Origin of the sequence: Roseicella aerolata (assembly GCF_020523605.1) — a bacterium.
Taxonomy (GTDB): Bacteria; Pseudomonadota; Alphaproteobacteria; order Acetobacterales; family Acetobacteraceae; genus Paracraurococcus; species Paracraurococcus aerolatus.
Window position 1 is genome coordinate 1 of the sequence record NZ_JAJAQI010000038.1, and the last position, 54,984, is coordinate 54,984.

Genomic DNA, 54,984 nt, shown 5'->3' on the forward strand with positions numbered 1-54,984 from the left:
CGGTGGGGCGTGCCGATGGAGGGCTACTACCTCAACCTCTTCGGCACCTGGCTCCTCGGCATGGTGCTCGGCAGCCCGCTCTGGTGGGCCACCTTCTTCGTCTGGCACCTGCCGATGGTGGCGCTGACGAACCGCAACCCGCACTTCTTCCACGAGCTGCGCATGTGGTACGTCACGCGCGGCCAGACGATCGGCGGCGTGCTGCGTGCCCTGCCGGACCGCGCGCCGCGGCGCGCGAAGGACCTGGTGTCCGGTGTCTAGCCGCTTCGCGCCCCGTGCGCCGACGCTCGGCGAGCACGTCCCGATCGAGGGCCACCTCACCGACCGCGTGCTGCGGCTCTCCGACGACGGCGCCTACGCCATGCTCGCGCTCGATGGCCTGTCGGCCGAGACGGCGAGCGACGCCGACCTGCTCGAGCGGGTGGAGCGCCTCAACGGCACCCTGCTCAACGTGCCCGCCGGCGACCGGCTCGTGGTCTCGGTCTACCTCTGCCGCAGCCTCGCCGATCCCGACACCGTCCCGGAGCCCGACCCGCGGCTCACCCCCTTCGCGCGGGCCTTCGCCGCCGGCTACCGCGAACGCCTGCTGGACGGCCTCCTCTACGAGAACCGGCTCTTCCTCGGGCTCCACCTGCGGCCCGCCGCCGGCGCCGGAGCGGAGTGGTGGGCGCGGCGCAGGGCACGGAAGCGCGGCGCGGACGCCGCCGGCGAGCGGGCGATCGACCGCGCCCGCCACCTTGAGCGGGTCTGCGACTGGCTCCTCTCGGAACTGGCCGACTACGGCCCCCGGCCGCTCGGCCTGGCGGAGCGGGGCCGGCAGGTCTTCAGCGAGATCGGGGAGGCCCTCGCCTTCGCGGCGACCGGCGTCTGGCGCCCCGTCCCGCTCACCACGGGCCGGCTCGCCGAGGCAATGTTCGCCGAGGAGGTGGCGTTCCACTACGAGACGGTGGAACTGCGCGGCCCCGGCTACACCCAGTTCGCCGCTATCCTCACCTTCAAGGGCTACCCCTCGCTCACCTTCCCCGGGATGCTCGGTGAGGTCGAGCGGGCCCCGTTCCGCTGCACCCTCCTCCACCACTTCGAGCCGCTGACCCGCTCGGGCGGGATCGGCCTGCTCACCCGCCAGCAGAACAAGATGGTCTGGGCCGGCGACAAGGCGCGCAGCCAGATCGCCGAGCTCGACGAGGCCGCGGACCGCGTCGCCTCCGGGCGGATGGCCATGGGGGCGCACAGCGTCTCGCTCGCCGTCTTCTCGGACCGCGCCGGCGGCGCGCTGCCGTGGTACCGGCGCTTCGCGGCGGCGCTGCGGGGCGCCGGCCTCGGCTCCGTCGCCGCGGCTCGGGTCGAGGCGGCGCTGGACGACGCGACCGGCGGGCCAGGCCGGAACCCGCTCGACGACGTGGTGAACGCGGCCTGGAAGACGCTCGCCAACTGCGGGGCGGCGGTCGCGCGCGAGAACAAGGCGCTGATGGCGGCTTGGCTGTCGCAGCTCGCGGGCAACCACCGCCTGCGCGCCCGGCCCGGGGCGCTGTCCACCCGCAACCTCGCCGCCATGGCGCCGCTGCACGGGCCGGCGCGCGGCGTGCCGCGCTCGCGCTGGGGCGCGCCGATCCTCACCCTTCGCACCACGGCCGGCACGGCCTACCCCTTCCACTGGCACGACGGGGAGGGCGACGACGCCGTCGGCAACACCCTCATCACCGGGGAGACCGGCTCTGGCAAGACGACGCTCGTCGGCGCGCTCATCGCCTGCACGGCGGGGCGGGCGGACGTCGTCGGGCTCGACCACAAGCAGGGTTGGCGGGTGCTGTTCGGGCACCTCGGCGCGCCCTACGCGGTGATGGGCGGCGGCAACCCGATGTTCGCGCCGCTCAAGGGGCTGGAGCCGACCCCGGCGAACCTCGACTTCCTCCTCGACCTCCTGCGCGGCTGCATCCTCCAGGGCGGCTGGCGCGACCTGACGCCGGAGGAGGAGCGGCTGCTGGCGCTCGGCATCCGCACCGTCATGGAGAACCCGCCCGAGCACCGGCGGCTCGCGGAGGTGGCGGCCTTCCTCGCCCCCGACGTGGACGTGGACGGCGCCGGGGCGCGCCTCCTGAAGTGGTGCTGGGGCGGCGAGCTCGGCTGGGTGCTGGACGCGCCGCGCGACGCGCTCGACCTCTCGGGTGGCACGGTCGGCCTCGACGCCACCGACGTCCTGAAGAACGGCCGCGCGGCGGCGCCCACCCTGCTCTACCTCTTCCACCGCATCGGCCTGCACCTCGACGGCCGCCGGCGCCTGCTGCTGCCCGTGGACGAGGGCTGGCGGGTGCTGGAGGACCCGGCCTTCTACCGGCCGATCGCGGCGCAGCTGCGCACCATCCGCTCGAAGAACGGCGTCGTCGTGTTCATCACGCAGTCGCCCTCGGACGCGGCGAACAGCGCGATCGCCGCCGAGCTGCTGGAGCAGTGCCCGAACCAGATCCACCTGCCGAACCCGCGCGCCTCGGAGGAGGACTACGTCGGCCGGCTGAAGCGCACGCCGGGTGAGTTCGCCGCGCTGCGGGCGCTCGGGAAGGGCTCCGGCCAGTTCCTCGTGTGCAAGGGGCGCGAGAGCCTCGTCGCGGAGCTGCGCCTGCGCGGCCTGCCGCAGCTCGCCGCGCTCTCGGCCGGCGAGGCCGCGCTTCGCGCCTACGAGGCGCTCCCCGAGGAGGTGCGGGCCGACCCGCGCCGGCTCGAGCACGAGTTCCGGCGGCGCCGTGCCGCCACGGAGGAGGAGGTCCCCGCATGACGCGCGTCCCCACCAGGGCGGCCGTGGCCGCCGCGCTCGCTGTCCTCTCCGCCGCGGCAGCCCCGCCGGCCCGCGCGCAGTGGACCGTCGTCTGCCCGACCTGCCGGCAGGAGCTGACCGACAATCTCGCCTGGGCGCAGCAGGCGGCCGACATGGTCCGCCAGCTTCAGCAGATGAAGCAGCAGTACGACCAGCTCGTGATGACCTACCAGGCCATCACGCGGGTCACAGACCTCGGCAGCGCCGTCTCGGCGCTGAACATGCTCGGCATCCGCAACCCGCTGCCGATCAACCCCTACGCCGCGCAGAGCCTGATGAACGGCACGGGCGGCGCGGGCGGCATGCTGAACTCGCTGTCTGGCCTCTACACGGGCACGCTGAACGGCAACACCGTCTACGCGCCGCGCGACGACACCTGGACCACGCGCCAGATCGCCGCCAACGGCGGCGGCTTGGCCGGCGCGCAGGCGCTCGCCCTCCAGCTCTACCAGTCGGCGGCGGAGCGCGTCGCCGGCCTCGCGGAGTTGCAAGGCCGCATCGACGGCGCGCCGGACCCGTCGGAGCGCGAGGCGCTGATCGCCCGGCTCGGCGTCGAGCAGGCCTACATCCAGAACCAGCAGGTCCAGGCGCAGAACATCCAGACCTACCTCATCGCGCAGACGCAGGTGCGCGAGCAGCAGCGCGAGGAGCGCCTCCAGCAGAGCATCGACGAGATCCTCGAGGAGGCGCGCGGCCGGGGGTGGTGGCGATGATCCGGCGCGGGTGCTTCGTGCCGCGGTGCCAGGCACCGCGGCTGCTCGACCCTGACCTGCTCGGGGGGCTGGGGCTGCTGCTGTGGACGCTCGCCTTCCTGGCGCTGAGCTCGGCGCTCGGGGTGGCGCAGCCGCTGCCGCCGCAGGAGCGGCGGACGGTCTCCTGGTACGTCGCCAACCCCTGGGCGCTGGAGGCCGTCACGCGTGCCTGCCGGGACGATCCAGGCCGGCTGCGCGGCACCCCGGACTGCGTGAACGCCGACCAGGCCCGGATCGTCGTCGCCGAGCGCGAGGCGCGGGCCCGCGCCGGGATGCGGCCCGAGGCGCCTGCGGCCACGCCCGACGCGGAGCGGACGCGCCGAGCGGAGGCCGAGGCCCGCCGCAACCAGGGCGACCTCACCTCGCCGACGAGCCCGCGCTACTGGGCTACCCGGCCGGTCGAGCGGGCGCGCCAGCTCAGCTACTGCGGCCGCATGACGGCCGAGCAGCAGGCCCGCTTCTACTGCGACGCCGCGCGCGCCGCCGAGGCCGAGGCGCGGAGGCCGCGCTCGTGAACGGCTGGGACATCTTCACCCGCCTCTACGACCTGGTGGCGATCCCGCTGCTCACGGGCGTGGACGCGATGATCGCGGCCATGACGGGCTGGGTCGCGGGCTGGCTGAAGGTGGCCCTCGTCGTCTACGTGACCGGTCGCCTGATGTGGCAGGCGCTCGTGCAGAACGGCGAGCCGCTGAGCGAGGTGGAGCGGCTGATCGTGATGGGGGCCGCCGCGGTGGCGCTCGTGACGACGGTCGGCGGCTACGGCCCCTGGGCGCGGGACGTGCTGCTCAACGGCCTCGGGCCGGAGGTCGGCCGCGCGCTCGCCGGAGCGCTAGGAGAGCGCCCCGTCACTGGCGGGTTGTTCGACGAGATCTGGGGCAAGGCCTGGGTCTCGGGCCTCGCCATCTACCGCAGCCTGCCGTGGTCCATCGCCGGCCTCGGGCTCTGCATCATCGTCGTGTTCTACTGGATCATCGCGGTCTTCGCGATCGCGATCGCCTTCCTCGTCTGGATGAAAGCCTTCATCATCCTCGCGCTGCTCGTCGGCGTCGGGCCGATTTTCGCGGGGCTCTGGGTTTTCCCGCTGTTCCGCCACATGGCCATCGGCTGGCTCAACACCGTCTTCGCCAACATCGTGCTGCAGATCCTCTCCACGGCCCTGCTGGCGCTGCTGCTGAGCGCAGAGACGCAGCTCCTCTCGCAGGTCGCCACCCTCGCCGCGGCGGGCGGCATGGCGAACGAGATCCGCGGCGTGCAGATGCTCCTTGCCGGCATGGTGCTCTTCGTCGCCTGCGGCTGGATCACCTACCAGCTCCCGGGCATCGCCTCCGCCATCACCGGCGGCTTCGCCGGCTACGCCCTGCCCTACGTGCGCTCCCGCGGGCGCGACGCTTCGGGCGGGGGCGGGGGCGGCACGCCGCCGCAGGTCGAGCAGCAGCAGAAGCCGGCGGTCGCGCCCGCGACGGCCCCGGCGCCGATCCCGCTCGCCCTCCCCCGTCCCCCTGTCGGCCCGGCCGGGCCGTCGATGTCCAACCGATAGGAGCCCCGCCGCCGTGCCGCGCCGCATACCCCTCCTCTTGGTCGCCCTCGTCGCGCTCGGCACCGTCGCGGCCTGCTCCGACGGCCAGCGGCGCCTAGCCGAGCCCTCCGGCCCGGTCTTCCGGCTGAACCCGGACCGCTGGCCGGACACGGTTGCGTCCGCGGGGAGGGCAGCCCCGCGATGAGCGCACCGCTCCGCCTCAAGCCCGGCGTGTGGCCCGCCGAGCCGCTGAGCCCCGAGGCCGCGCAGCAGTTCCTCGCCGACGCCGCGGCGCGTGCCGACGAGGTGCGGCGCACCGGCCTCGCCTTCCGCCGCGCCGGCTGGATCGCTGGCGCCTTCGGCGCGCTGCTCGGCCTCGCCGGGGTCGGCGTGGCCGCGACCGTGGTCCTGCGCGCCGAGCCGGCGCGGCTCGACTTCGCCCTCCTCGACCGCGAGACCGGCGAGGTGAGCCCGACGCTCGCGGCCCGCGACGCGCCGCGCGCCTTCACCGACCACACCGCGCGGCAGTACCTCCGGCGCTTCGTCGAGGCCTGCGACGGCTACGCGCCGACGCCGAACCCGACGACGCTCCAGCGCGACCTGCACCGCTGCGCGATCCTGCTGACCGAGCCGATGCAGGAGCGCTTCCGCGCGAGCGTGGCGCGTTCCAACCCGGAGAGCCCGCTCGCCACGCTCGGCCGCAGCGGCGTCCGCACGACGGAGGGCTTCCGCTACTTCAAGTACCCCTCCGAGGGCCGTACCCAGACCTGGCGCGTGCAGTACACCCGCGTCGAGACGCGCGTCGGCGCCGGCGGCCCGGGCGTGACGACGCGCACGCCGATGACGGCAATGGTGAACTTCCAGTGGCGCCCCGAGCTGCCGCAGCTCGCCGAGGACCGCGACTGGAACACGGCCGGGATGCAGGTCGTGACCTACAGCATCGAGCCGGACACCGGGCGATGAGGCGGCGCGCTCCCCTCGCCGCGGCGGCGACGCTGGCCGCCGCCCTCGCCCTCCCCTGCCCCGCCGCAGCGCTCGACGAGCCCCGGCCCGTGGACCCGGCCGAGCCGCACATGCGGACGCTGCCCTACAACCCGGCCGGGCGGACCCTCCTCGTCGGCACCGTCGGCCGCGCCACGGTGATCACCTTCGGCCCCGACGAGCAGGTGAAGCGGGTCGTGCTCGGGGTCGAGAACTTCTGGGAGCCGCCGAACGCCCAGGCGCTCGCGCAGTCGCCGCTGAACAACGTCCTGCCGCTCTGGGCCGTGGCGCCTGGGCGGACGACGCTGCAGGTCGTCACCGCCCGGCACGGCGCGCCGGACCGCGTCTACCAGTTCGCCGCCGAAGTCCGGCCGCTGCCGCGCACCTGCGGCCCCGACGGCCGGGCCGAGTGCCCCGACGACCCGGCGGCCACCTACGGCCTCGCCTTCACCTACCCCGCGGACGAGCGGGCGCGGCGCGAGGCGGAGGCGGCCGAGGCCCGCCGCCAGGCGGCGGAGCGGGCGACCGCCTCCCGCGCCCGTCGGGAGGCGGAGGTCGCGCGCGACCGCCTGGCCGTGGACTTCGCCTGCCGCAACTGGACCTTCGAGGGCCGCGGCTCGGCCGACCTGGTGCCGGACGAGACCTGCGACGACGGGCAGCGCACCGCCTTCCGCTACCTCGGCAACCGCCAGGTGCCGAGCGTCTTCGCGGTGGACGCCTCCGGTGCCGAGCAATCCGTCCAGGCGTTCGCCCGCCCCGCCAACGAGCCGGGACTGCGGGGGATCTGGTGGATCGTCCCGGGCGTCCACCGCGAGCTCCGCTTGCGGCTGCCCGGCGGCGCGGTGCTGGCGGTCTACAACCGCGCCTACGACCCGGTCGGCCGCAACCCGGGGACCGGCACGATGCACCCCGACGTGGTGCGCGAGCTGGCGGGGCAGGCGCGCCGATGACCGAGGACCGCGGCGCCCCCGACACCACCGGCCGGCGGCTGCTCACCCAGAAGCAGACCTACGCGGTGTCGATCCTCGGGGCCGGCGCGCTCATCGCCTTCGTCTTCTGGCGCCACCCGGGGAACGAGCCGCCGGAGCCGCCCCAGCCGGCGGGCGGGATCGGCCGGCGCGTCACCTTCGACGCCCCCCAGCCGCCACCGGCGACGCCGCCGGCCGAGCCGGTCGCCTTTGCGCTCCCTCCCCCGCCCCCGCCGCCCCAGTTGGCGGCGGCGCCGGCGCAGGCGCAGGCGGCGACCGGGCCCCGGGCGCCGCGCATGATGTCCTACGCCGTCACGCCCCCTCCCCGGTCCGACGACCGATCCGGCGCCGAGGGCGGCGGCCCCCGGCCGGCGGCGGGCGGCACGGATGCGGATCCGGCACGGCGCGGGACGTCCGTGGCCTTCCGCGGCACGGCGATCGCGGGCGCCCGTGCGGGTGCGCCGCTCGACACCACGCTCGTGCTCATGCCCGGCGTCTACCGCTGCACGCTGGACACCGCGGTCAGCAGCGAGCGGCCGGGGCCGTTCTTCTGCCACGTCACGCAGGACTGGCTCTCGCCGGCGGGCGTGCGGCTGATGGAGGCCGGCACCCGCATCCAGGGCAGCTACGAGAGCCACGTCGCCGTCGGCCAGAGCCGGATCCTCTCCCTCGCCGCGACGGGCTGGACGCCGCAAGGTGTGCCCGTGCCCCTCGGCGCGCCCGTCGGCGACGCGCTCGGCCGCGTCGGCATGGACGGCGCCGTGGACCGCCACTTCTGGGAGCGCTTCGGCGGCGCCGTCTTCCTCATGCTCTCCGGCAGCGCCATCAGCGCGGCGCAGGGCGCGGTGCAGGCCGCGCTCGCGCGCGGCGACAACAACACCTACCTCAACCTCCAGACCGGGGGCGTGCAGGGCGCCGTCGCCTCGGTGCTGCGCGACAGCATCAACATCCCGAACACGGTCACGAAGAACCAGGGGGAGGAGATCGCGATCCTCCTCACGCAGCCCGTCGACTTCTCCGACGCCTACCGGTTGAGGCTCCGCTGATGCTGGCCGGCGAGGCGACGCTGCTGCGGCTGCTGGAGCCCTTCGCGGCGGCGCTGGCGCGGCCCGGCACGCGGGAGATCGTGGTGAACCGCCCCGGCCGCTTCGGAGTGGAGGGCGAGGACGGCTGGACCTGGCACGACGCGCCGGAACTGACCTTCGCGCGGCTCGATGCGATCCTCACCCTCGCCGCCTCGCGCACCTCGAAGCGCGTCGGCCCCGATCGCCCCTCGGCCTCCTCCGTCCTGCCCGGCGGGGAGCGCATCATGGGCGCGCGGCCGCCGGCCGCGCCACCGGGCACGATCACGCTGGCCATCCGGCGCCGGGCGAAGGACTTCACGCCGACCCTCGAGTGGCTGGAAGAGCGCGGCTACTTCGCCGCCGTGCCCGGCCGCGGCGCGGCCTGGTGGCGGGCGGCGGTCGAGGCGGGGCGGACGATCCTCGTCGCCGGCGCCATCGGCAGTTCCAAGACCACCTTCGCCGAGGCCCTCATCCGCGCCGTGCCCGCCGACCGGCGCCTCGTGACGATCGAGGACACGCCGGAGTGGATGGACCTGCCGCACGAGAACTGGTCGCCGCTGTACTTCGACGGCGAGCGGCGCACCGCCACCGACTGCCTCCAGGACGCGATGCGGCTGCGGCCGGACTGGCTGCCCTTCCAGGAGCTGCGCGGCGGCGAGGCCTGGGCCTTCCTGCGCGCCCGCGTCGTCGGGCACCCCTCGGTCACCACGATCCACGGCGCCGACCCCGAGGCCGCGATCGAGGCGGCGGCGCTGATGGTGCGCCAGAGCCCGGAAGGCCGCGCGCTGGAGGCGGCGACGGTGCACGGCCTGCTGCGCCAGCACGTGGACCTCGTCGCGCACTGCGCGCGCGATCCGTACCGCCTGACGGCGGTGATGGAGGTGCGGCCGTGACGCGGCGGGGGGCGCTGCTGGCCGGTGTCCTCGGCGCGGCGGCGCTCGCCGCGGTGCCGGTCGCCTCGGCCACCTACCTCTCGATCACCGGCCTCGGCGCGCATCCCTACTTCGCCGCCGCGGGCCTCTGGACGAAGGCGACCGCCTGGACGCTCTACGCGCCGCAGGCGGGGGCGAACTGGTGGGCGGCTGTCACGGTTGGCCTGTCGGGCTTCCTCGGCCTCGCGCCGCTGCTGCTGGCGGGGACCGCTGCCGTCGCGGTGCGGCGCCGCGGCGGGCGGCCCCTGCACGGCGAATCCCACTTCGCCACCCGGAGCGAGGCGGAGGGGAGCGGCATCGTCTTCGCCTCGCGGCCGGTCCCCGACGGCATCATCCTCGGCAAGTGGGGCCGGGGGCCCTTCGCGCGCTACGCCTGCCTACCCGGGCAGCAGCACGTCGCGGTCTACGCCCCGACCGAGGAGGGCAAGGGCGTCTCCTTCGTCGTGCCGAACGCGATGAACTGGGGCGGCGCGCTCGTCGCCTTCTCGGTGAAGCGCGACCTGGTGCGGTGGACAGCCGCCGAGCGGGCGCGGAAGGGCGACGCGGTGTTCGTGCTCGACTTCGGCGACCCGGAGGGTCGCACGCACCGCTGGAACCCCCTCGGCCTGGTGCGCCGGGGCACGCCGGACGCCACCGACGACCTCCAGAAGGCGATGTTCGCCCTCGTGCCGGAGACGCGCGCCAACAATCCTTATTGGGACAACGCCGGCCGCCGCGTCGCCACCGCCCTCGCCGTGATCCAGTCCGAGACGCCCGGCGCGCCGCTGACGGTCGCCGCAGTGGCCGGCCTCGCCCGCCGTGGGGATTGCGTGACCCACCTCCGTACCCTGGTGGCGGATGCCAGAAGGGAGGGGCGCCCCTACCCGCGCGCCGCCGTCGAGACGGCGCTCGGCTGGGCCGACGGCCTCGAGAAGGGCAGCGAGGAGGCGCGCGGCGTGCGCCAGACGATCCTGACCGCCCTCTCGCTCTGGGAGGTGCCGCGCATCGCCGCCGCCACGGCGGCGAGCGACTTCGACGTGCGGGAGCTGCGGTCGCGCCGGATGTCGGTCTATCTCTGCGCCCAGCCCTCCGACCTGCGCCGCATGCGGCCGATCTACGCAATCTTCTTCCAGCAGCTGATCGACGCCATGGCGCGCGAGGAGTTCGGGGAGAAGCGGGAGCACCGGCACCGCGTCCTCGCCCTGCTCGACGAGTTCTGGGCGCTCGGCGAGCACCGGGTGCTGGCCGACGCCACAGCCTTCATCCGCTCCTCGGGCCTGCGGATGGCGATCGTCGTGCAGTCGAAGGACCAGACCCGGCTCGCCTTCGGCGAGGACGGTTCGCGCAACATCTACGCCAACATGGGCGCCGAGGTCGCGCTCGGCGGCCTCGACCAGCGCCAAGCGGAGGAGGTGAGCCAGCGCGGCGGCAGCGACACGGTCGTGGAGACGACGCAGAGCCGGCCGCGCTTCTTCGGCTGGCTCAGCCCGTCGCGCCAGAGCGAGAGCGAGACGGTGAGGCGGCGCGCGCTGATGCTGGCGCAGGAGGTGCAACGCTTGCCGGCGGACAAGCTGCTCGTGCTGCGCCGCCGGCTCGCGCTGCTCATGCTCGACCGCCTCGTCTGGTACCGGGACCCGTGGTTCCGGAAGCTGGCCGCCGAGCCCCCGGCCGTCCCGACGCTCGCCGTGCGGGTGGAGCGCGACGCGGCGCTGCCGGGAGAGGCCGGCCCGGCGGCCGTTCCCGCGGCCACCGGCGGCTCAGCGGTGCAGTGACATGGAAGGGCCCTCGCGTCCCCGCTCGGCCACCGGCCCGCGCAGGCGCGCCAGCCGCTCCCGCACCGCCCCCGCCAGCTCGGCGCCGAGGCGCGAGAGCCGATCGGCGAGCGCCCCGCGGGCGCGCACCGCCTCGGCGAGGCGCGCGACGACCGGGGCAGCCGCTAGGCGCTCGCGGCTATCTGCTAGCCGCCTCTCCAGAACGGTCGGAGCGAGGCCCCTCTCCTCCCGCCTTTCCGCCGGCCGCACCCCGTGGCGGAGCGCCCGCGTGGCCCCGCGCCGGACCTCGCCGGCCCGGGCGAGGAACTCCAGCGCGCCCTCCTGCCGCGGCTGCCGCCCGAGGTTGCGCGCAGCGTTCGCCCAGGCGTCCGTCTCCGTCACGGGCCGGACGTCGTTCAGCGGCCGGCGCCGCACCACCTCGGCGTGCTCTGCGCCAGCCGAGATCAGCAGCCAGGAGACCCGGCGGTGCCGCGTGCCCGAGGCATAGGCCGCGAAGCCCGTCACCGCCTTCGTTCCGGCCGGCAGGGCGTGCACGTGCTCGGTCGCCGTGGATCCCTGCGCGGTGTGGGTGGTCATGACCTCGCCGTAGGCCAGTCGCACCCGGCCCGTGGTGCGGTCGGCGAGGGTGGACCAGGCCACCCGTCCCTCCCGGCCCGAGGCGTTGCGCACGCGCATGCCCTTCGCGTCGGCCGAGAGCACGGTGAGCACCGAGCCGTTGCGCCCGATGCTGCCACCCTCTCCCTCCGCGCGCGTGCTGGCGAAGAGACGCACCCGGTCGCCGGGCGCGAGCGCCATCTCGTAGGCGTTCCCGTCGCGGTCGGCCGCGCGCACCCGGACCTGATCCTCCCCGACCTGCCCCAGCCCCCGCCGCACCTCCCGGATGGCGACGCCCAGCCGGTGCGCGTCCATGTTGGTCGGCGCGGAGACGGTGAGGGTGTAGGACGGGTCGCCGGCGTTCGCCCGCAGCCGCTCGCCGACGAGGGCCGCGACGCGCTCCACCGCCTCGCGGGTGCCGCCGGGCACCAGCTCGGCGGTGCCGTCCTCGCGCTTCATGGCGAGGGCCTCGGCCGCGCGGCCCTCGCGCCAGTGGCCGGCGATCTCGCGCTCCCGCTCCGCCCGCTGGCGGACCGTGGTGAGGATCTCCGGCACCTGGTCCGAGCCGAGCGCGCGGCGGACGAGGTCCACGATCGGCCCCGCCTCGATCGCCTGGCACTGCCGGTCGTCGCCGAGCATGGCGAGGCGAAAGCTGCGGGCCTCCTGGAGGCGCAGCAGCTCGAGGCCCTGCCGGGTGCCGAGCAGGCCGAGCTCGTCCACCACCACGACGGAGCGTCGGTCGAGTACGAAGGCGCCCGCCTTCGCGCCCTCCAGGAAGACGCTGAGCGCGCGAACGTTCTCCTTGGCGATCCCGGCGTCGGCCAGGTCGTCGGCCTGCCGCCAGGCGAGCGCCACGCCGTGCACCGCCCTCCCCTGCCCCGTCCAGGCCGCCACGAGGGGCTGGAGCAGCGTGGTCTTGCCGCTGCCGGCGGCACCCACCACGACGCCGAGCCGGCCGCCCTCGCCGAGGCGGTGCATGGCGCGCCGCTGCGCCTCGCCGTGCTCGCCCTCGAAGGCGAGGCCGATGCGCCCGGCCGCGGCGGCGATCTCGCCAGCCCGGAGCGCGCCCGTGCGGTCCGCGGCGGCGGCGCGGGCCAGCCGCATGAACTCCGCCTCGTCGGCGGCGTGCAGCGCCGTGGTGATGCCGACCTCGCCCCGCTCCCCGGCCCGGCCCCAGACGAGCGCCGTCGCCTCGCCGTACTGGCGCACGCCCTCGCTCCGGAAGAGCGCGGTCACACGTCCGACGTCGGCCGTCTCCTCGATGCCGGCGGCGATGAGGCCGCGCAGCGCGGCGGTCCGCGCGTCGGCGCCGCTCACCACCGCGCGGCGGTCCAGCTCCTTCTCCAGCCAGGGCAGCGCCGCCTCGTAGGCCCGGGCGATCCGCTCCTCCCGCGTCGGCCCTGGCCCGGCCCGCCGCGGCCCCTCGATGCCCTCGTACCGCCAGCCGAGCTCGCGCGCCTGGCGGCGCCAGTCGGCGAAGTCGGCCACGTCGTCCTTCCGGAGCTTCTCCCGTGCCTCCGCGTCGATCCCGGCCGGCGTGCCCTGCACGCCGGCCTTCAGCAGGCCGGAGCGGCGCTCGGGCGGCAAGGCGTCCCAGTCGAGGCCGAGCGTCCGGGCGTAGGCCCGCGCCGCCTCCTCGCCGCCGAGGGTGCGCTTCGAGAAGTGGTCCCGCACGTGGTCCGGGATCGCGGCGAGCCGGGCCATGCCGGTGCGGTCGTCGAGCACCACCTCCGCGCCGAGCCGGCGGAGGTTCGCGGCGAGGTGCGCCTGGTAGAGCGCGCCGGCCTCCTTGATCAGCCCGTCGAGCCGGTCGAGGTCGAGCGAGCCGACCCGGCCGTTTTCGCAGAACACCGCGTTCGGCACGGTGAAGTGGGTGTGCAGGTCCGGGTCGCCGGGGACCTGCACGGAGACGCTCTCGGTGACGGTCCGCCCGTCCTCCTGGCGCGCGGTCCAGAGGGTGGGGCGGGAGGTGTAGTGGTCGAAGGCGATCCAGGCGACGTGGCCAGGGTCGGCGCCGTCGCGCCCGCCGTCGCCCTTCCGGGCCTGCCCGATGCGGCCCTCGATGGCGGCCATCGCCTCGGCCGCGGCGTCGCGGTGCGCGGCGTAGATCGAGGCCTGCTCGGCCGGCCGGGCGAAGGCCCAGGCCACCGAGACGGACTTGTCGGGGGTGAGGCAAAAATCGACGGAGCCGATCGGGGTAAGGTCCTTCACCTCGCCCGTGCGCCGGTCGGTGACCTGGCGGGCGACGGCGTAGCGCTTGCCCTCGATCCGCGCGCCGTCGGCCCGGCGCCCGGCCAGCAGCGCATTGATCTCGTCGCGCGTCACGCCCCGGTCCGGGTCGAGCCCGAGGCCGCGCGCGACGAGCGGGTGCATGTCGCGCCGCGGCTCCGCCACGGGCGGGCCGTAGGCCGCCTCGAAGTCGCGCCGCTCCAAGGTCTGTGCCAGCCGCTCGCCGAGGCGCGCCTCTTCATCGTCGGGGTCGGCCCCACGGTCGGCGTGCCGGAGCATCAATTCCGATATCGCTTCGCTATACGATAGATTGCCCTTGTCCATCTCCCCGGCCAGCTCGGCTACCGTCCGGTCCTCGGCCGAGGCGGCGGCGTCCCTGCCCCCCGTGTAGTAGCGGGCGAGGTCGGCGACCTCGCGGGGCAGGGTCCGCGTCAGCAGGTGGTCCGTCATCGCCGTCGCAGAGGCCGGCTCGCCCGCGGCGATCGTGGAGTAGGTCAGCATGGCCCGTCAGGCCCCGGGCACGAGGGCCTCGGCGATCTTGCCGGGCAGCGCCGCGAGGCGGGCCTCCAGCCGCGCCATGACCGCCTCCTGGGCCGAGAGGGCGTTCGCCATGTCGCGCAGCGCCTCGGCCAGGTCGCCGCCGGCCGGGGGCTCCTCGGCCGCGGCCAGCAGGATCCGCTCCAGCATCGCCGTGTGCGCCGCGAGCGTCTCGTTCATCTGGGCCACGCCGCGGATGAGCGCGTCCTGCCGCTCCTCGATCCGGGTCAGCCGGTCGTCGTCGCGCGCCGTGGCTGCCATGGGGCCTCCCGTTCCGCTCACGTGCCGCAGGCACGGACCGCATTGGCCAATGCCTTGGTCTGTGCAGCTTGTTGCCTTTCACGGGCGGCGACCACGTTCTTCACAACCGTAGCGGGTAAACTTCACGCGCGGCACACGCTTGCCTTCACGCCAGCGGACGCCGCCTCGGGCAGACTCCTCCCCATGAAGCCCGACGCCGAGCTGCGCAGGATCGCCAAGGTCGCCCGCGGGGGATCCGGGCGCTCGCCCCTCTACCGCTGGCTCCGGGCCCGCCACGACGCCTTCGCCGAGTTGGTCGAGGAAAACCGCCCGAACTGGCGCGCCCTCGCCGAGGGCTTCGCCGGGCTCGGCCTGACGGGCGCCGACGGCCGGCCGCTCACCGCCCCCACCGTGCGGCGGACCTGGTGGAGCGTGCGGCGCGACGTGGCCGCCGCCCGGGCGCGGCGCGCGAAACCTCCCCATCCGCCCGCGGCCGTGCCGGCGCCCCCGCCGACGGCGACGCGGGCCCCTCCCCCACCCGCCCCGACTGCGGCGCCGACGTCCCCTGCCTCCGACGGCGCGGACGCCCTCGCGCGGCTGCGGGCCGAAATCGACGAGCGCAGCGGAAGGAAGCGGCATGGCTAGGGGCAACGGACAGGCGGCGACCCTCGGGGCGGAGGCCGCCCCCGCCGCGGCGGGCGAGGTGGTGCTGGCGGTCGGGCTCGGGCGCGGCTTCGGGGGCAAGTCCACCGGCCTCGCCGAGCTCGTCTGGCGGGCGCGCAATGGGGGGCGCGAGGTGATCGTCGCCGACGGCGACCCGCGGAGCCGCACGCTCGCCGGCATCTTCCCGGAGGCGATGCAGCCGCCGACCGAGGAGCTGCCCGACGTGAAGGCCTGGCTGACGGGCGTGCTGAACCGGATGGTGAAGGAGCGTCGGTCGGCGGTGCTCGACCTCGGCGGTGGCGACCGGGTGCTACAGGAGTACGGGCGCGACCTCCGGCTGGTGGAGTTCTGCGCCCGGCGGGGGATCGAGCCGCTGGCGCTCTACTTCCTCGGCCCGGAGGACGAGGACCTGCGGCACGTGCTGTCGATCTGGGAGGCCGGCTACTTCCGGCCGAAGCGGACGCTGCTCGTGCTGAACGAGGGGGTGATCCGCGAGGGCCGCACGGTCGCCGGCGCCTTCGAGCGCACCCTGGCCGACCCGGGCTTCGAGCGGATGGTGCGCGAGGGCGCGGCGCCCGTCCTCATGACCCGCCTCGCCTGCATGGACCTGGTGCGCCGGCGGGGCCTGGGCCTCTACGCGGCGGCGGCCGGCGACGGCGAGGCCCCGCTCGACCCGGTGGAGCAGTTCATGGTGGAGGACTGGCTCGCCGACCTGGAGGGCAAGCGCGCCAAGGCCGGCGCCGCGGCCTGGCTGCCGTGATGACGGGCGCGGCCCCCTCCCCTGTCCCGGCGGGAGCACCGACGCCGGAGGACGTGCGGGGCTGGTGCGAGCGCGCCGGGATGCGTGCCGACAGCCCCCTGCGTGCCGCCCTGCTGGCGACCTTCGAAGCGGCCACCGCAGCGCGGGAGGCGGCCGGGGGCGTGCGGGGCCTGACGCTGGAAGGCGAGCGCGACCTGGTGCGGCGTGCCGCCGAGGCCGCGGCGGCTGGTGCCGAGCGGGAGGTGGCCTCCCTGGCCCGGCGGGTGGACCTGCGGACCTCCGCCCTCCTTGCCGCCGCCGGCCTGCTGCTGCTCGGCGGGGGCTACGCCCTGGGCCGGTGGGACGGTGGGGCGCGGGCGGCCGCGCCGGGCGGCGCCTCCTTCTTCGCCGCAGTGGCCGAGCTGAACGACGCCGCGGCCCTCCGCCGCCACTGCGAGCGCACCGCCTACGACCACGGCGGCCGTCGTGCCTGCACCCTGCCGCCCGTCTGGGTGGGTCCTGGAAGCCGGTAGCCGTGTCCCTCTCCCGCCTATCTTCCCCTGCCGTTCGGAGTTGCGTTCTCAGCCGGCTCCCCTTCATGAGCCTCTTCTTCTCGCGCCGTGGAGGAGCGGTGCGGCTTATCCACAGGCGGTTTTCCTTAAGGAGAGTCTACGTAAGTAGGGTTAAGGATATTACGGACTCTCGACGCTGCTGTTTCGGCTCGATTTTCCGACGAGACTCGGGGCGTGAAAGCCCGGGTTCGGCGGGCGCGATAGCCCGTGGTCGTGGGGGCGTGATCGCCCGACAGGATTCACAGGGGCGGCGGCCGCTGTCCACAACCGGCCCGGACCCGCCCGCACCCCGTTCCGGGGCGTGATCGCCCGATGCACAAGTGTCCGTCGCCGTCCGGCGGGCCGGGATCGGCCTACGACGCGGCCTGAACCCGGGCGTCAGGGCGTGATCGCCCGATACCGGAGTGCTTTCAAGCGCGGCGAGCAACAGCAGCGGACGTCCGGGGGCCGCTTTATCGGGCTATCACGCCCTGGCGGGTGCCCCCTGGCGGCGGGAGCGTCGCCGCCTGCCCGGATTATCGGGCTATCGCGCCCTGCACCGACGCCGCCGTCACTCCGGCACCGCCGCCCCGGGCTCTCGCCGCGCCGCCACGCGCAGCCGCGGTAGGCGCTTCGGCGCGTAGCCGGGGTGGTTGGTCGGCAGCATCGCGCGGGCCGAGAAGCGCAGGGCCTCCTCACCGCCCTCGGTGCGGTAGAGCTCCAGCCAATAGCCCGGGAGGCGCTGCCGCTCGACGACCTTGCGCACGTCCTTCGCGAAGTCGGCGAGCCGGCGCGTCGAGCCCGACTTGTGGTGGAGCTGCGCCATGGTGAAGCCCCAGCCGCCGCCCTGGTGGCCGCCGTGCTTGCGCACGACGCGGTAGAGCCACCGCTCGATGCCGCCGGTGAGCGCGAAGTACTCGCGGTCGATGGACAGCACGAGCTTGTCCTCGAGCACGCCCTGGTAGAGCCAGTCGGCGATGGTGAACTCGATGCCGAGCGACCGCCCCTCCTCGTCGGTCGGGGCGGACCACTCCTCGATCCAGCCGAAGCCCTGGGGCCTGGTGCCCTTCTGGCGGATCGTCGTCTCGATGACCGTGCCCTTGAGGCGCCGCAGCGCCTCGACGATGCGGCCGTACTCGGCCCCGCCGGTCGGCCGGCCGATGGCGCGGAGCAGCTCGTAGAGGCTGACGCGGAAGCGCCGCGAAGTCGGCACGCCGCGGGTCATGGCCTCCCGGATCTGGCTCGCCGCCCAGATGAGGATGTCGGCGTCCCAGATGGTGGCCATGCCCGTCTCGGAGTTGGCCGTGACCCGGACGCGGACCTCCGTGGTGCCGTTGCGGACGCGGTAGTCGATCGGCTCGGTGCGCTTGCCCTTGGAGAGGCTGAAGAAGGGCCGCTCCATCATCTCCATCTGGTCGTGGGTCGGCAGGTCGCCGGGCAGCGCCGCGAAAAGGTCGAACTGGCCCTCGCCGCGCGGGGCGCGGGCGGCCTTCGCGGGAGCCTTCCCCGGCGTCGCCACCCTATGCCTCCTCGGCGTCGAGCGCCTCGCTCACCTTGAAGGCGATCCAGGCGCTGCGGCTGATGCCCCGGCGCCGGGCGGCGCTGTCGACGCGGCGCAGCAGCGCGGCGTCGAAGCGGAGCATGATGGGCGTCTTGCGCCCGCCGCCCGCCTCCGGCTCGGCCACGGCGGACTTCGCGGCGCCCTGAATGAACGCCTCGGCGGCGCGCTCCTGCGCCGCCGGCGGGCTGGTGGTGCGATTGCCGTTCGGCCTACGTGCGATGGCCATACGATGTCGCTCCGATCTCGCTGTGCTATACAAACACTGCCTTGACCATCGCCGCAAGCTCCTGCGCGGCTTTTGGGTCGCGGGGCGTCAGCTCGAGGACCGAGCGGCCGGCGGCGGCGGCGTTCGGGAAAGCCTTGCGCCGGCCGATCGGCGTCGGGAGGTATTCGAGCCCGTCCGCCTCGCCGAGCGCCTCGGCCGCGGCGTCGTTGTCCGCCCCCTGCGCGTCGGCGGCGTTGAGCACGACGACGGCGCGGAGCCGGTCGTTGATCTCCCGGGCCTCGCGCACGAGGGCGGCGATGTTGTCGATCGCCCAGAGGTCGAAGCTCCGCGGCTGCACCGGGATCAGCACCGTGTCGGCGACGGTGAGGGCGGCGCGCAGGCTGCCGGTGTCCCGCCCGCCGACGTCGATCACCACGTCGGCGTACTTCGGGGCGAGCTGGCGGGTCTGGGTGCGGATGGCCGCGCCGTGCAGCGAGACGGCGGTGTAGCCGGGCTGGCCGAGCTGCTCAGTGCGCAGTTCGGTGAAGCCGATGGCGGTGGCCTGCTCGTCGCCGTCCACCAGCAGCACGTCCCGGCCGTCGAGGGCGCGCGCGATCGCCAGGTTGACCGCGAGGGTAGTCTTCCCGACCCCGCCCTTGGTGTTCCCGACCACGAGTATCATGATCCCGCTCCGATGCCGCCCCGCACGCACTATAGGGGCGATTCGCCATCGGGGCGATATACATCGCAAAGCGCCGGCCGGGACGGCCGGCGCGAGTTTTCAGACCGGGCAGGGGGCAGCGCCCCCTCTGCCCTGCCCCGCCGCTACGCCGCGGCGTCCGCCGATGCCCGGCGCGCATGCATCCAGTCGGCCGCCGCCTGGGCCTTGGCGGCCGCCACGAAGATCGCCCGCTTGTCCGACCGCAGCACCTTCAGCCAGGACGCCACGTAGGCGGCGTGGTCCGGCCGGGGCTCGGGGACGAGGCGCAGGTCGGCGCAGAGGAAGGCCGCGCCGAGCTCCGCCACCAGCTCCTCCACCGCATAGGCCTCCTCGCCGAAGCGGCCCCGCAGGTCGCGGGCGAGACGGGAGGCGTGCCCGGTCCAGTGCGTCGCCTCGTGGGCGAGCGTGGCGTAGTAGGCGACGGCGTCCCGGAAGGCCTGGAAGGGCGGCATCCGGACCTCGTCGGCCGCCGGCGCGTAGCAGGCGCGGGCGCCGCCGTGCCGGACCGCCATGCCGAGCCCGGCGAAGAAGGCGTCCGCGTGGGCGATCCGCTCGGCCTCGGGCAGCGCGGGGAGGGCAGGGGCGTCGTAGCCGTCCACCTGGGAGGCGTTGAACACGCTGTAGCCGCGCGCGAGGAGACGGGGCCGGCCGCGCCCCTCCGCCTCGTCACCGGCCTCGTCCTCGTCGCCGCGGCCGTCCAGCGCCTTCCAGAACACGACGGGGCAGGCGCGCTCGCCCTGGCGCACTTGCGCGCCGAGCTCGCGCCACTGCCGGTAGGTCGCCCAAGCGCCGCCCGCGTAGCCCTCGGCCTGCGCCGCCGCCCAGAGCACCAGCACGTTCACGCCCCGGTAGGGCCGCCCGGTCGCGGCGTTCGCCGGCAGGGCCGAGGCGCGCCCGTCCGCCCCACCGTGCCACGGCATGCGCCAGTCGTCCGTGCCCGCCTCGACCGCCGCCGCGATGCGCTCCGTGACGCGCGCGTAGATGTCGCCCCGCGCCTCCGCGTCCTCGCCGCCGGCCCCGCGCGCCGTCCGATCCGCCATGTTCCGCTTCCTTCTTCCTGCGCAGCGGGAAGCAGCCCCGCTGCTTCCCTGCCCGTCGGCGAGACCGGGGAAGGAGGGGTGGCATGCGGGCGGACGCGGCCGGACCCCGGAGGGAGCGTGGCCCCTGGGCCATGCGAGCGAGGGGTCCTGCCGCGCGGTAGGCCGCGTGCCGAGGGGAACCTCGGGGCGGCGCCCCGTGGTGCCCCGCGCCGGCGGCGCCGGAGGCGACGATCAACGGGGAAGGCACCGCGCAGCCGCCCGCGAGCCGCGGGGCAGGGGCACAGCGTAACGATTGATTGTGTAAAGCGGAGCGCTATCGGATCGCCCGCAATGCGCTGCCATTGCACAGCGCTGCGGCTGCCCTGGTGCCGGCCTCCCGACGCCGCGCACCCGGTGGGCACCGGACGCCTGGGGGCTGGCGTGACGCATGCGGACCGATATACAAGTGCAGGCGTCCGGGCCGGCGCCGCGTTGAAACGCCGCGCGCCGCCCATCATGTCAGTGGCCGGAGGTCTCGATGCCCACGAAGCCGCACGCCACGGGGAAGACGAGGGCCGCGCGCCCGCGCGCGGCGGCGCCGGCACGCGCGGGCCTGCCGCGCGGCTACGGCGCGATGCGGGACGTGCCGCTGGAACTCGACCCGCGCATCGACCTGACGAAGCCGATCTACGAACAGGCCGCGGCGCTCCGGAAGGCAGCGCCGAAGCGCCCAGGGAAGCCGCGCTAGACGCCGGCGCCTGGTGCTGCTCGACACCCACGCGCTGCTCTGGCTGGTGCGGGGCGAGTTCCGGACGGAGGCGGCGATCGCCGCGGTGCGTGCGGCGCAGGACGAGGGGCGGCTCTACGTCTCCGCGGTCTCGGCCTGGGAGCTCGGGGTGGCGGAGCTGAAGCGGCGCGACCGGCCGGAACTCGGCATGCCGGCGGCGCGGTGGTTCCGGCAGCCCTGGCGCTGACCGGGGCCCGGCTCGCGACGGTGAGCGTCGCGGTGGCGGCGGAGGCCTCCGCGGTGCCCGCCGTCTACGGCAGCGGCGACCCCGGCGACTGCTTCATCATCGCGACGGCGCGGGTGCGCCGGCTGCCCGTCGTCACGCGGGACGGCCGCATGCTGGCGCTGGCCGTGTCGGCGCCCGACTACCTCGAAGCGGTGGAGTGCTGAGGATGCACCGCGCAGCCGCTTCGCTGGCGTAGCAGAATCGGTTGGCATTCGGGACGATATACAAGCGTATGCGGGACGACAGCGGCCGGTGGCGGCGGGGTCGCGCCGCCGGGGAAGCGGAGCCGCGCGGGCCGGCGGTGCCGGCCCGCGCGCATGGGTGCGGGGAAGGGAGGGCCGCCCGGTCGGGGCGGCCCGGTCGTGCCCCTACTCGGCGGCGAGGGCAGGGGGCGCGGCGGCGTCGTTCGCGGCCACCGCGCCGGGCACGCGCAGCGCGGCGGGCAGCCAGCCCCGGCCGTCCAGGGCGGCGGCCGCCGCCTCCGCCATCGGCTCCTTCTTCATGCCGGCGAGGCGGCGCGCGGCGTCCTCGCCGGCGCCCTCGCGCACCGCGGCGAGGATCGCGGCCTTCGGCACCCGGGCGAGGTAGCTCGCCGGCGTCGCCGACCACCACCGCCGCATGTCCAGCCCCGCCGCCGCGGCGACCCTGGCCGCCACGGTGTCCCCGGGCGCCGTCCAGTCCCCGGCGCCGGCGTCCGCCACGCGGGCCACGAGGACGGCCAGCAGCCGCAGCAGCGCCGCCTCGTCCTGCCCGGCCAGCCATGCCCAGAGGCCGCGCCGGTCGGCGGGCAGGCGCGCGCGCTGCGCGGCCTCGGCCTCCTCCACGCGCCGCCGGGCCGGGCTGTCGGCGAGGCCGGCCACGCCGGCGAAGGCCGGCGGGTAGGCCGGGAAGCTCGCCACCGCGTCGCCGTAGCGGCCGTAGAAGGCGTCGCCCGCCAGGGCATGCAGCAGCACCCGCAGCGCCAGGTCCGGCCGGCCCGCGAGCTCGGCCTGGAGCCCGAGGGTGCGGTGCGCCCGGAGCTCGGCGACGAGCGCGGCGGAGAGGGCAGGGGCCTTGTCCTCCGCGTCCTCCTCGGCGGCCGGGGCCTCGGCCCCCTCCGTGCCGGGAGAGTCCAGGGCGTCGCCGTCCTCCTCGTCCCGCCCGGCGCCATGCGGGGCCGCCGGCTTCGGCTCGTCCTCCGGCCGCACGAGGCCGCGCGTCACGGCCAGCCGGCCGTCGCCGGCGAGGGTGACGAGCGCGCCCGCGAGGGCGAGGTCCTCCGGCCGCCACGCCGCCTCCCGGACCTCGAGGGCGTCGACCTCCGCCTCGATGGCATCGAGCTCGGCGGCGACCGCCTCCGGCAGGTCGTCGTCGGTGCCGCCGTGCCCCTCCGCGAGCTCGTCGTAGCGGGCCGAGAGCGCGTCGCGGCGGGCCTCCTCCGCCTCGGTCAGCGGCGCCCTGGCCGGCCAGATGCGGCGGCAGCGCCAGAGGGCGTCCGACGCCTCCGCCCCGACCGCCACCCACCGCCAGCCCTCCGCGCGCACCGCCTCGGCCTCGGCCTCCATCCGCCGGCCGACGAGCTCCTCGAGGAGGGCGGGGTCGGCGATCCAGCCGCCGCCGTCCTCCGAGAACAGGTCGCGCTGCACGCGCCCGCCGGCCGCCTCGTAGGCGTCCAGCCCGACGAGCGCCACGCGCCGGTCCGTGGTGGGCAGCAGCGCGTCGGTCAGCAGCCGGCGGATGGTCGCCGGCGTGCGCTGCCAATCCGCGAGGCCCGCGAAGACGCGCTCCTGCGCCTCCCGGTCGTCGGTCACGGCGAAGGCGGTGACGTGGTCCAGGGTGAGGGCGCCCTCGCGGTAGGCCGCGACGATGGCGGGCGAGACGGCGGCGAGGCGGAGCCGCTGGCGCACGGTGTGGGCGGAGACGCCGAAGCGGGCGGCGATCTCCTCCACGCCCAGGCCCTCGCCGCCCCGGTGCAGCGCGGCGAAGGCCTCGAACTGGTCGGCCGGGTGCATGTCCTGCCGAACCACGTTCTCCGCAAGGCTCGCCTCTGCCGCATCCTCCCCGGCGTCGCCGTCGAGCACATGGCAGGGCACGGCGGCGCCCTTCGGCAGCCGCTTCGCCTTCGCCAGCAGCCGGAGCGCCGCGAGCCGCCGCCCGCCGGCGACCACCTCGTAGCGGCCCCCGCCCTTCGGGCGCACGACGAGGGATTGCAGCAGCCCGTGGGCGGCGATGGAGGCGGCGAGGGCCTCGACGCCCTGCCCGGCGCCGGTGCGGCGCACGTTGGCGGGGGAGGGGTCGAGCCTGCCGAGCACGATCTCGGCCGTGGCGCGGACGATGGTGTCGGTCATGTGGTGATCCTCCTTCGTGGCAGCGGGAAGCAGCCCCGCTGCTTCCCTGCCCGTCGGCGAGACCGGGGAAGGAGGGGTGGCATGCGGGCGGGCGCGGCCGGGCCCCGGGGGGAGCGTGGCCCCGCGGGCCATGCGAGCGAGGGGTCCTGCCGCGCCGTAGGCCGCGTGCCGGGGGAACCTCGGGGCGGCGCCCCGTGGTGCCCCGCGCCGGCGGCGCCGGAGGCGACGATCAACGGGAAATCAGCATAGGCCCACGGTGCAGAGATGTGCGATTGATTGCGCCTTTATATCGCTTAGGAAGCGCTTCGCTGCTGGTTCGCAATTGTTCTGTTGCGCAGGCAGGCGACCAAGCGCCGGCAGCTTTCCGCGTATCCGGAGGCACACTTCGAGGTCGACGGCGCCGGCATGACGCTCCACCATTCCGAGCCTCCGGTCAGGAAGCGCCCGGTGGCGGTCGGAGAGGCCGACTGAGGCGGCGGGGCGTTGTGATATCGTGGGCGCCCGGCGATCCCCTGTAAGGCGATCGACTCTCGGGGACTTTCCAGTTTTTCATTCCAATCCGGTCAATGACCGTGCTATGTCGCTACCACCCCAGCATTACGGGGGGACTCTCGCGCGTCTTCATGGCTCACCCATGAGGAGGCATGGACCGTCACGGCCGACCCGGAGGATCACTCTAGGAAGGTCGTTACGACTTGGTTAGTGGCTACGCAGCCATGGCATGGCCGCTGGGGCAAGTAGGGTCCCCTGTTCATGAAAACTGAACGCAGGCTTGGCCTCGCTCTGATGTGGATCAAGGTGTCATACTGGCTGGTAAAGCTGGTTGATGCCGTGATGAAGCTGATGGGCGGGGCCACTAACTATGAACTACGACGCATTCACCCATAAGTTCACGACCGACCGAGGCTTGCTGATCTTCGTCCCGACCAAAAAGGGCCAGGAGGACGGCAGACGGATCATCAAGGCCGTACTCAAGCATTGGTCGCCGCCCGACTATTTTTTCCATTTCCAGAAGGGCGGGCACGTCGCGGCGAGCTTGGTTCACCTCTCGAACCCCGAGTTCGCGCGCCTCGACATTAGATCGTTCTTCGATAGCGTCACCCGGCCGAAGATCCACCGCGCGCTCCGCAAGGTGGGCTTTTCACAGAAGTCGGCCTGGGAGACCGCGCAGGTCAGCACCGTGCGCAAGCCAGGCGCGACGGGGTTCAGCCTGCCGTTCGGCTTCGTGCAGTCGCCCGTCCTGGCCTCGATCGCCCTGGACCAATCTGCGCTCGGCAAGGCGCTCAGCGCCGCGGCGGGCGAGATCCGCTTGGCGGTCTACATGGACGATGTCTTGATGTCGGCCGACGGCGAGGAGGCGCTGGCACGGCATGTCGTCACCCTCGACGCGGCGGCAGAGGAAGCCGGCTTCGAGCTGCATCCGCACAAGCGTCAGCTCGGCACCGTGGTCGAGGCATTTAACCTGCGGCTGACCACCGGGGAGGCGAGGGTCACCGACGCGCGGATGGATCAGTTCGCGGCGGTGGAGCGGACCAAGACGGGGCTGCGGGAAGCGGCGATCGTGCATTACGTCGAGGGCATCAACCCGGACCAGGCGGAGGAGCTGAAGACGATCTACGGCGCGATCTGAGTGTCGAAGCGCCGGACCTGCACGTCCGTCTTCACGGTCGCGCTGCAAGGCGCGAGCACGAAAATCTTGTGGCCGGGATGCTTCAGCGCCAGGTGCCGGGCCTATTCCTCGGCGCGCTCCAGGGTGGGCCAGAGATAACGGAACGCGCCGCCGCGTTCCCGCTCCGTCCCGCTATGCTACGCGGCCGCGCATTCCGTTACCTCTGGCCTAGGCTGCGCGAACGCGCCTACCACGCCTACTCATAACCCGCTGCGGCGTGCCATCCTCAACAGCCGGTGCGTCATGGCCTGGGCGCTGACCCCGTAGGCCCGCGACAGCGCCAGGATGATCTCCTCGTTCTCAATATCCATTTGGGAGGCGCGCGGGTCGGACCGGAGAAGCCGATCCGGCATCAGCAGGGATGCGGCGAAGAAGTTCGCCTCCACCTCCTCCAGGTTCGTCCCGGTGGACGACTCCTCGGTCCGCAAACTGACGCGATAGTCTTTATCGTAGTGGACCTCTTGGCCCGCGTGCAGGAGGAGGTGACCCAGCTCGTGGGCAATGGTGAATCTCTGCCGGGTCGGGGCGTGCCCGTCGTTGACCCCGATGATGGCGCCCTCGTCCGAGCGGAACAGGATTCCCGAAACCTCTTTGAGATTCGATTTGACGACCCGGCAGCCCTTGAGCCGCGCGAGGCGCTCGACCGGCACAGGTGCCTTCGTCACCCCGGCCTCGTCGAGGAGGCGGTCAGCCAGCTTCTCGATGTAGGTGTACCGTGGGCGGCGCGGGGTCACCGTCCCATCCTCGCGTTCGCGGCCAGGAAGGCCACCACCGACCGGGGGAGGTCGCCCTTGGGCAGGGACGCCATCTGCGCGTTCCGGCGCTCTGCCGCTTCAAGCACTGCGGACGCGGTCGTGCCGAGGGCCTCGGCAAGTTCGACGAGGTGGTGCAGGGGGATGGCTTGGCGCCCGGCCTCGGCATTGGCGATGGAGGACCGCGAGAGGGCCACGCGTGCGGCCAACTCCTCCTGCCCCATGCGCTGGCTTTCCCTGCGTTCCTTCAGCTCCCGGCCCACGGCCGCGTAGAGCGCCCCTGCCCTCCCCGTTCGTCTGATCGCCATGGCTCGATTCTCCCGTCCGCCTGAGGGAACACTGTCCGTATCCGCATTTGGCGTCAACCAGGGAAACAGCAACGCAGGACAACCTTCGTATGCGTTTCTTAAACAAACAGCCCAACTGTTGTTGAAAGACTTTCGCGTGTATGGTTCTCTACCGGAGCCGAATCGATGAAAGGAGTCGGGCTTGACTTACATGGGGATCGGGGGGCAGCCGAGCGTGACGGACGTCCTGCTCCTGGACGTGGCCCGGAAGATCCAGCTCACGCCGACGGAGTACGACCAGGCCGTCGAGCGGTACCGGGCCATCAACGACTGGCTTGACCGCGAGGGCAGCCCCCTGCGCGGCAAGGTTGCCCTGATGTACCCGCAGGGGTCCATGGCGATGGGCTGCACCATCTCGTCCAGCCTGGAGAATGACGAGTTCGACATCGACATCATGTCTGAGCTCGTCCCGGAGTTTGCCGCGTGGCACCCGCGCGACATCCTCGACCTGCACTTCCTGACGCTGAACGGCGAGGAGGGGTCGCGGTACCACGGCAAGGTGGCGCGCCACACGCGCTGCGTCACCGTGCAGTACGCGGGTATGCACTTGGACGTCACGCCGTCCGTCCTGATCCCAGGCCGCGTGGAGCGCGTGAGCAATATCTTCCATAGCAAGCTGGAGCGGCCGCGCGCCGAGGACCGGCGCATCGTGGCCAACCCTTGGGGCTTCGCGGAGTGGTTCAAGGACCAGCTTCCCGACGCGCCGGGCAGCCTCGTGAGCCTCTCGGTCCTCGCTAAGCGCGCCGACGCGGTGCCTGTGGACGAGCAGCCGAAGCTCTTCGAGCGCAGCCCTCCCCTGATCGCGCTCCAGCTCATCAAGCGGTGGCGGAATAAGAAGTACGACCGGCGGCCGGGTCGCTGCCCGCCCTCCGTCCTCCTCGCCTGCCTCGTCGGCGAGCGGTCCGGAGCGCTCCTCCGCGCAGGCCGGACCCAATCGTCCCTCCACGCGGTGCTTGTGGATCTCATCGCCTACGCCAGGGGCGAGTTCGAGAAGGCGCGCGTGATGAGGGCCCTCATCCACCGCGCCAACCCAGCCTGCCCGCGCGACGAGGTGCTGACCGACCGTTGGCCTGCTTCCCCGGCGGACCAGGACCAGTTCATCGTCGATCTCGACGACTTCCGCGCCAAGCTCTCAGCCCTGGGTGCGCCCGACCTGGACCTGCCCGCGCGGGACAGGCTTCTCAGCGACATGTTCGGCGAGCGGGCCACGCGTCTCGCCATGGAGGAGTTCCGCAAGCGGCTGCACGAGCGGGCGAGCAGCGGCGGGCTGCTACAGCGGGCCGGCACGGGCAGCATCCTCGCGGCCCCTGTGATCGCGACGGGCGCCACGCCACGGCCGTCCCCTGGTAACGTGCAGCAGGCTCCGGCGCACAAATTCTACGGGGCCCCGCGCCGGTGAGGGCCACGGCGGCGACCTTGGACCAGCAGATCGCCGCCATGCAGGCGGCCTATCCGCTCATGCGCCTGACCGCCGTGGGGCGGTGGGGCTGCATCTGGGTAGGGCCGCTCCGGGGCTTCGACCGGCCCTATCAGGTGCGGATCACGCACGTTGACATGCCCACCCTCGGGGGCTGCGACCTGACGTGGCGGGGCATGCTGCCGCGCGCGCAGGTGCTCGCGCCGGACCTTCTCGCCGAGTGCGACGGGTGGCCGCCGCACCTGTATGGGGCGCACCCGCACCCTGACCTGTGCCTCTTCGATCCCGACGCGGGGGAGTGGAGGTCGGACATGCTGTTGGCGGAGAGTTATGTGCCCTGGGCCGCGCAGTGGCTCGCCTTCTACGAGCTCTGGCGCGTCACGGGTCAGTGGACCGGTCCCGAGCGCCACCCCGAGCCAGCGAAGGGCCCCGCGCCGGGCGCGGCCATGGAGAGCCGCGCGCCGGCGGTGCCGACGCCGGCGCAGGTGCGCCGCGTGGCGCGTGAGGCTGGAACGGAGGCGAGTGAGCCTCTCCTCCGCGCGTCGGCAGGTAGGCGCGTGCCGTCCCTGCTGCTGGACTGGAGATAGCGGGAGTTCTGGATGTCGAGCATCACGGAGTGGAACCAGCTGCTGCGGAGGGCCGTCGCGGCGTTCATCGAGTGGCGGTTCCGGAAGCGTTCGGCCAGTCTGGCGCTCATCGGGCTCGGTGTGTCGATCCTCGTGGCGGCGCTCGGCGGGCTCGCCGTGCGGTTCAGGTCGGGGGACACCGAGTTCGAATTCGGCGGCGGGGCCTCGTTCGCCCTGTCGGCTGTCGGCCTTGCCGTGGGAGCGGCGCTCGTCGGCCTGGGCACTTGGCTCCTTCTCCAGGACAGGCGCGAAGAGCGGGAGGCTCGCGAGCGGAAGCGCGTCCTCGTGGTCGAGCAGAGGGGCTTGCAGCGCAGGTTCAGCACGGCGCTGCGGGAAGCCCTGCCCCGCGCCCTCGTCGGGCAAATCGTTGAGAAGGTGATCGACGTCACGCCCTACTTCCGCGACGGCGTGCTCGCCGAGCAGGCGGCGGCGTTCATGCACGTCCGGGACGCGCGGGCCGTGCTGCGCCAGGGCCTGGGCGATGCCCAGCCTGCCGATGTGACCGTGGTGTACGGAGGCGTGTCGCCCGTCCCGCTGACGTTCCTGGCCGGCACGTTCTTCGACGACGAGAGCCGCGTGGTCGTGATGGACTGGGACCGGACGGCCGAGGGGTGGCGCACGCTGGACGGGGTGGACGATGGCGATCGCCTCTCCGAGCCCGACTTGTCCTCCGTATCCGACGGCACAGACGAGGTCAGCATCGCAATCTCCGTCTCCTACGAGGTGGACGTGGAAGCCGCCCGCCGCCTGGATCCCTCCCGGCCCATGCTCGCGCTGCGGATGGGCAAGGTGTTCGTCGGGAATCACTGGTCGGAGGACAAGCAGTGCGCCATGGCGGAGACCTTCGTCCGCACCTTGAGCCAGCTGGCGAACCGCGGGGTACGCACTGTTCACCTCTTCCTCGCCGCGCCGAACAGCGTGGTGTTTCGTTTGGGCAGGTGCATTGACATCCGCAACATGCCGACGGTGCAGGTCTATCAGCACGAGCGTTCCGACCCGATCGTCTTCCCATGGAGCATCATGATGCCCTGCCATGGGGCGCCCGAGCCGGCCTACTGCCCCACCCTTCCATGCGAGGTGACAGCGGCACCGTGACCATAGCAGCCGAGCTGCGCTGGCCCGCCGCAGTTTCCGCACCGGCGCCGCGTAGATCGCGCCGGCGCGCTCCCTCGCTGTGGCGGTGCTACTCCGATCGCGGCACCGCGCGCAGCCTGCGCGCCCTCGCGCGGGCCACGACCGCGTCGCGGACGCGCTCGAAGATCCGCGCCGGCAGCAGGCCATGGCTCCACGCCGGGCCGTCGGCGGTCTCGACGGGGCGGAGGTCGGGACCTGGCCACGCGAAGCGGTTCACCTCCGTCAGCACCACCCAGCACGGCGCGTCCTGCAGCCCGAGGCGCCGCCGCGTCTCGGCCGGCAGCTCGACACCATCGGTGTCGCGTGCCGGCGCGCTGGAGGTGATCGGCGCAACCACCACTTCCACGACGCCTGCGGCGCGGGCGAGCGCCAGCACCACTGCGCAGGGCCGGTCCTTGCGGCCCTCCTCCGCGCCAGCGTCGGCCTCGTGCGTCCAGAGGTAGGCGTAGCGGATCACCTCGCCCGGCCGCGGCGGCGGCGGTCCGCGGCGCCGCGCCGGCTCAGCCAACCTCGCCGTCGAAGCGGCGCGCCTCCTCCGGCGGCTCGCTCGCCGCGATCGCGTCCACCAGCTCGTCGGGGAGGTCCTCGACGCGGAGTGCCCGGCGGTCGCGTCGGCGGAGGCGCTCGTACTCCTCGACGGAGAGCATCACCACGCGCGGGCGGCCGCGGCTGGTGACGGCGACGGGGCGCGTGAGCGCCCGGTCCTGCCAGAGGGCGAAGTGCCGCTGCACCTCGCCCGCGGGCACGGGGATGGGGTCTTCCATGCGGAGCACCTGAAAGCCGTTTTGGCTGATATAGCTCGGTTAGCCATGAAATACGAGTTTCGCAGCAAACCGACCCTGATGGCGTAATTCACATTCCTTCAAACGCTCCTTTCAGATTGTGAAAACGTGCCGGATGGGGCAGCTTGACAGCCGATGGACCCTACCCCCGCCCCTGCCGGGCCCCGCTTCGTCGCCTACTACCGGGTGAGCACCGACAAGCAGGGCCGCTCCGGCCTCGGGCTGGAGGCGCAGCGCGAGGCCGTCGCCCGGCACGCCGCCGGCCGCGGCGGGACGGTGGCCGCTGCCTTCGAGGAGGTGGAGAGTGGCCGCCGCGGCGACCGGCCCCAGCTCGCCCTGGCCCTCGCCGAGTGCCGGGCGCGGCGCGCCGTGCTGCTGATCGCCAAGCTCGACCGCCTCGCCCGCGACGCCCACTTCCTGCTCGGCCTCGAGAAGGCCGGCGTCGAGTTCGTCGCCGCCGACATGCCGCACGCCAACCGCCTCACCGTCGGCGTCATGGCCCTCGTCGCCGAGGAGGAGGCGCGCATGACGAGCGCGCGCACGAAGGCCGCGCTCGCGGCGGCACGGGCACGCGGCGTGCGGCTCGGCAACCCGCGCCTCAGGCCAGGCGATGCTACCACTGCGGCGGACGCGCGCGCGGCCTGGTCGGCGGGCGCGGCGCGGCGCGCGGCCGAGGTCGCGCCCTACCTCGACGCGGCGCGCAGGGCAGGGGCCACGACGCTGCAGCAGCTCGCCGACGCGCTCACCGCGCGCGGCGTGCGCACGCCGCGTGGTGGCGAGCGTTGGATGCCTCAGCAGGTGAGGCGCGTACTGGACCGGGTGGCAAGGTGAGGACGGGGCCAGTGTCGCATTCCTGCCGCGACACGCTCGCGGTGGGCGTTAACACGAACAAGCGGCGACACGCCATAGGACGAAGGCTGGACTCGCCCGCAGCGCAGCGAATCCAAACGCGCATCGGTGATCACGGCCAGTCAGGATGCCGCGCGTCGAAGACCATGGCGTGCCGGTGGCGGAAGCCGCCGCCCGGAACCGACTCGGCTTCAGCGATGTGCGCGTCCTCGTCCGGCAGGTCCCGGTGGACGTGCTCGACCGCCGCGCCGTCGCCGCGCGGCCACAGCACCGCCGCGCCGGCGCAGCCCAGCCCCGCCAGGGCGGCGAGGGCGAGGAAGGTCGCGTCGAGCCCTGCCGCCGCGCCCATGTGCCCGGCCAGCGGGTAGGCGACGAGCCAGCAGGCGTGGCTCAGCGCGAACTGCGCGGCGAACAGCGCGGGCCGGTCGCCCGCGGCGGCGGAGCGCCGCAGGAGCCGGCCGGCCGGGGTCAGGACCAGTCCGTTGCCGAGCCCGAGCAGCGCCCAGAGCGGCAGCAGCACCGGCCATGACGGCACCGTGGTGCCGAGCAGCAGGCCCGCCACCAGCAGCGCCGCGCCCACGAGCATGGCGGTGCGGTCCGACGCCGCCCGGTCCAGCAGGCGCGGCAGCGCCAGCGCCGCCAGCATCGAGCCGAACCCGTAGGCGGCGAGCGTCCAGGCCACCTCACTCTGGCCGAGCCCGAATTCGCCGCGCACCAGCACCACGGTGTTGACGATGACCATGGCCCCCGCCCCCGCCACGGTCAGGTTCAATGCCAGCAGGCCGCGCAGCCGGGGCGTGGCGAGATAGATGCGACTGCCCCGCGTGATGCGCGCCCAGGCGCCCTCTGCTGCCTCGGGCGGCTTCGGCGAGGGCAGCTGCACGGACAACACTAGCGCCGCCGAGGCGAGGAAGCCGAGGGCGTTGCCCGCGAACAGCCAGTGGAAGCCGACCAGGCCCAGCAGCCCGGCGGCGATCGCCGGGCTTGCCAGCGCCTCCAGGTCATAGGCGAGGCGGGAGAGCGAGAGCGCCCTGGTGTACTCGGCCTCGTCGGGCAGCACGTCCGGGATGGTCGCCTGGAAGGTCGGCGTGAAGGCGGCCGAGCCGGCCTGCAGCACGAAGACCAGCACGTAGACCTGCCAGACCTCGGTGACGAAGGGCAGCAGCAGGGCGATGCCGGCGCGCAGCAGGTCGAGCGCAACCAGCAGGGCGCGGCGTGGCACCAGGCCGACGAAGGCGCCGGCGACGGGCGCCAGCCCCACATAGGCCACCATCTTCAGCGTCAGCGCCGTTCCCAGCACCGCGCCCGCGTCGGCGCCCGCGACCTCGTAGGCGAGCAGTCCGAGCGCCACCGTCGCCAGCCCGGTGCCGAGCAGTGAGAGCACCTGCGCCAGGAACAGGTGGCGGTAGGTGCGGTGGGCGAGGGGCGACAGCACTGCCCTGCCTCAGTCGTTGGTGAACCGCGCCTGCAGCCTGTGGCCACCGGCCGAGGCCGAGAAGACCACCCGCGCACCTGGCGCGAGCGGCTGATCCATCTGGCCCACCATCCGGTTGGGCTCGGCGCCGGCAAGCTGCACGGTGATCGTCTGCCCGCCCTGCTGCACCACCGCGCGCCCGGTCAGGCCGCGCGTGCGCATTGGGCTGCCCGCGCGGTCGTCGTCCCGAAGGTAGAAGACGAGCTCGGCGCCGTTCGGCACGAACTCCACCGGGTGGCCGTCGGCGACGACGACGCGACCGCCATTCGGCCCGCGCTGCTCCTGAGCGATTGCCGCCAGGGGCATAGCGAGCGTCAGGCCAAGGATCAGGGTGCGCCGGATCATGCCGTGGTTTCCTTCCAGGTTGGTTCAGTAGGCCTCGACGGCGGACGGCGCGGTGCGGTCCGCCTTCCGAGCCAAGGCGAGGCGTTCCAGAGGCTTGCGGCCGAAGGCGAGGAAGAGCAGCGGCGTCAGCAGCGCGTCCAGGAGCGTCGCGCTGACCAGCCCGCCGAAGATGGTCACCGCCACCGGGTGGAGGATCTCGCGCCCCGGCTCCCCCGCCCCGAAGAGCAGGGGGATCAGCGCCAGCCCGGCCGAGAGCGCGGTCATGAGCACGGGCGCCAGGCGCTCCCGGCTGCCGCGCAGCACCAGCGCCGGGCCGAAGCGCTCGCCCTCCAGCAGGGCCAGGTTGATGTAGTGGCTGATCTTCAGGATGCCGTTGCGGGCGCTGATGCCGGCCAGCGTGATGAAGCCCACCATGGAGGCGACCGAGAGCGAGAGCCCCGCGATCCAGAGCGCGGCGACGCTGCCGATCAGCGCCAGCGGGATGTTGCCCATGACGATCAGCGCCAGCGCTGTCGAGCGGTAGCGGCTGTAGAGCACGATGAAGACCAGGGCGAGGGAGACGAGGGAAAGCAGCGCGATGATGCGCGTCGCCTCCTCCTGCGCCTGGAACTGCCCCTCGATGCGCGCCGAGTACCCCTCGGGCAGGCGCGCCTCCGCGATCGCCTGGCGCATCTCGGCGACGATCGAGGCGGCGTCGCGCCGTCCGTCGGTGTTGGCGGAGATGACGATCCTGCGCTGCCCGCCCTCGCGCAGGACCTGGTTCGGGCCGTCCGTCTCCTCGATGTCGGCGACGAGGCGCAGTGGGACATGGCCGGTCGGTGTCGGCAGCAGCAGGTCGCCGAGACCAGAAGTCGATCGGTCGCGGTCGGCGAGGCGGACCACCACGTCGAAGCGCCGGTTACCCTCGACGATCTGCGACACGGTCCGCCCGTTCGCGAGCCCCTCCAGCGCCTCGGTCAGCACGGCGGGGGATATGCCGTAGAGCGCGGCGCGGGCGTAGTCGGGCAGGATGCGCACTTGCGGGATGCGCACCTGGCGCTCGACCTGCACGTCCACCGCGCCGGGGATGCGGGCGAAGCGGGCGCGCAGCCCCTCGGCGAGCGTGCCGAGCGCGTCGAAATCCGGGCCAAAGAGCTTGACCGCGATCTCCGCCCGCACGCCGGAGAGCATGTGGTCGAGCCGGTGCTGGATCGGCTGGCCGAGGCTGACCGCCCCGGGCAGGACGGCGAGTCGGGCGCGGATGTCGGCCAGCACCTCAGCGCGCGGCCGGCCGGATCGGCGCAGCGCGACGTCGAGTTCGCTGAAATGCACGCCCTCGGCGTGCTCGTCGAGCTCCGCCCGCCCGGTGCGGCGCCCGACCGAGGCGACCTCAGGCACTTCCGCCACCAGCCGTTCCGCGACCGCCCCGAGCCGGCTCGATTCGGCGAGGGAGATGCCGGGCCGGAAGGTCAGCGCCACCAGCGCGGTGCCCTCGTTGAAGGGCGGCAGGAAGGCGCGCGGCAGCTGCGTCGCGGCCACGGCCGCGCCGGCGGCGAGCAGCCCCGCGGCAAGGAAGATCGCACGCGGGCGCCCCATCGCCCAGCGCAGCAGTGCCTCGTTGCCGCGCTTCAGGCTGCGCAGCACGACGCCGTCACCGCGATGCGCCGCCTCCCGCCGCTGCGCCAGCAGGAAGTAGGACAGCACCGGGGTGACGGTGATGGAGACGAGGAGGCTCGCCAGGATCGCCACGATGTAGGCGATGCCGAGCGGTACGAAGAGCCGCCCCTCGATCCCGGGCAGCGCGAAGAGGGGGACGAAGACCAGCACCACGATCATGGTCGCGTAGACAATGCCGGATCGCACCTCCTGGCTTGCCGTCGCCACCACCTCCAGCACCGGGCGCGGCGCGGCGAGCGCGGCGTTCTCGCGCAGGCGCCGGAGGATGTTCTCGACGTCCACCACCGCGTCGTCCACCAGCTCACCGATGGCGATGGCGAGCCCGCCGAGGGTCATCGTGTTGATGGTCAGGCCTATTGCCTGGAAGACCAGCACGGTGACCAGGATGGAGATCGGGATCGCCGCCAGCGAGATGGCGGTCGCCCGTACGTCCATCAGGAAGAGGATCAGGATGACGGCGACGACGACCGTCGCCTCGGCCAAGACGGCACGGAGGTTGTCGATCGACGCCTCGATGAAGCTCGCCTGGCGGAACTTCACGTTGGTCGCGGTGATGCCGGGCGGGAGACTGCGCTGGATCTCGGCCAGCGCAGCCTCGATGCGCGCGGTCACCGCCAGCGTGTCGGCCGCCGGCTGCTTCTGGATGCTGACGACGACGGCGGGCGCGCCCCGGTAGCCGGCGTCCCCGCGCTTCGGCCGCGCCGCGAATTCCACCTGCGCCACCTGGCGCAGCAGGATCGGGTGCGCCTCGCCCGGGCGCTGCGCCACCGGAATGTCGCGCAGGTCCTCGAGCCGGCGGGTCAGCCCGACGTTGCGGATCAGGTATTCCCGGCCGTGCTGGTCGATGAAGCCGCCGCCGGTGTTGGTGCCGAAGCGGCGCGCCGCGGCCTCCACCTGCTCGGGCGTCACGTCCAGCGCCAGCATCGCCGCCGGGTCCGGGGTGACGCGGTACTGCCGGACCTCGCCGCCGATCGGGATGACCTGCGCGACGCCGGGGATCGCCAGAAGCTGCGGGCGGAGGACGAAGTCCGCGACCTCGCGCACCTCCATCGGGCCCACCCCCTCGCCGGTCACGGCGAGCAGCATGATCTCGCCCATGATGGAGGTGACCGGGCCCATGATGGGGTTGGCGCCGCGCGGCAGCGTCTCCCGCACCAGGGCGAGGCGCTCGGCCACGAGCTGGCGGGCGCGGTAGATCTCGGCGCTCCAGTCGAACTCGACGTAGACCACCGACAGCCCGACGCCGGAGACCGAGCGCACCCGCACCGCGCCCGGCATGCCGTTCATCGCGGTCTCGATGGGGAAGGTGACGAGCTGCTCGACCTCCTGCGGGGCGAGACCCTCGGCCTCGGTCAGCAGGGTGACGGTCGGGCGGTTGAGGTCGGGGAAGACGTCGACCGGGACGCGCGGCAGGGTCAGCGCGCCGTAGACGACGAGGACGGCGGCGGCGGCCAGCACGAGCAGCCGGTTGCGGAGCGACGCGCTGACCAGCAGGTTGAACATCGGCTCAGCGCACTTGGTTGATCAGGTCGGCGCCACGCACCACCACGCGTGAGCCGGCCGGCACCCCGGCCGCCAGCAGCACGCGGCCGGCGTCCAGCGGCTCCGTGCGGACCGGCGCGGGTTCGAACACCTCCGGGGCGGTGTGGCGCCAGACCATCGCCTCGCCGTTGCCGCCGCGCACCAGCGCCGAGCGCGGCACCACGATCCCCTCCACCGGCGCGCCGAGCTGGGCCGAGACGGTGACGGGCTGGCCGACGCTCAGCCCCGGCGGCGGGTCGAGGATGGCGAACTGCACCAGCGTCGCCTGCTGCTGCAGCGCCCGCCCGAAGCCCTGCAGGGCGAGGCGCATCGGCGCGCCGCCGGCGGCCGAGGCGGTCGCGCCCTGGATGTTCAGGGCCGCGGCATCGGCGCCGTGCGCCAGCGCCTCGACCCAGAGCCCCTTGGGGTCGACGACCTGGAACAGCACGTCCTGCGCCTGCACGACCTGGCCGGCGACGACGCGGGCGCTGGCGATGACGCCGTCCGAGGGCGCGCGCAGCTCCTCGGGCGCCACGCGGTTCTCCCGCACCATGGCCCGCCGGCGGCGCAGCCCCTCGAGCTCGATCTCGGTGTCCACCACCTGCACGCGGGTGCCGGCGCCGGTCGCGGCGAGGCTGCGGGCGCGCTGCAGCCGCGCCTCGGCCGCGGCGATGAGCTGGTCGATCTCGCCGAGGCGCTCGGCGATGGTGGTGCGGTCCGCGGCGGGGAGCGGCGGCTCCACCAGGGCCAGCACCTCGCCCCGCCTGACCGCCTGGCCCAGCCGCGGCAGGCCGCTCTCGGGCGGGATGACCCGGCCGCCAACCGCGCTCTGCGCCAGCCCCCCGCGGTTGGGGTCGGTCACGACCCGGCCGATCAGCGTGATGGTGCGGTGCGCCGTCTCCGGCGCCGCGATGGCGGTGCGGATCTCCAGCAGGCGCTGGCTCGGCTTCGGCAGGAAGACGGTGCCGTCCGGCAGGCGGCGCGGCGTGTCCACCGTGGGGCGCTGGCCCGCCGCTGCCGCCGGCGCCGAGGGACCATGGCTATGGTCGCCGTCGCCGGCGCGCGCGGCACCGGGCGCGGCGCCGAGGCCGAACGCCAGGAGGGCGGAGAGGACTTCCCGGGGCAGGCGGCGTCCGCCCGACGGGCGTCCACCCCCCCGCAGCAGGATACCGAACAGCAGACCGAGCCCGAAGATGCCGCCCAGCGCCAGCCAGGGATGGTGCAGCAGGTCGTCGATCAGGCCTTCGTGGACGTGGGCGAGGCTCGCCGCGGGGGGCGGGACGGGCTCCGCCGGCCATTCGCCGATGAGCAGGTCATCGCCGCCCGGCGCCGTGATGGAGAAGACCATCTCCAGGGATGCCGGCGGGGCAAGCAGGCGCGGCGAGCGCAGCAGGAAGGTGCCGTCAGGCTGCGGTTCGGCGCGCAGCGTCTCCTCTCCCAGCGTCGCCTCGATCGCCGCGTCGGCGACGGGCGCGTTGTCGGCGGTGCGGTCCAGGTAGAGGGTCAGGGTCTCCGGGCCGGTGCGGATGGCGACGAGCTCGTAGGTCTCGGACTGCACGGCGAGCCGGGTCCGGGCGGCGGCAGCGGTGACCGTCTCGTGCTCCGCCGGGCCGTGGGTGTGGTCGTCCCCGCCGCCCGCGCGGGCAGGCGGTGCCGCCGCGGGCAGGACGAGCATGGCGGCGAGCGCGATCGCCCTCAACAGGGGCGAGCGGGCACGGTGAGGCTGCAGCGGGCTCGGCATGGGGTGCGTCGGATCGCCGGGCGGGTCAGAGGTATTTCGTGATGGCCTTGAATTCGTCGATCGGCCCGCGCTCGGCGCGCGGCACGGCGCCGACGACGTGGTCGAGGCAGTGGTCGAGGTGGTCGTGGATCAGCGTCCGCTTGGCGTTGGCGATGGCCGCCTCGACCGCATGCAGCTGCTGGGCGAGGTCGAGGCAGGAGCGCCCGGCCTCGATCATCTCGATCACGCCCTGCAGGTGTCCGGCGGCGCGCCTAAGGCGCTTCACCACATCGGGGTGGCTACGGTGGACATGAGGCTCGGTCATGTCTTTCATCCTATCCCAGGGGAGAGCATAGGCTCAAGCTCGTTTTGAGCGGCACTCGGCCCAAGAGCGGCTCTGGTCGCGTCTGGGGTCGCCCTTGCGCGGGTGCGGCGCACCTGGGGAGGGCGCGACGGAGCCAGCCTCTCGGCCCGCCGTCCGTCGCCTGGCCGCACGGTGGCGCGACGTGCGCCTGGTCACAGACGGTTCGTGACCGCCGGGTGCCGAGTGGCATAGCGTGAGCCGGAGGAGGGCCGCTTCGATGCCGCAACAACTGCCGCTGCTGGTGCCGAATCCGAGCATCCCCCAGGACTTCCAGCAGACCGCCTTCGCGCACGACCTCGTCGGGCGCTACGTCTGCAGCACCTGGGACGAGGCGGTCACCGGCAACGGCGGCGCGCCGTTCGACGCGGTCGTCGTCGGCGCCGGCATGTTCGGCGGCTACTGCGCCGACAAGCTCTACCGCTTCGGCGACGAAGGAAACCTGCGCATCCTTGTGCTGGACGCCGGCGCACTCCTCGTCACCACCCACCTGCAGAACCTGCCGAAGATCGGACTCAACGCGCCGGGCGCGCGGGTGGTGCGGACCAACGCCGAGGACCCCGGGACGCAGAACGTCGTCTGGGGCTTCCCCTGGCACAGCGACCGCGCCTTCCCCGGCCTGGCCTATTGCGTCGGCGGGCGCTCGGTCTTCTGGGGCGGCTGGGCGCCGCGGCTCGTCGCGGACGACCTCAAGCGTTGGCCCGATGAGGTGCGCAAGCACCTCCTGGACGACGCGGCCGAGAACTACGTCTTCGTGGAGCAGGAGATCGGTGTCGCCGAGCCGACGGACTACCTCGAGACCGACTTCAGCAAGGTCGTCCGAGCGGCCTTCGCCGCCGCGATCCCGGGCCTGAAGCTCGCCCTCGAGGACAACACGCCCCTCGCGATCCAAGGGCAGGCCCCGGACGGCGCCCTCTTCAGCTTCGACAAGTACAGCAGCGCCAACCTGCTGATCGACGCCCTGCGCGACGACGTCGCCCGCCGCTGGACGCTGAACGACAATTCGCGGCGCCGGATCATGCTCGTGCCGCGCACGCAGGTCACCGGGCTGCAGACCGACGGCACGGGCCGGGTCCGTCGGATCGAGGTCCGCGAGAACGGGGTCCAGCGCTTCCTACGGGCGGGCCAGGAGCTCGTCGAGGACCCCGTCGTCGTCCTCGCCGCCGGCACGATCGAGACCACCCGCCTCGCACTCGCCTCCTTCCCGGCGGACGGCATGGGCGCCAACCTGATGGCGCACCTTCGCAGCAACACCGTCGTGCGCGTCCGGCGCTCCGCGCTGGGCCTCCCGCCCAAGCCTGCCGAGCTCGAGACCGCGGCCTTCCTGCTGCGTGGCTCGGTCAAGGTCGGCGGCGAGCCGCGGCAGTTCCACATCCAGGTCACCTGCGCGCCGTCGGAGGGCACCGACGCCGAGGGCAACCTCTTCACCGCCATCCCCGACCTGGACCACCTGCAGGACCTCAAGGCGAGCCAGAACCCCAATTGGGTCGTCGTCATCCTGCGGGGCATCGGCGAGATGGAGGGCGACCGGACGATCGCGCCGCCTGACGGGCCGAAGGACCTGGCCAGGAGCTGGATGAACCTCGCCAAGGATGCCGACCAGCGCGACCAGTTCGGCATGCCCCGCGCCTGGGTGAACCTGGTCGACACGCCCGGCGACCGCCAGGTGTGGCAGGCCATGGACAAGGCCGCGGCCGACACGGCGAGGGCCCTGGCGAAGAACAAGCCCGAGGACCTCCAGTGGTTCTACGACGGCGGCTGGAAGTCCGGGGATGAGCCCCCGCCCGACGGGAAGGTCCGCGACAACATCGGCTCCACCCACCACGAGGCCGGCACGCTCTGGATGGGCCCGCCCGGCGCGGGGCTCACCGACGCCGACGGGCGTTTCCACCACGTTGGGAACGCCTACGTCGCTGGCCCGGCCCTGTTCCCGACCGTCGGCTCGGCGAATCCCTCGCTGACGGCTTTGGCGCTCGCGCGCAAGACGGCCCGCGCGGCCGCCAAGGCGCTGCTGCCGAAGCCGGATGCGAGCTTCAAGCCCCTCGCCGCCGGGGGCTCGCTGGTGGGCTGGCTGATGGCGGGGAGCGGCGGCTTCCGCGTCCTGCCGGGCGGCGTGCTGGAGGGCTTCGGCGGCATCGGCCTGCTCTGGTACACGCGCGAGCAGTTCGGGGACTTCCTGCTCCGGCTCGAATGGCGCGCCGGCAAGAAGGAGGACAATTCCGGCGTCTTCATCCGGTTCCCGCCGCTCAACAGCAGCGACGCGGGCGTGGACTGGCGGCGCGCCGTCAACCGCGGCTACGAGATCCAGATCGACGACACCGGCTTCAACCCGGACACCGGGCAGCAGGGCGACGCGAAGCACCGCACCGGCGCGGTCTACTCCTTCGCGCCGTCCTCGGCGCTGGCGTCGAAGGCACCCGGCGACTGGAACGCCTACGAAATCGAGGCGCGCGGCGACAAGATCAACGTGACGCTCAACGGCACCAAGGTGGTGACGGACTTCATCGTCGACGACGTGCGGCCGCGGCGTGGCCACATCGGGCTGCAGAACCACGGCGCGGGATCGACGGTGCAGTTCCGGAACCTGCAGGTCCGCAGCCTCTGATCCCGACCGGAGGCCTCCGCGGGAACGCCGCCGCGGCTGGAGCCGCGCGATTTTCGGCGCGTTCGGCGATGGCAACGCCTGGGACTTGCCCGTCCGGCACGACCGCGGCCCGCAAAACGCCAGCGAGGAGCTCCAGGAGGAGATCGCCCCTTCGGCTGTCGTCGGCGTCGGCAGCACGCCCGCGGCGTCGTCGGCCGCTCGGTGGAGGAGGGCGGCGCCTTGCGCGCCGGTGTGCCCGGCCCGGTCTGCTCCATCCGACCGGCAGCGGCTCGGCGCCGGTCCGGAGTGGGCGCTGACGGCGCGAGCAACTGAACCGTGCCAAGTCCTTGGGGCGTCGCCCTACCGCGCGTCGGCCCGGTCGAGTGCCCGACCGCAGAGCCGGGGTGCGTGCCGCGCCCAGCGGAGCAGCAGGCCGGCGCCGGCGGCGAGCCACGCCGCGAGCGCGGCCCACGCGAACAGCCGCGCCAAGGAGTCGTGCCCGGCGGCTTGGGCGTAGGTCGCCGTGGCGGCGGCGTACATGCCGAGCGGGAACACCACCGACCAGTGCTGCGGGTCGTAGGCGAGCGGGAGGCGCCGGACCGCGTGCCGCCAGACCGCGGCGGCGGCGAGAGGGAGGATCCACCAGGTGGCAGCGGCCCAGGCCCCCGCCGTCAGCACGGGCAGGACCTGCAGCAGCTCCGGCGACACGGCACCGTCCGCGTGGGCGCGCGTGTAGAGCGTGAGGCTGGCCCCCGCCAGGGCGGTGATCGCCGCCGCGCCCATGTTGATCCAGTACGGCGGTGCGAGCGCCTCCGCGGTCATGTGGTGGAAGAGCCAGCGATAGGCGATCAGCGTGATGAGGATCACGTAGGAGAGGCCGCCGAGCAGGAAGGCGCACAGGCAGGCGAAGGCCACGACGTCCGGTCGGGGCGTCACGTCCGCGACGGCCGTGCCCAGCACGCAGATCGACTCGGTCGAGACCACGACGAGCAGCCAGGCGCCGCCCAGCGCCCGCTCGATGGGCGGCTTCGGGTCGGCCAGCGTCACGGCCGCGAGGAGCGCGTAGGTCAGGACCAGCCAGAGCAGGGCGGCGAGGACCCACAACGCCAGGGCGATGCCCCGGTACGGGGTCATGAGGGCGAATTGGGTACCGAGCACGCCGGTCGCGGCGACCTTGGCGAGGAAGGTAGGACCCGCCGCGTGGTCGCCCATGTCCCGGAAGAAGGCGGCGGGGAACCGCACCAGGCGCGCCAAGGTGATCACCCAGAGGACCGGGTAGGCGGCGAGATTGACCGCGAACAGCGCGCCGGGCACCAGCGGCACCCCGAGGAGGTGCGTCGCGGTCGAGACGATGCCGGTGGCCATGACCAGGGCGAAGTAGCCGGGGGGGAAGGTGGCGAGCCAATCCCACCCCGCTTTGCCCGGGCCCCGGCCGTCGGGTGGACGCGACCCGGGCGGTCCGCTCGGCTCCTCCCGCCCGGGCGTCGTCGCCGGGACCAAGGGGACCGTGGTGGGCTTCTGATCGGGCATTCGCGCCTCGGTGTCGTCCCCACGTCCCTGGTCCCGAACTCCGGCTCGAGACGTCGGCTCTGGGTGTGGCTCAGCCGCGTTCCGGACCACCAGGGGCACGGCTACTGCAGGATCTGAACCTCGAGGCCGTCGAAGTGGGTGAGGCTGTCGGCCTTGGTCCACAGCCCGACCCGCCCCGCCTCGCGGAAGGTGCGGTCGGTTGCGGTGAAGAGCTCGCGGCCGTCGAGCGAGACCGCGAGCCGGTCGCCCTCGACCCGCAGCCCAAGGGACTGCCACCGATCGCGCGGCACCGGCACGTCGACGCCGGCGAACTGGGTCCGGCGGCCGTCCACGACGCGGTAGAGGCGGACGTTGTTCTCGAGCGCGTTCGCCCGCGCGATGTAGTAGTTGCGCGGATCGCGCAGCCGCACCACCAGCCCCGCCGCCTGGTCCACCGTGCCGGACACCGGCCGGAACCGCACCGAGACCGCCACGTCGCGCGCATTGAAGCCGTCCAGGATCGCCAGCGGGAACCGGTCGCTGGTGCGATCCTGGCTGGTCTCGGCCACCACCTTCGCGCCCGCCGGCGCGGACGGATCTTCCAGCACCACCCAGCGCACCGGCTCGCCTCGGCCCGTCAGCGCGAAGGAGAAGCCGGGCGGCGGCGCCCCTGTGGGTGCGTCCTCGAAGGTGCGGGGCTGCTGCTGCCCCTGCGCCACGGCGGCGCCCCCCACGGTGGTGAGGAGAGCCAGGGCGAGCAGTGCGACCCGGCGCATGAAGGCGGCGGTCCGCTGTCCCGAGCGGGGTTCGGCTTGGCGACCGGACCGGCGTCCTGGCCGGTGCCGCGGCGCCGGCATTCCACCCGGGCCGTTCGGGCCGGCGGGAACGGTGGTGGCGGCCGGCAGGGGACGGTTGCGCATCGTGCGTACCTCCTTGGGTTCAGGGCGGGGGGTCGGGCTGGAACACCCAGATGGCGGCCGGCCCGTGTGGGCCGGCGCGCGCTGCAACGAACAGCCGGTCCAGCTCGGGCACGAACAGCCCGGTGCGGGCGCCGACCGCCGTCGGCACGCGGGCGATCCGGTGCGGGGACGGCGCGGGCCCTCGCCCACTGCCTGGCGTCTCCGGTGCCGGCTGGTCCTCGAACACGTCTACGGCGCCTTCGCCGCAGACGGCGTAGAGGCGGCACCGGTGCGCATCGAGGAAGAGGTCGTCCGCGTCGCCGCTCAACGGAAGCCGGCCGAGCACCGAGCCGTCCTTCAGGTCGAGGACGGCGAGGGCCGCCGGTTCACGGAAGGCCACGAACAGGCGCCCGCGGGATTCGTCGAGCGCCATGGGGAAGTTGGCCCCGAGCCCCGGCACGGACCAGGTGGCGACGTGCCGCCGCGCGGCCCGGTCGAGGACCGCGATGGCGCCGCCCGCGCCCGGGATGTTGACGAAGGCGCGCGGCCCGCCCGCCTCGAGCTGGAAGGACTCCGGATGGGCGGCGAGGGGGATCGACGCGCCGGCGGGCCGCCCGCTCGCCGCATCGAGCGCCGTCAGGCCGCCCCCGCCCCCGGGTGCCCCATGCCCGGCGCCGCCGTGACCGACCCAGACGACACCCCCGCCGGCGGGATCGGGGCGCAGGTTGTCGGCGGCGGCGTCCAGGGACGTCGGGCCGAGCGGCGCGAGATCGGCGCCCCGGAAGCGCTCGATCGTACCGTCGCGGGCGTTGGCGACCAGGACAATGTCCGCCCCGGGCGCGTAGGCCACACCCTGCGGCTCCCGCAGGCACTGGATCCGGTGCGCGACCACCCAGGTATCCACATCGATCACGGCCATGCTGTCGTTGCCGAGCTCGGCGACGAACAGGCGGCGGCGAGCCATGTCCGCGGCGAGGTGGTCGATGCGGCCGCGCACCTCGCCGAGCGGGATCTTCACTTCGAGGAACAAGGGCGGCACTCCGTTCGGAATCTGTTGCGCCGCGGCGGCAGCGCTCGCTCAGCGAGACGCCTGCGCCGAGTTCGTACGCTCCAGCGCCGCGCGCAGGCCGCGGGCGAGCTTCTCCGCGTCGTCCACGCCCCAGAAGTGCATGAAGAACAGCCGAGGCTCCTCGTGCAGCATGTGGTTGTGCAGCGCGGTCACCTCGATGCCGTGCTCGACCAGGGCCCGCTGCACGGGCACGACCTCGTTCGCGGTCAGCACGAAGTCGCCCGTGGTCGCGGCACGACCCCCGCCGGCGGCCTGGAAGTTGATCACGGTCGGCATGCCCATGGCGGTGGGCACCTCCATCCCGCGCTCGGTGATGCGCTCGGCACGCGGGACGTTGACCTGGTACACCCCGCCGCTGGCGCGCCCCTCTCGGCCGAGGGCGCGGGCAATGGTCGCGGTGTCGAGCCCCTCAATGCGGTCATCGCCAGCCGACGCGGCTGCACCCTGCAGCGGTGTCGCCGTCTCCTGCAGCGCCGCACGCAGCGCGGTGGCGAGCCGCGCTGGATCGCCCTGGCCTGCGACATGCAGGTACATGGTCGTGGGCTCGGCACGCAGCAGATGGTTGTGCAGCGCCGTCACCTCGATCCCGCCCTCGGTCAGGCGGCGCATCACCGGTGCGATCTCACGTTGCAGCAGGACGAGGTCACCCATCACCATCAGCTCCTGCCCGTGCGGGTGGAAGGCGAGCCAGGAGCCGAGTGCGAGGCCGGGGCGGATCTCGACGCCGTCCACCGTGACCTTCAGGTCGGTGCGCGGCAGCGCCACCCGATAGACGCCGCCATCCTGCTGGGTACCCGGCTTGCCGAGCGTGGACGCGACGGTGCGCTGCCAATCGGGTGGGCCGCCGGCACCGGCACCCTGGTGCTGCGCGTGGCCCAGGCCGACCGACGCCGCGAGGGCGAGCCCGGCCAGCGCGGCGTGAAACATGAGCTTAAATGACATTGCCGTTCTCCTCTGTTGTTTTCGCCCAAACTCTTGGCCCGGTGACGGTCAGCCGCCGGCGCCGCCTTCGTGCCTCCGGATGAAGACCGGGAAAGGTCGGTCCGTTTCGCTCTGGCGCAGGCTGACCTCGTCGCCGGACACCCAGACCTGGAAGCACTCGTACCCGGTGGCGGCCGGGTCGCGCCGCCGACACAACCGGTCACGCTCGATCCGCCACCGGCCCAAGCTGCGGCGGCCCATGTCGGTCAGGACCAGCACGCCGTCGCCGCGGTAGTACTCGCCCCAATGGAAGTCGTCGGTGATCTCGCGACCGACGACGCGCGCGCGGATCTCCGTGGCGGACAGACGGCGGAAACCGTCCCGTTGCGGCTCGGCCGCCGCGACGGCCCCGAGCCACGCCGCGCCGAGCAACAGCCCGGCCGCCGCAGCAGCGGGGATCCCGAAGGCGGGAAGGCGGAGCCGGCGCGTCACAAGCCCGCCATCCTCAGGACAAGGCCCGCCGCAGCCGTCACGCCGAGGGTCCGCAGCAGCCCGATCTTGAAGCCGAACAGGCAGGCCGCGGCCAGGGCCGCGAGCGCCAGGGCGAGCGGGTCCAGGCTGCCGAGGACCGGCATGTCAAGCGTCGCCGGGCCGATCTCCACCCGGCGGACGTCTGCGAACAGCACGCGCAGACCGAACCAGAGCGCCAAGTTGGCGATCACGCCCACCACCGCTGCCGTCACCGCGGCCAGGGCGCCCGTCAGTGCGCGGTTGTTGTGCAGCCGTTCGACGTAGGGGGCGCCGAGGAAGATGAAGGCGAAGCAGGGCGCGAAGGTGACCCACACGGTGAGCAACGACGCCAGCACGCCCAAGACGAGCCCGCCGGCGCCATACCCGGCCAGGAAGCCGACGAACTGGAGGACGAGGATCAGCGGGCCGGGCGTGGTCTCGGCGAGGCCGAGGCCCACCAGCATCTGGTCCGCGGTCAGCCAGCCGTAGCCCTGCACGGCCTCCTGCGCGACGTAGGCGAGCACGGCGTAGGCGCCGCCGACGGTCACCACCGCCATCTTCGAGAAGAACCAGGCGACATCGGCGAGGACCCCGCCGCCGAGGGCCATCAGCGCCGCCACCGGCAGGACCCAGAGCGCGACCGCGACCCATCCGGCGCGCCAGGCGCTTGCCGCGAGCCGGGCCGGGCGCCCAGGGTCGGCGGCGAGCACCGCGTCCAGCACGGCCGGGGAACCGTCCTTCGCCGAGCCATGGCTGCCGGCGCGGAAGTGCCCAGGCGCCAGATAGCCGATCAGCGCCGCAATCAGCACCACGACCGGGAAGGGCACGGAAAAGGCGTAGAGCGCCAGGAAGGCGGCGCCGGCCAGCGCCCATGCCTCGTTCGTCTTCAGCGCCCGCCTGGCCACCCGCAGCAGCGCCTCGATCACCAGCACCAGCACCGCGGCCTTGAGGCCGAAGAACAGCGCCGCGACGATCGGCACCTCGCCCAGCGTCGCATAGAGGATGGACAGCCCCAGCATGACTGCCACGCCCGGCAGCACGAACAGCGCGCCGGCGGCGATGCCGCCCTTCACCCCGTGCAACAGCCAACCGAGATAGGTCGCGAGCTGCTGCGCCTCCGGCCCAGGAAGCAGGGTGCAGAAGTTGAGCGCATGCAGGAAACGCGCGTCGGAGACCCAGCGGCGGTCGTCCACCACCTCGCGGTGCAGCAGCGCGATCTGTCCGGCCGGACCGCCGAAGGAGAGCAGGCCGATCTTCAACCACACTCGCAAGGCTTCGCCGAAGGTGGGCAGACCCGGCACCTCGGCCGGCGCTGTGGCGGGCGCGCCGGAGGCGGTGCCGGCGGAGGCCGGTTCCGCGGCCGCTGCTGCCGAGCCATCCGCCGCCGTCATTGCGGCACCCGCGCGTCTGGCAGCGTGTGGCTGCAGGTAATTTTCGAAGCCGTCATGCGTCCTTTACCCCTGTCGGTTTGCCCGCCCTGGCCGGTGGGCGGTCTCGGCAAAAAACCATCGCGAAGCCACCACCGGACCCGGCAGGGATGCCGGGCGAGCCAGCGGTGGAAGGTTGCGATGATACATCTTGCCTATCACATTGGAAACTCGCTTCACCTGTATCAGTTTCTCCTCCACCCCGCTCGGTGGCGCGATGGACCGACCCCACGGCCTCAGGCGCGGGGCAGGACTCCCAAACCCAGGAGGCAGAGCATGAGACGTACCAAGTTCGGCATGATCGCGACGCTCGCGGCGGTCCTCGCCGCCGCGCCGGCCCTGGCGCAGCAGCAGCGGCAGGGCCAGGAGGCGAGGGAGCACAACGAGCAGGAGATCCAGCTCTCCGAGGTGCCGCAGGCGGCGATGCAGGCGGCGCAGCGGGCGCTCGGTGGGGTGCAGATCACCGAAGCGGCGAGGGTGACCGTCGACGGCCGCCAGCTCTACGAGCTGGAAGGCAAGGACGCCTCCGGTCGCGAGGTCGAGGTCTACGTCACCGCGGACGGAACGGTCGTCCGCCGCGAGACCGAGCCGCGTCGCTGACGCCCGGCCGACCGGGCGTGGTGCGGCCCCATGCGGGCCGCACCACGTTCGCCGGCTCAGGCGCACGGCCAGCGCTCCCGGAGCGCTGCCGTGGCGCCGGCCAGCATGTCGAGGTTACGGAGTTCCGAGTGCCGCTGGGCCCACGCGACGAAGGCGCGCGCGAGGGTCTCCGGGTCGTAGTTCGGATTGCACAATCCGCCCCGGTGCCCCCCCTTTCCGAAGGCGGTGAGCGTGTCGGCGACGCCCATCAGGTACGCGGCGCACCAGCTCCCCGCCTCGCCGTTCTCGGCCTGGCAGGCACGCTCGAGCGCGAGCGTCGTGCGGCCGTCCGGCGCGCGGGCGGCCGCCGCCCCGCCGCCGGCCAGCAGGAGAAACACCCCCATGGCCACCCGGACGGCGCGGAGCGCGACCGTGCCGGCCCTCCTCGGCACTCTGAGGGCCGCGCGGCTCATGGCCCGCGCGCCTCGTCGAGGAGGCGCCTGACGCTGCCCCAGTTGATCGCGGCCATGAAGGCACCGACGTAGTCGCCGGCCTTGGCGCCGTAGTCCATGTGGTAGGAGTGCTCGTACATGTCGAGCGCCAGGACCGGCGTGCTGTCCGCCACGGTCGTCGTGTGGTCCGCGGCCCAGGCGTTCACGAGCCGCCGGTCGCGCTTCGACCAGGTCAGCAGCACCCAGCCCGAGCCCCCGGCCTGCGCCTTGCCCATGGCCACGAACTCGGACCGCCAGCGCTCGACGGAGCCGAAGTCCCGCGCGAGCGCCTCCTGGAGGACATCGTCCGGCCCGCTCTCCTCCCCGAGCGAGGCGAAGAACACCTCGTGCAGGATCATGGAGTTCATCGCGATCAGCTGCTCGCGCTTGAGCCCGTTGACCACGAAGCCCGGCGCGCCGTCGAAGTCCAGCGAGGCGAGCTGGTCGGCGATCGAATTGAGGCGCTTCACCGCGCCGCCGTAGTTGTTCTCGTAGTGGCTGACGATGAGCCGCTCCGACATGCCCTTGATCCGTGCGGGATCGCAGGCGAGCGGCTTCATGGCGTAGAGCATTCGGGCCTCCCGTTTCGCTGCAGGGTCCTGATCTCGAGGCGGCCGAACCGCGCCGCGCCGCCGCCCGCCCCGATCCACCCCCGGCGACACGCGTGGGATCCGGCGGGCCTTCTGTTCATCGCGGACCTCCCTCGCTCATCCCTGGCCCCCGAACAGCAGCCACCCGGCGAGGCCGGCGCTGAGGACGACGAAGACCACGTTCGTCTTCGCCTTCCAGAGATAGAGGACGGCCAGCGCCGCGCCGAAGATCGCGACGGCGGGCAGCACGCCCGGCACGTTCCCGAGCGTCTTGTGGGCGAGCTCGACCGTCGTGGCCGCGATGAGGCCCACCACGCCCGCCGACACCCCCTCCAGGAAGGTCCGCATCGCCTTGTTCTCGACGAGCCGCTCGAGCTGGTCATGGAAGAGGAGCGAGAAGCTGAAGGCCGGCAGGAAGATGCCGACCGTCATCGCGACGGCGCCGAGCGGCCCTCCGCCGAAGTAGCCGACGAAGGTGGAGAAGATGATCAGCGGCGCCGGCAGGATGCCCGAGAGCGCGAGGCCGTCGAGGAACTGCGCGTCGGTCATCCAGCCGTTGCCGACCGCGTCGTCGCGCAGGAACGGAATGACGGTATAGGCACCGCCGAAGGTCAGCAGGCCCGCCTTCAGACCAGAGAGGAACAGGCCGATGAGCGATGCGCCCTGGCCAACAGACTCGGCCGGCGCGGCCGTGCCTCCGGCAGGCTGCGCCGGGGCACCCAGCAGGAGCCAGGCGTAGTACAGCGCCACGGCGGCGAACGCCACGGCCAGAAGAACGGCCAGGGCGCGCCGGCCGCTAGCCGCCAGGACGTAGAACAGGCCGGCGGCGGGCAGCGCGATCCAGAACGGCGTGCCGCCGAAGGCGGCGAGTCCCGTGGCGATCGCAATCCCCCACAGCCATCCGTCGACGACGATGTGGCTGCCAATTCTGTGCACGGCCGCCACGATCAGCGCGATCACCGCCGGCTGCACGCCCAGGAAGGCGGCGCCGAGTGCCGTCCGGGCGAGGTCGGTCGAGAAGTAGAGCCAGGAGAGGGCGAACATCAGCACGAAGCCCGGCAGCATGAAGCCGAGGCCCGCGAGGAAGCCGCCCAGCCGCCCGCCCGGGAGCGTCCCGAGGAAGACGCACAGCTCGTGCGCCTCCGGGCCCGGGAGGACCTGGTAGACCGCGAGCAGCCGGTTGAACCTCGGGCTCGAGACCCACCGCTCCTCCTCGACGAGCTCGCGCCGGATCATCGCGATCTGCGCCACCGGTCCTCCCCAGGCGAGGAAACCGAAGTGCAGGAAGCGCCAGAAGATCTGCGCCTGCGAGAGCCGCGGGGGAGCGGCCTCCGCCCCGCCCTCGGCGGTGGACGCGGACGCGTCGGTCTTCATCTGTGGGTCCGCCGCTGTCGTGCTACCGGATTCTCGTTCTGCGAACGCAGGTGCCCCATCTGCCTTGGCTTCACCGGCTCTTGGGCGCGCCGGGCCTGGCTATCGGCGTGTGGGAGGGCGGATCGCTCGCCGGAAAGGACTCCTCCGACGCCTCCTCGACGACGTCCTGGCCCACTGCGTTCACCGGCCCTTCGGCGGATGCGGCGGCCTTCGGCGGCGTCCAATTGTGCACCTCGCCGGCGTCGCCGCGGCACCAGGCGTAGAGGGCGTCGTAGATCACCATGCCCTGCTCCAGCATGGCGTGGTCATCGGGGATGATCGCCGACAGGCCCATCGAGATCGCATGCAGGCCGGAGGCCTCCGGGGCGAGGTCGTGCCGCGCCGTGTCGGCGCCGCGCACGATCACCGCCAGCCGATGCAGCGCCGGGTCGTCCAGCCGGTAGTGCTGCAGGAAGGCATCGAAGGTGCAGAGCTCGCCGTCGTGCGAGAAGGGATCGGCGCCCGGAATGTCGTACGGCGTCGCGCCGGTCTCCTTCGCCACGGCAAAGACTCGGTCGGTCGGTACGTAGAGGAACTCGGCGGCCGGGTCGACGAAGCGCCGAATCAGCCAGGGGCAGGCGATGCGGTCGATCTTCGGGCGCTCGCGGGTGATCCACGTGGCCATGGCGTCAGGCTCCCTGTGTGACGTTGGGGGGCAGAGGCGCGGCCGGCGCCCCGATGGCGTGCCAAGCGGCGATGCCCCCGGCGAGGACGCGGGCGTTGAGGCCGCGCCGGCGCAGCGCGGCGGCCACATCGCCGCTGACCTGAAAGCCGTAGACGCAGTAGGCGACGATAGGCCGGTCGTGCGGCAGGGCCTCCGCCCAGGATGCGATGGCCTCGGGATCGCGCCAGCTGGACCCGGCGATCCGGTCGGCGGCGCGGGTCAGATCCTCCGGCTTGCGCACGTCGAGCACCGTCACGGGCTCGCCGCTCGCCAGCATGTCGCGCACACGCTCGGGTGCGATGGCATCGCTGCCGCCGTGGTTCTCGCCCGAGGCGGCAGGGGTGCTCACGGCGGCCTGGTGGCGCCGGCCTAAGCGCTCCCAGTGCAGGTTGCGCATCACCGCGTCCACGTAGTCGCCGGCGCGGGCGCCGAAGTCGAGGTGGTAGGAGTGCTCGTACATGTCGAGCGCGAGGACCGGCACGCCGCCGGCCAGGCCGTGCGCGTGGTCGGCCGCCCAATGGTTCACCAGCCGGCCCAGGCGCGGCGACCAGGCCAGCACCACCCAGCCCGAGCCGCCGGCGAGCGCCTTGCTCATAGCGGTGAACTCCGTCCGCCATCGCCCGACTGAACCGAAATCGCGCTCGAGTGCCGCGGCGAGGTCCCCGGCGGGGTCGCCGCCCTCGCCGCCGAGGCCGTCGAAGTAGACCTCGTGCAGGATGACGGAGCCGGCGGCGATCAGTTCTTCGCGTTTCAGTCCATTGATCTCGAAGACGGGCGCCGATCCCCAGTCGAGTTCGCCCAGGCGCCGCTCGATCGCGTTCAGCCGTCGCAGCGCCCCGCCGTAGTTGTTCTCGTAGTGGCTGGCGAGCAGCCGCTCGGAGAGGCCCTGCAGCCGCGGGGGCTTGAACGGCAGCGGCGTCACGGTGTGCGGCACGGGCGCTTCCTCCGGGGTGATCGGTCGGTTGCCGCGGAGGGTAGGCAGAAAATTGATCAAGATACAAGTGTTTCATGTTTACTGATATGAGATACATATGCCATATCGGTTGCGAAGTGACCGCACCGGGCAGGCCCGCCCGGACGTCGCAGGGAGGAACACCACGGCATGGACGCCGCCACGGGCGATATCCGCCGCATCCTGTGGGCCCGGGCGCTGCGCGCCTTCGGCGACGGCTACGTCGCCATCCTGCTGCCGGTCCACCTAGCCGCGCTCGGGCTGGACGCGCTCGCGGTCGGGGCGATCTCCACCGCCACCCTGCTGGGCTCGTCGCTGCTGACGCTGGCGCTCGGGGCGGTGGGCCACCGCATCCGCCGGCGTCCCGCCTTGCTCGCCGCCAGCCTGCTGATGGCCGCCACCGGCCTCGCCTTCGCTGGGGTGGAGGGCTTCTGGCCGCTGCTGCTGATCGCCTTCGTCGGCACGATCAGCCCGACCGGCGGGGATACCGGCGTCTTCCTGCCGCTCGAGCACACGGTGCTCGCCCAGTCCGTGGCCGAGGCCGACCGGACGGCGGCCTTCGCGCGCTACGCCTTCGTGGGCTCCGTCGTCGGGGCCGCCGGCGCCCTCGCGGCCGGGCTGGTGGACTGGCTGGGCCCGTGGTTGGGCCCGGCCGCCGTCACCGATGCCCTCTTCGCCTTCTACGGCGTGCTGGGCTTGGTGAGCTTCCTCCTCTACCGCGGCTTGTCTCCGCGCGCCGAGGCCACGGGCGAGGCGCCGCCGGCGCCCCTCGGGCCGTCGCGCCGCCGCGTCTACGGCTTGGCGGCCCTCTTCGCGCTGGACAGCTTCGGCGGCGGCTTCGTCGTCAACTCCCTGCTCGCCCTGTGGCTCTCCGAGCGCTTCGGTCTTGAGGTCGCGACCGTGGGCGCGGTCTTCTTCGCCACGGGGCTCTGCTCGGCCGTGTCCTACTTCGCCGCCGTGCCACTCGCCCGCCGCTTCGGCCTGGTGAACACCATGGTCTTCACCCACCTGCCCTCGAGCGTGTTCCTGATCGCCACCGCCTTCGCGCCGACGGCGTTCCTGGCCTTCGCCCTGCTGGTCCTGCGCGCGCTGCTGTCGCAGATGGACGTGCCGACCCGCTCCTCCTACGTGATGGCGGTGGTCGAGCCGCATGAGCGGCCGGCGGCGGCCAGTGTCACCGCCGTGCCGCGGGGGCTCGCCTCCGCCGCCTCCCCCCTCCTGTCGGGCTGGCTGATGGGGCTGAGCGCCTTCGGCTGGCCGCTCGTCCTCGCCGGAGCCGTGAAGATCACCTACGACCTGCTGCTGCTGCGGGCCTTTGCGCGGGTGAGGCCGCCCGAGGAGACCGCCCGGGCCACAGCCAGGCTGCGCGGGAGCAGCGTCACGCCGCCACCGGGTGCCGTCCCGGCGCGGATGGAGGATACTCGGTCGGGATGAGCTCCAAGTCCAAGGCCCCGCGACCGCCCGACCCTGCCGCGGCGATCTCCGCCGAGAGCGGGACGGGCGAACGCTGGCTCCTGCTGGTGTTCCAGCTGCCGGCCAAGCCGGCCTACCTGCGGGTCAAGGTCTGGCGCCGCCTGCAGGCGCTGGGCGCGGTGGCGGTGAAGAACGCGGCCTACGCCCTGCCCGCCACCGCCGAGGCGCAGGAGGATTTCGGCTGGCTGGCCAAGGAGATCACCGAGGCCGGCGGCGAGCCGCTGGTCTGCGAGGCGCGGCTGGTGGAGGGCATGACTGATGCCGACGTGCGTGCCCTCTTCGACCGTGCCCGCGACGCCGACTACGAGGCGCTGGCCGAGGAGGCCCGCCAGCTCGCCGCCGAGGCCGAGGAGGCGGGCAAGGCCGGGGAGGCTCCCGGCAGCGATGCCCGCTCCCGGCTCAGCCGGCTCCGCTCGCGGCTGGACCAGGTCGCGGCCATCGACTTCTTCGGCGCGCACGGGCGGCAGGCGGTCGAGGGCTTGCTCGCCAGCTTGACGGCGCGCTTGGCCGCGCAGGACGAGGCCCAGGCGGCCCCTCCCCCGCAGGCGACGGCGGCGCCGGCCGAAGCCTTGAGAGGCCTGATATGGGTCACCCGTGCCGGCGTGCACGTGGACCGCATCGCCTCGGCCTGGCTGGTGCGTCGCTTCATCGACCCAGAAGCGCGCTTCCGCTTCGTCCCCGGCAAGGCCGCCGAGCTAGGCCCGGGCGAGGTCCGCTTCGACATGGCGGAGGCTGAGGTCACCCACGAGGGCGACCGCTGCACCTTTGAGGTGCTGCTCGGCCGTGCTGGCCTTTCAGGCGACCGGGCGCTCGCGGCAGTGGCGGAGATCGTGCACGACATCGATCTCAAAGACGGCAAGTTCGGCCGGCCTGAGGCCGACGGCGTCCGCACCCTGATTGGGGGCCTCTGCGCCGCGACCTCGGACGACGAGGAGCGGCTGCGGCGTGGCGCGGAGATCTTTGACGACCTGCACCGCTACTTTGACCGACCGCCGAGAGGCCGTTAGCTCCCTGCGCTGCCGAAGACTACGCCCATGGCACACACTTCGCCATTGGCCGACAGCAACGGCGAAATGATGGCCTTACGGTCTCGAGCGCTATTGGGACATCCCGGCCTCATACCAGCCCCGGGTCCGCCGGGCGATGCGCACGTGGCAGAGTTCGGCCTGCTGCGAAAGGCGCATCCGCTGATCTCAGCGCGCCTGGCCTGCATCGCGCATCCGATCGGCGCGGCGGCCCTGTTCTTCATCGGCGCGCCGGCGGCGGCAGCGTTCGTGCTGCTGCACGGTGCCGGCAACGGCGTGCTGACCATCGTGAAGGGCACGCTGCCGCTCGCCATCTTCGGCCCGGAGGGCTACGGCCTGCGCCAGGGGCTGCTCGGCGCGCCGTCGCGCTTCATCCAGGCTTGTGCGCCGTTCCTGTTGGGGCTGCTGATCGACTGGTACGGCGCGGCGTCGGTCGCCGTCTCGGCCGCGTGCTGCTTGAGTGCCTTCATCGCCTTGATGGCGCTTCGGCCTGTTCGCCCCTCCGTCACTGAGCGAACGGTCTGAGGCCAGACGCCAGTATCAGATTTTATGGGAAAGCGGGCTATGCCCTACTGCGCTGGAGTGCAGCATATCGACACAATATGTGGTATTCAAGATTGACTTTTGCCGCAAAATGTGCTATATGGCACTGCCCTTCAGTGCAGCGGCCTTTCCCGCTGCACTGAAGGGCAGTGCCAGGAAAAAGCGACGCAAACCACTGATCTTAAAGGCTTTTTTGCCGTTTGGCAAAGCCTTGTTTTGGTTGCGGGTACGAAAATTTTTCTTCGGCTTCATCGGAGAGCTCCTGAAGGGGTTGATCCTGGAGCTGATTATACACCAAATCCTCGGCTAACTGTAGGAAATCATAGGCTTTTCCTCGAATTCCGTTGCGCTCGGAAGCCCATCAGCTCCGGCGAAAGAGATCGAGGAAGACCTGCTCCAGGTCCGCCTGGCTGGTCGTGAGGTCGCGCACGACCAGTCCGGCGGACTGGACGGCCGCAAGGATTTCGTCCGCCGCGCCGCTGCTTCGCCCGTAGCGGAAGACCAGCG

55 protein-coding genes (1 of these 55 only partly in view) are annotated in these 54,984 nt (G+C 73.2%); 26 read left to right on the top strand and 29 right to left on the bottom strand.

The window, feature by feature from the left end:
* The 10 genes from LHA35_RS20760 to LHA35_RS20805 all read left to right on the top strand — a co-directional run.
* Positions 1–261: VirB3 family type IV secretion system protein (locus tag LHA35_RS20760; RefSeq protein WP_226611760.1), on the top strand; the 261-nt coding region annotated here is incomplete at its 5' end.
* Positions 254–2,770, top strand: a complete 2,517-nt coding sequence (locus LHA35_RS20765) for a VirB4 family type IV secretion/conjugal transfer ATPase (RefSeq protein ID WP_111472173.1) — start codon at positions 254–256, stop codon at positions 2,768–2,770. The genes LHA35_RS20760 and LHA35_RS20765, both read left to right, overlap by 8 nt.
* Positions 2,767–3,522 (top strand): type IV secretion system protein, encoded by a 756-nt coding sequence (locus LHA35_RS20770; protein ID WP_111472172.1) that lies wholly within the window; start codon positions 2,767–2,769, stop codon positions 3,520–3,522. Before LHA35_RS20765 ends, LHA35_RS20770 begins: the two co-directional genes overlap by 4 nt.
* Positions 3,519–4,076, top strand: a complete 558-nt coding sequence (locus LHA35_RS20775) for an EexN family lipoprotein (RefSeq protein ID WP_128080122.1) — start codon at positions 3,519–3,521, stop codon at positions 4,074–4,076. Before LHA35_RS20770 ends, LHA35_RS20775 begins: the two co-directional genes overlap by 4 nt.
* Positions 4,073–5,101, top strand: coding sequence for a type IV secretion system protein (locus LHA35_RS20780; RefSeq protein ID WP_226611761.1), 1,029 nt, complete (start codon positions 4,073–4,075; stop codon positions 5,099–5,101). The genes LHA35_RS20775 and LHA35_RS20780 overlap by 4 nt, the downstream gene beginning before the upstream one ends.
* Positions 5,102–5,281: 180 nt before the next feature.
* Complete coding sequence (locus LHA35_RS20785; RefSeq protein WP_226611762.1) at positions 5,282–6,043, top strand: type IV secretion system protein; 762 nt, start codon at positions 5,282–5,284, stop codon at positions 6,041–6,043.
* A complete protein-coding gene (locus tag LHA35_RS20790; protein ID WP_226611763.1) occupies positions 6,040–7,011 on the top strand; it encodes a TrbG/VirB9 family P-type conjugative transfer protein in 972 nt (323 codons plus the stop codon). Before LHA35_RS20785 ends, LHA35_RS20790 begins: the two co-directional genes overlap by 4 nt.
* Positions 7,008–8,075, top strand: coding sequence for a TrbI/VirB10 family protein (locus LHA35_RS20795; protein WP_111472223.1), 1,068 nt, complete (start codon positions 7,008–7,010; stop codon positions 8,073–8,075). The genes LHA35_RS20790 and LHA35_RS20795 overlap by 4 nt, the downstream gene beginning before the upstream one ends.
* Positions 8,075–8,986, top strand: a complete 912-nt coding sequence (locus LHA35_RS20800) for an ATPase, T2SS/T4P/T4SS family (protein ID WP_111472222.1) — start codon at positions 8,075–8,077, stop codon at positions 8,984–8,986. The genes LHA35_RS20795 and LHA35_RS20800 overlap by 1 nt, the downstream gene beginning before the upstream one ends.
* Positions 8,983–10,776, top strand: coding sequence for a type IV secretory system conjugative DNA transfer family protein (locus tag LHA35_RS20805; protein WP_165839048.1), 1,794 nt, complete (start codon positions 8,983–8,985; stop codon positions 10,774–10,776). Before LHA35_RS20800 ends, LHA35_RS20805 begins: the two co-directional genes overlap by 4 nt.
* On the opposite strand, the gene mobF is transcribed toward LHA35_RS20805, so the two are convergent.
* On the bottom strand, positions 10,762–14,100 hold the full coding sequence (mobF, locus tag LHA35_RS20810; protein WP_111472220.1) for a MobF family relaxase: 3,339 nt from the start codon (positions 14,098–14,100) through the stop codon (positions 10,762–10,764). The two genes, LHA35_RS20805 and mobF, sit on opposite strands and share 15 nt — an antisense overlap.
* A gap of 6 nt (positions 14,101–14,106) precedes the next feature.
* A complete protein-coding gene (locus LHA35_RS20815; protein WP_111472219.1) occupies positions 14,107–14,397 on the bottom strand; it encodes a hypothetical protein in 291 nt (96 codons plus the stop codon).
* Between the two features lie 183 nt (positions 14,398–14,580).
* Here LHA35_RS20815 and LHA35_RS20820 point away from each other — a divergent pair, with 183 nt between their 5' ends.
* The 3 genes from LHA35_RS20820 to LHA35_RS20830 are packed head-to-tail and all read left to right on the top strand — an operon-like array spanning position 14,581 to position 16,311.
* A complete protein-coding gene (locus LHA35_RS20820; protein ID WP_207803025.1) occupies positions 14,581–15,021 on the top strand; it encodes a hypothetical protein in 441 nt (146 codons plus the stop codon).
* On the top strand, positions 15,014–15,799 hold the full coding sequence (locus LHA35_RS20825; RefSeq protein WP_111472218.1) for a hypothetical protein: 786 nt from the start codon (positions 15,014–15,016) through the stop codon (positions 15,797–15,799). Before LHA35_RS20820 ends, LHA35_RS20825 begins: the two co-directional genes overlap by 8 nt.
* Positions 15,799–16,311: a hypothetical protein gene (locus tag LHA35_RS20830; protein ID WP_128080127.1), complete on the top strand. Its 513-nt coding sequence runs from the start codon at positions 15,799–15,801 to the stop codon at positions 16,309–16,311. Before LHA35_RS20825 ends, LHA35_RS20830 begins: the two co-directional genes overlap by 1 nt.
* Before the next feature lie 589 nt (positions 16,312–16,900).
* On the opposite strand, the gene LHA35_RS20835 is transcribed toward LHA35_RS20830, so the two are convergent.
* The 4 genes from LHA35_RS20835 to LHA35_RS20850 form a co-directional block, all read right to left on the bottom strand.
* Complete coding sequence (locus tag LHA35_RS20835) at positions 16,901–17,848, bottom strand: replication initiator protein A (RefSeq protein ID WP_226611764.1); 948 nt, start codon at positions 17,846–17,848, stop codon at positions 16,901–16,903.
* 1 nt (position 17,849) lies between these two features.
* Positions 17,850–18,116: a hypothetical protein gene (locus tag LHA35_RS20840; protein ID WP_111472216.1), complete on the bottom strand. Its 267-nt coding sequence runs from the start codon at positions 18,114–18,116 to the stop codon at positions 17,850–17,852.
* Positions 18,117–18,141: 25 nt separating this feature from the next.
* Positions 18,142–18,777: an AAA family ATPase gene (locus LHA35_RS20845; protein ID WP_111472215.1), complete on the bottom strand. Its 636-nt coding sequence runs from the start codon at positions 18,775–18,777 to the stop codon at positions 18,142–18,144.
* Positions 18,778–18,920: 143 nt separating this feature from the next.
* Positions 18,921–19,856, bottom strand: coding sequence for an ArdC family protein (locus LHA35_RS20850; protein WP_226611765.1), 936 nt, complete (start codon positions 19,854–19,856; stop codon positions 18,921–18,923).
* A gap of 517 nt (positions 19,857–20,373) precedes the next feature.
* Here LHA35_RS20850 and LHA35_RS20855 point away from each other — a divergent pair.
* Genes LHA35_RS20855 through LHA35_RS28765 form a run of 3 tightly spaced genes read left to right on the top strand, consistent with a single transcriptional unit; the run spans position 20,374 to position 21,012 of the window.
* On the top strand, positions 20,374–20,583 hold the full coding sequence (locus LHA35_RS20855) for a hypothetical protein (RefSeq protein ID WP_111472213.1): 210 nt from the start codon (positions 20,374–20,376) through the stop codon (positions 20,581–20,583).
* A gap of 13 nt (positions 20,584–20,596) precedes the next feature.
* Positions 20,597–20,809 (top strand): PIN domain-containing protein, encoded by a 213-nt coding sequence (locus tag LHA35_RS28760; RefSeq protein WP_165839047.1) that lies wholly within the window; start codon positions 20,597–20,599, stop codon positions 20,807–20,809.
* Positions 20,785–21,012, top strand: a complete 228-nt coding sequence (locus tag LHA35_RS28765) for a PIN domain-containing protein (RefSeq protein ID WP_165839046.1) — start codon at positions 20,785–20,787, stop codon at positions 21,010–21,012. Before LHA35_RS28760 ends, LHA35_RS28765 begins: the two co-directional genes overlap by 25 nt.
* A 204-nt stretch (positions 21,013–21,216) precedes the next feature.
* On the opposite strand, the gene LHA35_RS20865 is transcribed toward LHA35_RS28765, so the two are convergent.
* A complete protein-coding gene (locus LHA35_RS20865; RefSeq protein WP_165839045.1) occupies positions 21,217–23,175 on the bottom strand; it encodes a ParB/RepB/Spo0J family partition protein in 1,959 nt (652 codons plus the stop codon).
* Positions 23,176–24,037: 862 nt separating this feature from the next.
* Between LHA35_RS20865 and LHA35_RS20870 the strand changes: the two genes are divergently transcribed.
* Positions 24,038–24,805, top strand: a complete 768-nt coding sequence (locus LHA35_RS20870; protein WP_111472210.1) for a reverse transcriptase domain-containing protein — start codon at positions 24,038–24,040, stop codon at positions 24,803–24,805.
* A 239-nt stretch (positions 24,806–25,044) separates the two neighbouring features.
* Here the strand turns inward: LHA35_RS20870 and LHA35_RS20875 are convergent, their stop codons facing one another.
* Both LHA35_RS20875 and LHA35_RS20880 read right to left on the bottom strand, forming a co-directional pair.
* Positions 25,045–25,578: an ImmA/IrrE family metallo-endopeptidase gene (locus tag LHA35_RS20875; protein ID WP_111472209.1), complete on the bottom strand. Its 534-nt coding sequence runs from the start codon at positions 25,576–25,578 to the stop codon at positions 25,045–25,047.
* The gene (locus LHA35_RS20880) at positions 25,575–25,904 is read right to left on the bottom strand and encodes a helix-turn-helix domain-containing protein (protein ID WP_111472208.1); all 330 of its coding nucleotides are present in this window, start codon (positions 25,902–25,904) and stop codon (positions 25,575–25,577) included. Before LHA35_RS20880 ends, LHA35_RS20875 begins: the two co-directional genes overlap by 4 nt.
* 214 nt (positions 25,905–26,118) lie before the next feature.
* Between LHA35_RS20880 and LHA35_RS20885 the strand changes: the two genes are divergently transcribed.
* From LHA35_RS20885 to LHA35_RS20895, 3 genes are read left to right on the top strand one after another with little or no spacing between them, the layout of a single operon-like run.
* Complete coding sequence (locus tag LHA35_RS20885) at positions 26,119–27,342, top strand: cyclic GMP-AMP synthase DncV-like nucleotidyltransferase (protein ID WP_128080126.1); 1,224 nt, start codon at positions 26,119–26,121, stop codon at positions 27,340–27,342.
* Between the two features lie 17 nt (positions 27,343–27,359).
* Entirely contained in the window at positions 27,360–27,947 is a 588-nt protein-coding gene (locus tag LHA35_RS20890) for a hypothetical protein (RefSeq protein WP_128080125.1), read from the top strand.
* 12 nt (positions 27,948–27,959) lie between these two features.
* Positions 27,960–29,081, top strand: a complete 1,122-nt coding sequence (locus LHA35_RS20895) for an SAVED domain-containing protein (RefSeq protein ID WP_111472205.1) — start codon at positions 27,960–27,962, stop codon at positions 29,079–29,081.
* An 88-nt stretch (positions 29,082–29,169) separates the two neighbouring features.
* Here the strand turns inward: LHA35_RS20895 and LHA35_RS20900 are convergent, their stop codons facing one another.
* Both LHA35_RS20900 and LHA35_RS20905 read right to left on the bottom strand, forming a co-directional pair.
* A complete protein-coding gene (locus tag LHA35_RS20900) occupies positions 29,170–29,628 on the bottom strand; it encodes a hypothetical protein (protein ID WP_111472204.1) in 459 nt (152 codons plus the stop codon).
* Entirely contained in the window at positions 29,621–29,884 is a 264-nt protein-coding gene (locus LHA35_RS20905; RefSeq protein ID WP_111472203.1) for a type II toxin-antitoxin system prevent-host-death family antitoxin, read from the bottom strand. The genes LHA35_RS20900 and LHA35_RS20905 overlap by 8 nt, the downstream gene beginning before the upstream one ends.
* 153 nt (positions 29,885–30,037) lie before the next feature.
* Here LHA35_RS20905 and LHA35_RS20910 point away from each other — a divergent pair, with 153 nt between their 5' ends.
* Complete coding sequence (locus LHA35_RS20910; protein ID WP_111472202.1) at positions 30,038–30,733, top strand: recombinase family protein; 696 nt, start codon at positions 30,038–30,040, stop codon at positions 30,731–30,733.
* Between the two features lie 130 nt (positions 30,734–30,863).
* Here LHA35_RS20910 and LHA35_RS20915 read toward each other — a convergent pair whose 3' ends face one another.
* The 5 genes from LHA35_RS20915 to LHA35_RS20935 are packed head-to-tail and all read right to left on the bottom strand — an operon-like array spanning position 30,864 to position 37,792.
* Positions 30,864–32,186 carry an MFS transporter gene (locus LHA35_RS20915; protein WP_111472201.1) on the bottom strand — a complete coding sequence of 441 codons (1,323 nt, stop codon included), beginning with the start codon at positions 32,184–32,186 and terminating at the stop codon, positions 30,864–30,866.
* A gap of 9 nt (positions 32,187–32,195) precedes the next feature.
* The gene (locus tag LHA35_RS20920) at positions 32,196–32,570 is read right to left on the bottom strand and encodes a hypothetical protein (protein ID WP_207803024.1); all 375 of its coding nucleotides are present in this window, start codon (positions 32,568–32,570) and stop codon (positions 32,196–32,198) included.
* 24 nt (positions 32,571–32,594) lie between these two features.
* Positions 32,595–35,729, bottom strand: a complete 3,135-nt coding sequence (locus tag LHA35_RS20925; RefSeq protein WP_111472200.1) for an efflux RND transporter permease subunit — start codon at positions 35,727–35,729, stop codon at positions 32,595–32,597.
* A 4-nt stretch (positions 35,730–35,733) separates the two neighbouring features.
* Entirely contained in the window at positions 35,734–37,488 is a 1,755-nt protein-coding gene (locus LHA35_RS20930) for an efflux RND transporter periplasmic adaptor subunit (protein WP_111472199.1), read from the bottom strand.
* 25 nt (positions 37,489–37,513) lie between these two features.
* Positions 37,514–37,792: a metal-sensing transcriptional repressor gene (locus tag LHA35_RS20935; RefSeq protein ID WP_111472198.1), complete on the bottom strand. Its 279-nt coding sequence runs from the start codon at positions 37,790–37,792 to the stop codon at positions 37,514–37,516.
* A 256-nt stretch (positions 37,793–38,048) separates the two neighbouring features.
* On the opposite strand from LHA35_RS20935, the gene LHA35_RS20940 reads away from it, so the two are divergent.
* Positions 38,049–40,433, top strand: coding sequence for a family 16 glycoside hydrolase (locus LHA35_RS20940; protein WP_111472197.1), 2,385 nt, complete (start codon positions 38,049–38,051; stop codon positions 40,431–40,433).
* Positions 40,434–40,772: 339 nt separating this feature from the next.
* Here the strand turns inward: LHA35_RS20940 and LHA35_RS20945 are convergent, their stop codons facing one another.
* From LHA35_RS20945 to chrA (LHA35_RS20970), 6 genes are all read right to left on the bottom strand, one after another.
* Complete coding sequence (locus LHA35_RS20945) at positions 40,773–41,942, bottom strand: tellurite resistance/C4-dicarboxylate transporter family protein (protein ID WP_226611766.1); 1,170 nt, start codon at positions 41,940–41,942, stop codon at positions 40,773–40,775.
* A gap of 101 nt (positions 41,943–42,043) precedes the next feature.
* On the bottom strand, positions 42,044–42,697 hold the full coding sequence (locus LHA35_RS20950) for a hypothetical protein (protein WP_111472195.1): 654 nt from the start codon (positions 42,695–42,697) through the stop codon (positions 42,044–42,046).
* Positions 42,698–42,860: 163 nt separating this feature from the next.
* A complete protein-coding gene (locus tag LHA35_RS20955) occupies positions 42,861–43,838 on the bottom strand; it encodes a YncE family protein (protein WP_226611767.1) in 978 nt (325 codons plus the stop codon).
* A gap of 60 nt (positions 43,839–43,898) precedes the next feature.
* Complete coding sequence (locus LHA35_RS20960; RefSeq protein WP_111472193.1) at positions 43,899–44,831, bottom strand: DUF1259 domain-containing protein; 933 nt, start codon at positions 44,829–44,831, stop codon at positions 43,899–43,901.
* 48 nt (positions 44,832–44,879) lie between these two features.
* Positions 44,880–45,302, bottom strand: a complete 423-nt coding sequence (locus LHA35_RS20965) for a hypothetical protein (RefSeq protein WP_111472192.1) — start codon at positions 45,300–45,302, stop codon at positions 44,880–44,882.
* On the bottom strand, positions 45,299–46,585 hold the full coding sequence (chrA, locus tag LHA35_RS20970) for a chromate efflux transporter (RefSeq protein WP_243634752.1): 1,287 nt from the start codon (positions 46,583–46,585) through the stop codon (positions 45,299–45,301). Before chrA (LHA35_RS20970) ends, LHA35_RS20965 begins: the two co-directional genes overlap by 4 nt.
* Before the next feature lie 438 nt (positions 46,586–47,023).
* Between chrA (LHA35_RS20970) and LHA35_RS20975 the strand changes: the two genes are divergently transcribed.
* Entirely contained in the window at positions 47,024–47,347 is a 324-nt protein-coding gene (locus tag LHA35_RS20975; RefSeq protein WP_165839043.1) for a PepSY domain-containing protein, read from the top strand.
* A gap of 56 nt (positions 47,348–47,403) precedes the next feature.
* Here LHA35_RS20975 and LHA35_RS20980 read toward each other — a convergent pair whose 3' ends face one another.
* The 5 genes from LHA35_RS20980 to LHA35_RS21000 all read right to left on the bottom strand — a co-directional run bounded on the left by LHA35_RS20980 (position 47,404) and on the right by LHA35_RS21000 (position 51,418).
* Positions 47,404–47,799 (bottom strand): Rap1a/Tai family immunity protein, encoded by a 396-nt coding sequence (locus LHA35_RS20980; protein ID WP_111472189.1) that lies wholly within the window; start codon positions 47,797–47,799, stop codon positions 47,404–47,406.
* Positions 47,796–48,389 carry a superoxide dismutase gene (locus tag LHA35_RS20985; protein ID WP_111472188.1) on the bottom strand — a complete coding sequence of 198 codons (594 nt, stop codon included), beginning with the start codon at positions 48,387–48,389 and terminating at the stop codon, positions 47,796–47,798. The genes LHA35_RS20980 and LHA35_RS20985 overlap by 4 nt, the downstream gene beginning before the upstream one ends.
* Before the next feature lie 135 nt (positions 48,390–48,524).
* On the bottom strand, positions 48,525–49,781 hold the full coding sequence (chrA, locus tag LHA35_RS20990) for a chromate efflux transporter (protein WP_111472187.1): 1,257 nt from the start codon (positions 49,779–49,781) through the stop codon (positions 48,525–48,527).
* A 70-nt stretch (positions 49,782–49,851) separates the two neighbouring features.
* On the bottom strand, positions 49,852–50,445 hold the full coding sequence (locus tag LHA35_RS20995; RefSeq protein WP_111472186.1) for a chromate resistance protein ChrB domain-containing protein: 594 nt from the start codon (positions 50,443–50,445) through the stop codon (positions 49,852–49,854).
* 4 nt (positions 50,446–50,449) lie between these two features.
* Positions 50,450–51,418, bottom strand: a complete 969-nt coding sequence (locus LHA35_RS21000; RefSeq protein ID WP_111472185.1) for a Fe-Mn family superoxide dismutase — start codon at positions 51,416–51,418, stop codon at positions 50,450–50,452.
* A 168-nt stretch (positions 51,419–51,586) separates the two neighbouring features.
* On the opposite strand from LHA35_RS21000, the gene LHA35_RS21005 reads away from it, so the two are divergent.
* The 3 genes from LHA35_RS21005 (at position 51,587) to LHA35_RS21015 (ending at position 54,459) form a co-directional block, all read left to right on the top strand.
* Positions 51,587–52,870, top strand: coding sequence for an MFS transporter (locus tag LHA35_RS21005; RefSeq protein WP_111472184.1), 1,284 nt, complete (start codon positions 51,587–51,589; stop codon positions 52,868–52,870).
* Entirely contained in the window at positions 52,867–53,916 is a 1,050-nt protein-coding gene (locus tag LHA35_RS21010) for a chromate resistance protein ChrB domain-containing protein (protein WP_111472183.1), read from the top strand. Before LHA35_RS21005 ends, LHA35_RS21010 begins: the two co-directional genes overlap by 4 nt.
* A gap of 144 nt (positions 53,917–54,060) precedes the next feature.
* Positions 54,061–54,459 carry a hypothetical protein gene (locus LHA35_RS21015; protein ID WP_111472182.1) on the top strand — a complete coding sequence of 133 codons (399 nt, stop codon included), beginning with the start codon at positions 54,061–54,063 and terminating at the stop codon, positions 54,457–54,459.
* Between the two features lie 114 nt (positions 54,460–54,573).
* On the opposite strand, the gene LHA35_RS21020 is transcribed toward LHA35_RS21015, so the two are convergent.
* Positions 54,574–54,729: a hypothetical protein gene (locus LHA35_RS21020; RefSeq protein ID WP_165839042.1), complete on the bottom strand. Its 156-nt coding sequence runs from the start codon at positions 54,727–54,729 to the stop codon at positions 54,574–54,576.
* Between the two features lie 109 nt (positions 54,730–54,838).
* Positions 54,839–54,984, bottom strand: the 3' portion of a protein-coding gene (locus LHA35_RS21025; protein WP_111472181.1) for an ABC transporter ATP-binding protein. Its footprint extends 799 nt past the window's final position; the window shows 146 of its 945 coding nt (coding positions 800–945); its start codon lies off the right edge, out of view — the gene reads right to left on this strand; the stop codon is at positions 54,839–54,841.

Bases quoted from the DNA above. Each gene is read 5' to 3' on its own strand.
- LHA35_RS20770 (WP_111472172.1), top strand. From the start codon at position 2,767: ATGACGCGCGTCCCCACCAGGGCGGCCGTGGCCGCCGCGCTCGCTGTC.
- LHA35_RS20775 (WP_128080122.1), top strand. From the start codon at position 3,519: ATGATCCGGCGCGGGTGCTTCGTGCCGCGGTGCCAGGCACCGCGGCTG.
- LHA35_RS20785 (WP_226611762.1), top strand. From the start codon at position 5,282: ATGAGCGCACCGCTCCGCCTCAAGCCCGGCGTGTGGCCCGCCGAGCCG.
- LHA35_RS20790 (WP_226611763.1), top strand. From the start codon at position 6,040: ATGAGGCGGCGCGCTCCCCTCGCCGCGGCGGCGACGCTGGCCGCCGCC.
- LHA35_RS20795 (WP_111472223.1), top strand. From the start codon at position 7,008: ATGACCGAGGACCGCGGCGCCCCCGACACCACCGGCCGGCGGCTGCTC.
- LHA35_RS20800 (WP_111472222.1), top strand. From the start codon at position 8,075: ATGCTGGCCGGCGAGGCGACGCTGCTGCGGCTGCTGGAGCCCTTCGCG.
- mobF (WP_111472220.1), bottom strand. From the start codon at position 14,100: ATGCTGACCTACTCCACGATCGCCGCGGGCGAGCCGGCCTCTGCGACG.
- LHA35_RS20815 (WP_111472219.1), bottom strand. From the start codon at position 14,397: ATGGCAGCCACGGCGCGCGACGACGACCGGCTGACCCGGATCGAGGAG.
- LHA35_RS20820 (WP_207803025.1), top strand. From the start codon at position 14,581: ATGAAGCCCGACGCCGAGCTGCGCAGGATCGCCAAGGTCGCCCGCGGG.
- LHA35_RS20825 (WP_111472218.1), top strand. From the start codon at position 15,014: ATGGCTAGGGGCAACGGACAGGCGGCGACCCTCGGGGCGGAGGCCGCC.
- LHA35_RS20830 (WP_128080127.1), top strand. From the start codon at position 15,799: ATGACGGGCGCGGCCCCCTCCCCTGTCCCGGCGGGAGCACCGACGCCG.
- LHA35_RS20840 (WP_111472216.1), bottom strand. From the start codon at position 18,116: ATGGCCATCGCACGTAGGCCGAACGGCAATCGCACCACCAGCCCGCCG.
- LHA35_RS20845 (WP_111472215.1), bottom strand. From the start codon at position 18,777: ATGATACTCGTGGTCGGGAACACCAAGGGCGGGGTCGGGAAGACTACC.
- LHA35_RS20850 (WP_226611765.1), bottom strand. From the start codon at position 19,856: ATGGCGGATCGGACGGCGCGCGGGGCCGGCGGCGAGGACGCGGAGGCG.
- LHA35_RS20855 (WP_111472213.1), top strand. From the start codon at position 20,374: ATGCCCACGAAGCCGCACGCCACGGGGAAGACGAGGGCCGCGCGCCCG.
- LHA35_RS20865 (WP_165839045.1), bottom strand. From the start codon at position 23,175: ATGACCGACACCATCGTCCGCGCCACGGCCGAGATCGTGCTCGGCAGG.
- LHA35_RS20870 (WP_111472210.1), top strand. From the start codon at position 24,038: ATGAACTACGACGCATTCACCCATAAGTTCACGACCGACCGAGGCTTG.
- LHA35_RS20880 (WP_111472208.1), bottom strand. From the start codon at position 25,904: ATGGCGATCAGACGAACGGGGAGGGCAGGGGCGCTCTACGCGGCCGTG.
- LHA35_RS20895 (WP_111472205.1), top strand. From the start codon at position 27,960: ATGTCGAGCATCACGGAGTGGAACCAGCTGCTGCGGAGGGCCGTCGCG.
- LHA35_RS20905 (WP_111472203.1), bottom strand. From the start codon at position 29,884: ATGGAAGACCCCATCCCCGTGCCCGCGGGCGAGGTGCAGCGGCACTTC.
- LHA35_RS20910 (WP_111472202.1), top strand. From the start codon at position 30,038: ATGGACCCTACCCCCGCCCCTGCCGGGCCCCGCTTCGTCGCCTACTAC.
- LHA35_RS20920 (WP_207803024.1), bottom strand. From the start codon at position 32,570: ATGATCCGGCGCACCCTGATCCTTGGCCTGACGCTCGCTATGCCCCTG.
- LHA35_RS20925 (WP_111472200.1), bottom strand. From the start codon at position 35,729: ATGTTCAACCTGCTGGTCAGCGCGTCGCTCCGCAACCGGCTGCTCGTG.
- LHA35_RS20930 (WP_111472199.1), bottom strand. From the start codon at position 37,488: ATGCCGAGCCCGCTGCAGCCTCACCGTGCCCGCTCGCCCCTGTTGAGG.
- LHA35_RS20935 (WP_111472198.1), bottom strand. From the start codon at position 37,792: ATGACCGAGCCTCATGTCCACCGTAGCCACCCCGATGTGGTGAAGCGC.
- LHA35_RS20940 (WP_111472197.1), top strand. From the start codon at position 38,049: ATGCCGCAACAACTGCCGCTGCTGGTGCCGAATCCGAGCATCCCCCAG.
- LHA35_RS20945 (WP_226611766.1), bottom strand. From the start codon at position 41,942: ATGCCCGATCAGAAGCCCACCACGGTCCCCTTGGTCCCGGCGACGACG.
- LHA35_RS20950 (WP_111472195.1), bottom strand. From the start codon at position 42,697: ATGCGCCGGGTCGCACTGCTCGCCCTGGCTCTCCTCACCACCGTGGGG.
- LHA35_RS20960 (WP_111472193.1), bottom strand. From the start codon at position 44,831: ATGTCATTTAAGCTCATGTTTCACGCCGCGCTGGCCGGGCTCGCCCTC.
- LHA35_RS20975 (WP_165839043.1), top strand. From the start codon at position 47,024: ATGAGACGTACCAAGTTCGGCATGATCGCGACGCTCGCGGCGGTCCTC.
- LHA35_RS20980 (WP_111472189.1), bottom strand. From the start codon at position 47,799: ATGAGCCGCGCGGCCCTCAGAGTGCCGAGGAGGGCCGGCACGGTCGCG.
- LHA35_RS20985 (WP_111472188.1), bottom strand. From the start codon at position 48,389: ATGCTCTACGCCATGAAGCCGCTCGCCTGCGATCCCGCACGGATCAAG.
- chrA (WP_111472187.1), bottom strand. From the start codon at position 49,781: ATGAAGACCGACGCGTCCGCGTCCACCGCCGAGGGCGGGGCGGAGGCC.
- LHA35_RS20995 (WP_111472186.1), bottom strand. From the start codon at position 50,445: ATGGCCACGTGGATCACCCGCGAGCGCCCGAAGATCGACCGCATCGCC.
- LHA35_RS21005 (WP_111472184.1), top strand. From the start codon at position 51,587: ATGGACGCCGCCACGGGCGATATCCGCCGCATCCTGTGGGCCCGGGCG.
- LHA35_RS21010 (WP_111472183.1), top strand. From the start codon at position 52,867: ATGAGCTCCAAGTCCAAGGCCCCGCGACCGCCCGACCCTGCCGCGGCG.
- LHA35_RS21020 (WP_165839042.1), bottom strand. From the start codon at position 54,729: ATGAAGCCGAAGAAAAATTTTCGTACCCGCAACCAAAACAAGGCTTTG.